This window comes from Capnocytophaga sp. G1920 (assembly GCF_051417515.1).
This window is the reverse complement of sequence record NZ_JBPRKH010000012.1, coordinates 1-57,671: the sequence shown is the minus strand read 5'-3', so window position 1 is coordinate 57,671 and position 57,671 is coordinate 1. Positions and strand designations below refer to the sequence as shown.

Below are 57,671 nucleotides of genomic sequence, written 5' to 3'. Positions count from 1 at the left end.
TAAACATAATGGGGGGAAGCAAAAAGATAATGGAAGATATGATAATGGCTTATGCTCATAAGTTTCCCGTAACTACAGCGCGTTTTGCCAATGTAGCTTTCTCTAACGGCTCGTTGCCTGCTGGTTTTTTAGAACGTATTGCTAAAAACCAACCTCTATCAGCCCCTTCTGACGTAACTCGCTACTTTGTATCTCCCGAAGAAAGCGGACAAATTTGTTTAATGGCTTGTATATTAGGCACTACAGGGCAAATATACTTCCCTAAACTGAAGAAAGAACAAGTACTTACTTTCTCAGAGATAGCCTCCCAGCTATTAAAAGACTTAGGCTATACCCCTCTGGAATGCAAGAGTGAAGCTGAAGCTATTGCTAAGGCTGAAAGCCGAAAAGAAACCGACAAGTGGTATCCCGTTTATTTCTCAAAAAGTGATACCACAGGCGAAAAACCCTACGAGGAATTTTATACCGAAGGAGAACAAGTAGCGTTAGATAAATACGCCTCATTAGGAGTTATCAGTCTACAATCGTTTAAAAAAATAACTGAAATAGAAAGTTTTATAGATAAGCTAACCCAACTATTTGATAATCCTGCTACTGAGAAAAAAGACATCACCCTGCTGATGAAAACATTCTTAGTAAATTTCGACCACCAAGAAATAGGAAAGTATTTGGATAGCAAAATGTAATATTGATGATAAAAATTTCAACTTTGACAAAGTCTAGAACTTTGTCAAAGTATTATAGGCAAATTGAATATGAATATCGCTGAAACCATATCCTTTATACGCGACCTTTATGGTGAGAAAGAGGCTTTTATCCCTCTACACGCCCCTACTTTTGCAGGGAACGAAAAAAAATATTTAGAAGAGTGCATCGATACTACTTTCGTATCAAGCGTAGGAAAATTTGTAGACCTCTTCGAGCAAAAGGTAGCTGAATATACAGGGGCTAAATACACTGTAGTATGTGTGAATGGCACCAATGCCCTCCATATAGCACTAAAACTCAGTGGGGTAAAAGCAGGTGATGAGGTAATCACTCAACCGCTAACCTTTATAGCTACTACTAATGCCATTGTATATGCAGGGGCTATACCCGTATTTGTAGATGTCGATAAAGATACAATGGGACTCTCTCCTACCTCTTTAGAACACTTTTTAAAAGAAAACGCCGAACTACGAGGGAACGAATGCTACCATAAGCAAACAAACCGACGTATCAAAGCGTGTATGCCAATGCATACCTTTGGACACGCCTGCCGTATAGAAGAAATTATAGCTATCTGTGATCGTTATCATATAGACGTAGTAGAAGATGCTGCCGAAGCCATCGGTAGTTATTACAAAGGCAAACATTTGGGCACATTCGCCAAAATAGGAGGAATCTCTTTCAATGGTAATAAAACCATTACTACAGGAGGTGGCGGTATGATACTCACCAATGATGAAACTATAGGCAAACACGCCAAACACCTCACCACCCAAGCCAAAGTACCTCACGCTTGGGAGTTCGTACACGATGAAATAGGTTATAATTACCGTATGCCCAATATCAATGCTGCCTTAGGGGTAGCCCAATTAGAACAGTTAGATGGCTTTTTAGCTAACAAACGCGCTACAGCCGAAGCCTATAAAGCCTATTTCGAAAAACAAGGCATTACCTTTTTTGCCGAACGTGAATATGAAAAATGCAACTATTGGCTCAATGCCATTATCTTAAACAATAAAGAAGAGCGCGATGCTTTCCTTACCGAAACAAATGCAAAAGGTGTAATGAGCCGCCCAATATGGCAACTAATGAACCGCTTACCAATGTTTAAAGACTATCCTAAAACTGACCTCAGCAACGCCGAATGGTTAGAAGCAAGAGTAGTGAATATACCTAGTGGAGTAAGAAAAATAAATAATGATTAAAATATTAGATTTATCAAATAAAGAAGAATGGAATGAATATCTTCGTATGATACCTAATTATAATAAAGACATTTATTTCACCCCTGAATATTATAAAGCTTATCAAGAAAATGGTGATGGTAAGGCGATATGTTTTGTATTTGAAGAAAATAGTAATATTGCAATATATCCTTTCTTAATTAACGAAGTACCAGCCGGCTATGGGTTTAAAGGATGCAAAGATATCCAAAGTGTCTATGGATATAGTGGTATTGTCCATAATGACATTAATGATTTTGAGATTTTTAAAGAACATTTTTTCAATTCTTTCTATGAGTATTGTCAGAATGAAAAAATTATAACTGAATTTTGTAGGTTCCACCCTTTAATAAAAACTGAAGAGTTTAGCAAAGGCTTTATTGATATTTTGGAAGATAGAAATACAGTAGTACTTGACCTTTCTCAAAATATACAAGATATATGGGACAAATCATATTCATCAATTAATAGAAATATGATTAGAAAAGCTATAAAAAATAATATTCATATTTCGGTTTCTGAAAAAGAAGAGGATTTTCAATCATTCTTTGATATATATAATGAAACTATGAAAAATGTAAATGCTGACAATTATTATTTTTTTAGTGATAAATATTTCTCTGTTTTTCTTAATGAACTCAAAAATAAAAGCAAATTACTTTTAGCTAAAATTGATAATGAGATAATCAGCGGAATGCTATTGATATATAGTGATAATTATGCGCATTATCATCTTTCTGGTCGGAAAAAAGAGTATTCAAATTTAGCCTCTAATAATTTATTATTAGATACAGCGATAAAAATAGCCAAGTATATGAAGTGTAAGTACTTCCATTTTGGGGGAGGTGTCTCTTCTGATATGAAGGATCCTCTTTTCAAATTTAAGTCAGGATTCTCTAAAGAAAATAGAAAATTTTATATCGGAAAGAAAATACATAATCAAGAAATATACGATCAGATCATATCAATATGGGAGAAAAATAATCCTAATAAAATAGACAAACGATTACTTAAATATAGATACTAATGAAAAAAGTAATAATTATAGCAGAAGCAGGAGTAAATCATAACGGAGATATCAATAATGCTAAAAAACTTATAGACAAGGCTGCAGAAGCTAATGTCGATTATATCAAGTTTCAAACATTTAAAACAGAACTATGTATTTCTAAAAATGCCTTGAAGGCTGATTATCAAATAGAAAACACTCAAAATAGTTCTGAGAGTCAGTTAGAAATGGTTAAAAAACTTGAATTGAGTTTTGAGCAGTTTGTAGAATTAGAAAAATATTGTACTCAAAAAGGTGTACAATTTTTCTCTACAGGTTTTGATTTCGAATCGTTAGAATTCTTATCCCAATTAGGAATTACAATAGCTAAAATTCCTTCAGGTGAAATTACCAACCTGCCCTATTTAAGAAAAGTAGCAAATCTTTTCCCAGAAGTCATACTCTCTACAGGGATGGCTACTATAACCGAAATAAAAGATGCCATAAAAGTGCTGACTGATAATGGTGTAAGCAAAGATAAAATTACTGTATTGCATTGTAATACGGAATACCCTACCCCTATGGAGGATGTAAACTTAAAGGCTATGCTCCATATCCAGCGAGAATTAGGAGTGTCCGTAGGTTATTCCGACCATACTTTGGGGATAGAAGTCCCCATTGCAGCAGTAGCCTTAGGGGCTACGGTTATTGAAAAACACTTTACCTTGGATAAAACCTTACCAGGTCCCGACCATAAAGCATCGCTCGAACCTGAGGAACTAAAAGCTATGGTAATGGCTATTCGTAATATAGAAAAAGCCATAGGAGGTTCAGGACTGAAAGAAGTTTCGAAATCTGAAGCTAAAAATAAAGCTATTGCTCGTAAAAGTATAGTAGCAACTAAAACTATAAAAAAAGGTGATTTGTTCTCAGCTGAAAATCTTACTGTAAAACGCCCTGGAACGGGTATTTCTCCTATGCAATGGGATGAGGTAATTGGTAAAATAGCTAAAAAAGATTTTGAAGAAGACGATTTGATTGAGCTATAAATTTAATCACTATCTTTAAGATATTGAAAAGAAATAAATTGCAAATTAAATAATAGTTATAAATATGAATACACAAGAATTTGTACAAAATTTTGTAAATCTGTTTGATGAAACAGATGCAGCAGAAATCAGCCTTTCTACAGAGTTCAGAAGTTTAGATGAGTGGAGCTCTCTAATTGCCCTATCAGTTATTGCTATGGCGGATGAGGAATACAATGTAAAACTAAAAGGTGAGGATATCAAAGCAGCTCATACCGTAGAAGACCTATATAATGTAGTGAAAAGCAGAGTGTAATAACTATGTACAATCCTTTTTCATTAGAAAATAAAACTATTTTAGTAACAGGAGCTTCTTCTGGTATAGGAAAGGCTATTGCCATAGAATGTTCTAAAATGGGAGCACAAGTAGTTATTACGGGGCGTAATGAACAGCGTTTGCAAGAAACCTATGGACAGTTAGAAGGTACACAGCCTGCTTGTATAATAGCTGACCTTACCAAAAAAGAAGACATTGAAACCTTAGCAAACCAAATAGATGGTTTAAATGGGTTAGTAAATTGTGCTGGACTTACAATTCCTAAACCTTTTAAATTTCTGCAAGAAGAGGATATACAAGAGGTAATGACGGTTAATTTTTATGCTCCTCTGTTATTGACTCAGTTACTCGTTAAGAAAAAAAAGCTACAAAAGGCATCATCCATAGTGTTTATCTCATCTATTTCGGGGACAAAAGTATCGTATATAGGAAATAGTATTTATTCAGCTTCAAAAGGAGCAATCAATGGTATTTGTAAAGGATTAGCTTTAGAGTTAGCCTCACGGCAAATAAGAGTAAATACTGTAATACCAGGAATGGTTGAAACCAATATTGTTTCAGGAGGAGAGGTAACACAAGAGCAAATGGAAACCGACAAGAAAAAATATCCTTTAAAACGTTATGGAAAGCCTGAAGAAGTAGCGTATGCAGTAGTTTATCTCTTATCTGATGCTAGTTCTTGGGTAACAGGTTCAAACCTTCTGATAGATGGAGGATATACTTTATTGTAAAATTATGAAAGCATATATTAAAGCACTGACATACGCTCTCCCTAAAAAAGCGCTTACTAATGAACAGTTAGTAGAAGAATTTCCAGAATGGAGTGTCGATAAAATCGCTAATAAAGTGGGTATACACACCCGCCATATAGCAGATGAGAATGAAACTGCAGCAGACTTAGCAGTGAGAGCAGCTGAAAAACTTTTTGCTACAGAAACTAATATCAATAAAAATAAGATAGACTTTGTGCTTTTCTGCACTCAAAGTCCTGATTATTTCCTACCTACTTCTGCTTGTTTAATACAAGATAAATTAGGTTTACCCACTACTTGTGGTGCTTTAGATTTTAATTTAGGATGTTCAGGATATATATATGGGCTTTCTTTAGCCAAAGGGCTCATTATGGGAGGAATTGCCAAGAATGTACTATTCCTTACAGGAGAGACCTATACTAAACATTTGCACCCCAAAGACAAAGGAAATCGCACTATTTTTGGAGATGCAGGTTCTGCTACACTTATATCTACCGAAGGATTTGCTGAAATAGGTAATTTTAGTTTGGGAACAGATGGCAAAGGAGCTAAAAATCTAATCGTAAAAACAGGCGCTTTCAGGCATAAAAGTCCTTTAAACGACTTAAATTTTGATGAAAAAGCGAATCCTATTGCTTCTGATTATTTATTTATGAATGGTTCAGAGATTTTTAACTTTACTATTGATGTTGTACCCTCTTTGGTAAACGACACATTGAACAAGAATCAACTCTCCAAAGAGAATATTGATGGTTATGTATTTCATCAAGCAAATGCTTTTATGCTGAATTTTTTGCGTAAAAAACTAAAAATAGAAGAAGAACAATTTCATTACTATATGAGTGAAGTAGGGAATACCGTTTCAGCTACTATCCCTATAGTACTCTGTGAAAAACTAAAAGAGAACAAACTAAAAGGCAATCTCCTCCTTGCAGGCTTTGGTGTAGGCTATTCGTGGGGAGGATGTATATTGAAAATTAATTAAAAATGTACGATATTCGTTATGCAAAAAAAGAGGACTTACCTCTTATTATAGAATTTTTGGATACCTATTGGAAAAAAAATCACGCTTTAGTGGTCTCAAGAAAACTAATGGATTTTCAGCATTTAAATCCTATTACAGGAGATTATAATTTTATTATTGCCCAAAATAAACAGACGGGAAAAGTTGATGCCCTTAAAGGATTTATTCCTACTTATCAGTATGATAAGAATCTATATAAAAAAGAAAATGACACTTGGGCTGCTATTTGGAAAGTGAGGAAAGATATAAAGAATGATGAGATAGATAATTTAGCTATATACTTGTGGGAAATGTACTTCAATTTGCCTAATAGTAGGTCTTTTGCAAGTATAGGACTAAGTAATGATGCTATAAAAGTACATAAGGCTACTAAAAATTTAGTAGATATAGTGAAACAATATTACATTCTCAATAATTCTGTTGAAAATTTTAAAATTGCTAAAGCTAGTCATAACGAAAAGTTAAACAAAAAGGAGAATGCTTCTATAGAAAAATTAACTATAAAGGATAATTTTGATATTGAGCCTCTTACCGGAGAAAGTATACAAGCAGGGGAGTATAGACCTAAGAAATCTATAGAATATCTAAAAAACAGATATTTATATCACCCAATCTACAGATATAAATTTTGGGGTGTTTTTGTAGAAGATAAGCTGAAAGCTATTTGGGTTATTCGGATAGTGAAAGTAGGAACAGCCAAAGCACTGAGAATAGTAGATATGTACGGTGCTGGGGCAGAAGCACTTCCGTGTTTATTTAACCAAATACAAAAATTATTATCAAAATACGAGGCTGAATATATAGATTGTTTAAACTATGGTTTCGCTGAAGAAGTATTTGAAACAATGGGATTTTCAAAATTAGACACCTCAACAAATGAGGTAATTATTCCTGATTACTTTGAACCCTTTGAACAGCAAAATATATCGTTATATTTTACCTATAAGTTGAAAGATAAAAATGATCGATATGTAATATTCAAAGGTGATGCCGATCAAGACAGACCTAATATAATTCAATAGAAAATGGAAAATCAAAATCTAACAGTAGTGATGTACCACTACGTGAGAGACTTAAAACACTCAAGATACCCTTCTATTAAAGGGCTTGATGTAGCTCTTTTTAAAGAGCAAGTAGCTTTTTTGAAGAAACACTACTTTTTTGTAACCGTTGAAGAAGTTATAGCAGCTACACAAGGCATTCATAAACTACCATCTCACCCTGTTCTTCTTACTTTTGACGATGCTTATATCGACCATTTTACTTGTGTATTTCCTATTTTAAAAAACGAAGGAGTACAAGGAGCTTTTTATGCACCTGTAAAAGCTGTTACTCAGCACAAAGTATTGGACGTAAATAAAATACATTTCATTTTAGCTTCAACTCCAGAAGAGAAAATGTCGTCTCTATTAAAAGAAATAACTCTGTTATTAGACAAATATAGGGAAACGTATCATCTGGAAAGCTATGAGTTTTATTACAAAAAGTTGGCTCAATTAGATAGATTCGATACTAAAGAGGTTATTTTTGTTAAGCGACTATTGCAAGTTGAATTGGTTGAAGAACTGAGAAATATTATCACAACAGAACTTTTTGAAAAAATAGTGGGAGTTGAGGAAGGTACTTTTAGTAGAGAGCTATATATGTCGGAAGACCAAATGAAGTGTATGGTTAGCGCTGGTATGCATATAGGAAGCCACGGTTACGACCATTATTGGTTAGGTTCTTTGCCAAAGGAAAAACAAGAAGTAGAAATTAAAGAGTCTTTAAAATTTATAGAAAATATAGGTGGAGACATAAAACACTGGACTATTTGTTATCCTTATGGAAATTATAATGATGATACTATAACTCTTTTGAAAGAAAATCATTGTGCTTTAGGTTTTACAACAGAAGTAAAGTTAGCAGATATAAATAACCAAATGGGAGATAATGTATTTAAAATTCCCCGTTTGGATACTAATGATTTGCCTAAAGACGCAAAAGCATTACCTAACAATTGGCATAAGTAATTATATGAGAAAGATTTGTGTTATAACAGGTACAAGAGCCGAGTTTGGCTTGCTTCGTCCATTGATAGAACTCATCAATAAAGATGCTGAACTACAATTACAACTCATCGCTACAGGAATGCATCTCTCTCCTGAGTTTGGTTATACTCTAGATGAGATAACCGCAGCAGGTTTTGTAGTCGATAAAAAAGTAGAGTGCTTGCTCTCGTCAGATACTTCAGTAGGTGTTTCAAAAACAATAGCTTTAGCTGTTTCAGGATTTGCGGATGCTCTTGAGGCTTTACAGCCCGATTTAGTGGTAGTTTTAGGTGATAGAACAGAAATATTAGGGGCGGTGATAGCAACTGGAATGGCTAACATTCCAATAGCTCACTTACACGGAGGTGAAACTACTGAAGGTGCTTATGATGAAGCTATTAGGCATAGTATTACCAAGTTCAGCCATTTGCACTTCACCTCTACTGAAGCCTATCGCAGACGAGTAATACAATTAGGAGAACAGCCAGAGATGGTATTTAATGTAGGAGCTATAGGTTTAGATAGTATTAAAAAATTAGAGTTATTAGACAGGGAGGCTTTTGAAAAATCTATTGATTTTAACCTTAAAAAAAGAAATGTACTCATTACTTATCACCCAGTAACACTTGAAAAAGAAACTCCTATAGAGACTTTTGAAAATATACTAACAGCTCTTGACGAGCTCACTGATACAGGACTTATCTTTACCCACGCCAACTCAGATAAGAACGGACGTATCATCAATAAAATGATTACTGAATATGTAGACACTCATAAAGATAAAGCAATAGCATTTAAGTCGTTGGGTCAGTTGCGCTACCTATCAGCCTTACAATTTGTAGATTTTGTCATAGGAAACTCTTCTTCTGGAATGACAGAAGTGCCTGCTTTCAATATTCCCACTATCAATATAGGTGATAGGCAAAAGGGACGTATCAATTGTGAAAGTGTAATTAATAGCACTCACGCTTTGGAGGGTATTAAAAAAAGTATTACTTTTGCTCTCGATAAACAATTTAGAGATAAAATACAGCGGCAAGAACAACTATATGGAAATGGTACTGCTGCTGAAAAGATTTTAAAAATAATCAAAGAACACCCTATTATTCCTTTAAAAAAATCATTTTATAACATTGATTACTAATATATACTACAATGCGAACCGATGTTTTAATACATAAAAACAAAAACTTGGTAGAAGGACTACAACACCTCAACAAATTGCACAATTTGAGTAGGCTTATCCTCTTTGTGGTAGATGATAATGAGAGCGTAATAGGGTCGGTTACAGATGGTGACATCCGTCGCTCCATCATAGCTGAGCAAAATCTACTGAAAACCTTAGGAGAGATTGCAAACCCAGATTTCAAACGGCTATATCAAAAAGATACCTATCAGAGCTTTGAGAAATATCGAAAAAGCGATATAAAAATTCTACCTATCCTCAACCAAGAAGGTAAAATGGTCGATTTGATAGATTTAGAATATACCAAAGCCCAACTCCCTTTGGAAGCAGTGATTATGGCTGGAGGAAGGGGCAAACGCCTCAGTCCACTTACGGATACTGTCCCCAAACCAATGTTGCGATTAGGCGATAAACCAATCATAGAACACAACATAGATAGGCTCATTAGTTTTGGTATCAAAAAAATTTATATATCAGTAAAATACCTTGGCGAGCAAATAGTAAACTATTTGGGTGATGGTAGCCAAAAAGGAATTACTATAGAATATGTATGGGAAGATGAACCCTTGGGAACAGCAGGTGCTTTGGCACTGATAAACAACCTAAGTACTGAACATATCCTACTGATGAATAGCGACTTGTTTACCAATGTAAACTTCGACTCCCTTTACTTAAAGCTTATCAATGAAAGTGCAGATATGGCAGTAGCTTCTACTGAGTACAAAGTAGATATTCCTTATGCAGTTTTTGAAACTAAAGAAGGAAAGGTAACTAGCTTTAAAGAAAAACCGAGCTTTATATACCACTCTAATGCAGGTATTTATATACTCAAACGCTCTTTAATTTCTACTATAGAAAAAGGGAAATATTGTGACATTACCGATATAATGGAACGATTAGTAGCCGAAGGAGGAAAATTAGTATATGATCCTATCATAGGCTATTGGATAGATATCGGGAAGGCTGTAGACTATGAGCGAGCAAAAGATTTTATCAAGCATTTAGAAAAATAAAATTATACTATGGAAATATTAATCACCATCTGTGCAAGAGGAGGATCTAAAGGAATCCCTGGTAAAAATATAAAAATCATCAACGAGAAACCTCTCATATATTACACTCTGAAAACAGCCAATGCTTTTAAAGAAAAACACAAAGGCAAGGTAGATATTGTTCTTTCCACAGATAGCCGACAAATAAAGGAAGTGGTAAAGAGACAAGGGCTGTATATAGAGACTGATTATACCCGTCCTCAGGAATTAGCTACAGATACTGCTGGGAAATTAGGCGTAATTATAAATGTAAAGAACTTTATGGAGCAAAAACACCTTAAAAAATATGATTATGTTTTGGATATGGATGTTACAGCTCCTTTAAGAAATGTAGACGATTTAAAAAAGGCTTTAGCCTTATTAGAGGAAAATACACAAGCTTATAATATTTTTTCGGTAAGCCCTTGTCATAGAAATCCTTACTTTAATATGGTAGAAGAAAAAGAAGATGGGTTTTATAAACTTTGCAAAAAAGGAAGTTTTTTAACGCGACAAAGCGCCCCAAAGGTTTTTGATATGAATGCCTCTTTTTATTATTACAAAAGAGCTTTCTTTGACAATAATTGTGAGCGAGTGATTACAGATAGAAGTTTGGTGTATGTAGTACCTCACTTGTGTTTTGATTTAGACGAACCTATTGACTTTGAGTTTATGTCATTTTTATTAACTCAGAAAAAATTGGATTTTGATTTTAACTATTAGATAGATGAAAGTACTTATCATAGGTTTAGGTTCCATAGCTCTGAAGCACATCAAAGCATTGCAAGAGCTTTATCCTTCTGTAGTAATTTATGCACTCCGAAGAAAAGGAGAACCCTTTAAAGAAATAAGGGGGGTTATTGAAGTTTTTGATATTGATGAGATAGCAATGGAAACGCTTTCATTTATCTTGATATCAAATCCTACATCAGTACATTATGATACTATCCAAAAAGTTATCAGGTACAAAAAACCATTATTTATAGAGAAACCTCTTTTTGAAGCCCTTTCAAAAGAAGCTAATGATTTAGTAACTGAAGTTGAAAGACAAGGAATACTAACTTATGTAGCTTGTAATCTGCGTTTCTTGGAAAGTATTGTTAAAATAAAAGAATTACTCGTAGGCAAAAGAGTGAATGAAGTAAATGTGTATTGTGGTTCTTATTTACCTGATTGGCGACCTAATGTAGATTTTAGGAAGGTGTACAGTGCCAACAAAGAGATGGGAGGGGGCGTACATATTGACCTTATTCACGAGTTGGATTATGTGTATTGGCTATTTGGAGCTCCTACTCGTACTCAATCTTTCTTTAGCAATAAATCATCTCTAAATATTACCGCTTACGATTATGCTAACTATTTATGGGAATATGATGATTTTTCAGTGTCTGTAGTATTGAATTATTATAGAAGGGATAGCAAACGTACTCTTGAGGTACTGACTGAAGAGGGAACTTTTTTAGTAGATTTATTGAAGAATATTATTTCATATAATGATAAACTTGTCTTTCAATCAAGTCAATTGTCATTACAAACCTATACTGCTCAAATGCAGTTTTTTGTAGAAGAAATATTAAACAAACAAACAAAATTCAACACCATTGTTGAAGGATATAAAGTTTTAGAACTATGCTTACAAAAATAAAAGACAAAGTAGTAGTGATTACAGGGGGTGCGGGCTTATTAGGCAAAGAGTTTTGCCAAGCTATTGCTACTAATGGAGCAATTGCCATTATGGCAGAACGAGAACTCTCAGTAGCTGAAAAAGCTGTAGAAGCATTGGGTATGGAACGTATTATCCCTGCCCAAATTGACATCACTGATATCAACTCTATACAAAAACTTATAACCTCTATCTCAGAAAAGTTTAGCAAAATAGATGCCCTCATAAATAGTGCTTATCCTCGCAACAAGAACTATGGTAATGATTTTTTTGAGGTAACCTATAACGATTTTTGTGAAAATGTAGGAATGAATTTAGGAGGATACTTTCTTACCTCTCAACAGTTTGCTAAGTACTTTGAAAAGCAAGGTTATGGAAATATCATCAACTTAGCCTCCATTTATGGGGTAGTAGCTCCCCGTTTTGAAATTTATAATAATACTCAAATGACAAATCCTGTAGAATACGCTGCTATTAAATCAGGCTTAATACATATTACTAAATATATGGCTAAATACTTTAAAGGAAAAAATATTAGAGTAAATACAATCTCTTTAGGAGGTATAGAAGACAAACAACCTGAGCCTTTCTTAAAAGCTTATAAAGAGTTTTGCTTAAACAAAGGAATGCTCAACGCTAAAGATATTTCAGGCTCTGTACTATACTTACTTTCTGATTTATCAGAGTTCGTAAACGGACAGAATATAGTAGTAGACGATGGCTTCACATTGTAGAGAGTATGAGAGTATTATTTTTCTTTACAGCACATTCTCGCTTGGATATGATTATAAAAATTCAAGCCGATATATTGATGACTCATATTTTAAATAAAGATAAGATTTATATAGTAAATGATTTTGGTAGTGATATAGCTAAAAGTCAAGTAAGTTATAATTCAACAAAATCAAATCTTTATTACTATAAAAGTATGTTTGAAAATCTTATTACTACCCTTCGTAACAAAGGAGGAGATATTTCAATTTTAGGATATAAAAATATTCAGAGTTTCAAACCACAAGAATTTAAAACACTACAAGAATTGAAAAAATATACTTATCAAGGGTATAATTTAGGGATGTGTACAGCCTCTTCTATGATTACTTTTATAAGAGATCATAAGCTAAATACAGAAAAATATGCTTATAGAATAAATAGAGAACTAAAAAATGCAATAGATGTTTTAACAACTATTGAGGATTATCATAAAACTTTTTCTATAGAAAAAGTATATGTTTTTAATGGAAGAATGGCCGTTTTTGCACCAATAGTACTTTATTGTAAACAAAATAATCTCAACTTTAATACTTTTGAATTTTCATTAAGCTTTAACAAATATCATTTTTTAAACAATGAAATCCCTCATAATATAAGTTATCGAAAAGAAGAAATAATAGATTTATGGGAAAGAGAAGGTATTTCTCTTATTCAAAAAAAGAAAAAAGCAATAACTTTTTTTGAAAATCAGAGAGGCGGGGTTTCTACTGTTGAACAAAGCTACATAGGATTACAAAACAAAGTACTTGATAATGAATTATTGCAAGGAAAAGAAATAATAACTTTTTTTAACTCTTCTATTGATGAGTTTGCTGCTGTACCAGGATGGGAGAACTATATCTACCTTTTTGAGGATGAAACAAAAGCTATTGAAGAAATATGTTTACATTATATTAATGATTCTAATAAAATATTTGTTCTAAGAATACATCCTAACCTAAAATTTATTGATAACACTCAAAATAGGGATTTATTGAGGCTAAAGACTTTAAAAAACCTTATCATTATCGAAGCTCATTCCCCTATTCGCAGTTATTCCTTATTAGATACCTCAGATAAAATAATAACATTTGGATCAACTATAGGAGTAGAGGCTTGTTATTACGAGAAGCCTGTGATATGCTTAGGCTTATCTTTTTATGAACATCTTGATGTAGCTTATATCCCTAAAAATAAAGAGGAACTATACTCATATATGGATAACAAGCATTTAAAAGCTAAACCTAAAGAAAATGCTTTGCCTTATGGGTATTGGTTCAACTCATTTGGAAAACCTTATACTAATTTTTTGAATGAAGCTATTAAAGAAGAAGATTACCAACTTAGTGTTAAACAAAAGCAAAAAGGACTATTACTTAAACTACTAGATATAGACAATTATAAACGTACCTTAAAAATATTTAACCCTAAAAAGAATATTTTAAAAAAATTTAGAGACCCTTCTTTTAGGAAAAGTTTGTTTAGAGAATTGATGCCTTGGAAGTTAAAATGAATTACTTATGAGAGTTAAGCAACTCATTGTAAATACAATATGGTATGGTGTAGTACCTAAGCTGGTTGCTATACTTACTATTCTGATACTACCCTTCATTACTCCATATCTCACTTTAGAAGATTATGGAATTATAGGGCTTATAAATTCGTATAAAGGTATTGCTTTTGGGGTTGCTACATTAGGATTGCATTTGCACTTAACAAACTCTTATTTTGAGTTAGGTGCTAAATTTAAACTTTTGTGGCGTAGATTGTTTTTCTATATATTATTAGGTTCCTTTTTAACTGCTTTTTGTCTATCAGTTGTTTATTTCTTTTCTTTACCTATAACTCCTATTGAGAAAAAAATATTGATCATTGTTCTCTCAGTCATCCCTATTTTGTTTGTTTCTAATGAAACTATTGTAAGTCATTATTATCCTTTAGTTTTTAAACCTCGTACACAAGTTGTAAGAAATCTGATAGGAGCATTGGCTTCACTTGTAGCATCTTTTGTGATTATTCGCTATTTCCATTTAGGTTATATAGGATGGATAGTAGGATATGCTATTGCTCCTATTGTTGTTTTCATATTGTTCATAAAACCCTTATATATTGATTTAAAAATATTCCCTCAAGTAGACTTTAAGTTTCATAGGATAAAAAATTTACTAAAAATATCTTTACCTATAATTCCTCACAATCTAGGACACTTGTTGTTAAGCTCTTCTGATAGAATTATAATGGATATTTTAGGAGTTTCTGTAGTCAGTATAGGATTGTATTCTAATGGCTATCAGATAGGAGAAAACGCTAATGTAGTAGTTTTAGGTGTTTCTGTGGCATTATCACCTGTTTTACAAAGGATTTATCGGGAAGGAAATATAAAACAAATGCAGTACTACTATAGGCTTGTGAATCTCATAGTCTCTGTTTTCATCTTGTTGGCAATGTTATGGATGAAAGAATTTTATTCCATTTTTATAAAAAACGATTCCTTTCAGCCTGCTTATGTGATCGCTATTTTAGTGTGTGCTACTTATTTAGTGAGTAGTACTGTGTACCTATATCTTTCAACAAGTATTTTTATCAATAAAAATACTAATAAAATATTATATTTGGTATTTTATCCAGCTCTTTTAAATATTGTTTTAAATCTTGTATTTATACCTATTTATGGTTTCAAGGTAGCTGTATACACTACTATTTTTACTTATTGGTTAGTTTTCTTCTTACCTTTCTTCTTTCCTTCTTTTAAACAGATGATGAGAGAAATGATAGGTACTCGGAAAATAATGTTAGAAGGATTGTTACTGAATATTTTTGTTTTGATAGTAGCTTTTTTCGCTTATAAAGTAGCTTATGGGTGGAAATTTTTAATTGTAGGAATTGTAGCTCTATTTTCATTATTATACTATAAAAAGAATAAAATATGACAGAGAATGTGGATAATATACTACTTAGCATTATTATACCTGCTTACAATGCAGAGTTATTTTTAGAAAGGACGGTAAATTCTATTATAGAAGAAATAGAAGGATCAAAGCAAGTAGAAATTCTAATTGTTAATGATGGTTCAACAGATGACACTGCATCTATTATTGAAAAAATAAATTTAAAAAACAAAGAAATAATAATTAACAGTTATTTCAAAGAAAATGGAGGACTATCAGATGCTCGCAATTTTGGAATTTGTAAAGCTTTAGGAAAATATATATGGTTTTTTGATTCAGATGATATTATAGAGAAAAATAGTATTTCAAAAATTGTAACTATATTAAAAAATCAAGATATTGATTTGCTTAGTTTTGAAATAAAAGAAAATTATCAAGATTCAGGAAAAATACAAGTAATAAATAAAAAAGAAAAACCTACCTCTATTGTTGTAAATGGAACAAAATATTTATCTGATTATACTATAGATTATTCAGCTTGTACATTTATAGTTCGTAAAGATATTTTTCTAATAAATAATATCTTTTTTCTAAAAGGAGTGTTAAGCGAAGATTATGAATTTCCTTTGAGACTTTATAAATATTGTAATAAAATAACACATACAAATGAAATTTTCTATAATTATCTCATTAGAGAAGGCTCTCTAAGTCGTAGGAAAACAGAAGAATACTACTTATTTCATCATGAGAGTATGATAAAAATATTGCAAAATCTTTATCTCTTTATAGAACAAATAAATGATAAAAAATATGCTAAAGCTTTAGAAAAACATATCACAAAAATAAAATTAGTTGCTATAGGAACTCTTTTAAAATCAATCTTACCCTTAGAGAGAAAAAAAGAGTATTACATTAAATTTAAAAATTTAGATTTTTTTAGATTACAAAATGTGAGTTTAGTAAAAAAAACAATGAAACAAAGAGTGATTGTTTTTTTGGTTATGATAAAAATGTACTATGTTGCAATGGTTTTACTATCAAAAAAATAATATGAGATTATCTGTCCAAAAAAAAACTATATGGTTTTTCCTTATAACTCTTTCAATAGCCTTTATTGTAGGTAACAGAGGAGATACTCGTGATACCTTTGTGTACTATTCCGTATTTAAATATATAGATATTCTTGATTTACTAAATCCTGCTAAATTCTACATTTTTACAGGAATGGAAATAGGCTTTGGTTGGTATTGTTATCTTATAAGTTTTATCACCAATTCACATATTGTTCTTTTTACAGTATTTTCATTCATAACTTTTTATGTTATTTATTTAGTATCTCGTAAAATAGAAGTAAGCCCTATATTTGTACTATTGTTATATCTTTCATCAGGATATTTTTTATTGCAGCAATTTATGCAAATACGGCAAGGATTTGCCACACCATTGGCATTATATGCTTTAACTATTTTTGTAGGCAAAGAAGATAAATTTTATATAAGGTTTTTACTCATTACATTATTAGCATTTTCCTTTCACCAAGTATCTTTACCTATTGTATGTATAGGAATATTGTTGAGTCTTTTGCTAAGAATAAAAATATCATTAATAAAGTTTAAATGGCTTTCAATAGTGATTTTAATAGTGTTTATCCTTATTGCTAAATTCGCATTAGCCGATTTTTTAGTAAGTGTTTCAAGCAGAGTAGAAACATATTCTAATTCAGCAGAATATTCAGAAGATATAGGTATTTTTAGATTGCCCAATATAAAAGCTTTTCTTACATTTCTATTTATCTTATTTTTTATGAATAAGGATTTATATGAAAATAAATTGTTTGCCATTTTTTTTCTACTCTTTACTATTGGAGTAGCTTTCCGTATAGGTTTTTCAGAATTTTCTATCTTAAGTGGTCGTTTTGCCACAGCTTTTTCTTTTTCTGAAATCTTTATATTGCCTTTTGTGTTTTCTCGATTTAAACACTTAAAAACTACTCTATTAGCTCTATTTGTGATTACACAAGCCATAGCTACCTATATGTTCCAAGCCTCTTTTGTATTAGATGATTATTTTAAACCTCTTATTTAAAATATGAAAATAGCATTTATATTACCCTCACTCAAAAATCAAGGTCCTATAATTGTCGCAAAAGATATCATTCAAGGACTTGTTGACAAAGCAAAGCTAATAGACGTATACTATTTTGATAAAGAAAATACGGAATTGCTTTTCCCTTGTAATACCTATAGAATTTCTTTCTTTCAGAAAATAGATTTCAATAAGTATGATGTAGTGCACACTCATATGCTCCGTCCTGACCTTTACATTTGGTATCACCGAAAAAAAACTGATAAATGTAAGTTCATTTCGACCTTACACCAAATTATTTACGATAACTTAAAAGGCAATTACAACAAACTTATAGCCTATATATTCGAAAAAATATGGGTGAAAATATTAAATAAACAAGACTTTATTGTCTATCTTACCCATTTAATGGCTGATACTTATAAAAATAGAATTCACAAACCTTATCAAGTGATCTATAATGGAAGAGCCTATCAAAAAGAAAAAATAGAAGCTAAAGTAGAGGAAGAATCTCAAATATTAAACATTAAAAAGCAATTTAAGGTCATCGGAACTCATTGCTTGCTCACCAAAAGAAAAGGAATACACCAAACTATATTAGCCCTAAAACATCTCCCCGATTATTTCTTTATCATAGTAGGAGATGGTATAGAGTTAGAAAATTTAAAATCCTTAGCTAAGCGAGAAAATGTGTACGATCGCTGTTGGTTCTTAGGCTACAAAAAGAATGCTATTAGTTACTTAAAGTATTTTGATGTATATGCTGCGACCTCTTATTCCGAGGGGTTTAGCCTCTCACTTATTGAAGCAGGACAAAGCAAATTACCTACCGTATGTTCTAATATCGCTATTTTTAAAGAACAATACAACCAAGAAGAAGTAGTTTTCTATGAGTTAGACAACATACCCTCTCTATCCGAGGCTATTGCGAAAGCCTTTAATAATAAACAACAGTACGCTGAAAATATATACAAACGTGCCATATATGATTATAGCATTGAAAATATGAGTAATCAGTATTTAAAACTATATTGCAAAAACTAATGAAACTCTCAGCCTCCATAGTGTTATACCAAACCGACCTCACACCTCTCAAAAAGGTTATCGATAGCTACTTTGCTTGCAAAAGTGGGGCGCTACAGTTGTTCCTTGTCGACAACTCGCCCACTGATATGCTCAAAAGCGTAGTAACGATGTACCCCGATAAGGAAATACACTATATTTTCAACAACGAGAATATAGGGTATGGCAAAGCTCATAATATTGCTATCAAAAAATCTATGGAGCAAGGGCTACCCTATCACATAGTATTAAATCCTGATATTGTAATACAAGAAGGCACCTTAGAAAAGCTCACTCATTATATGAATGAGCACCCCGAGGTAGGCAATATAATGCCAAAAATCATCTATCCCGATGGTCAGCTGCAATACCTTTGCAAACTCCTCCCCTCTCCTATCGACCTTATTTTTAGGCGTTTTATCCCTTTCAAAAAGTGGAGAGATAAAAGCAATCAAAAGTATGAACTACATTCCTTCAGATATGACAAAAAAATAAATATCCCTAATCTATCAGGTTGCTTTATGTTCTTGCGTACCAAAGCCCTTGAGAAAGTAGGATTATTTGACGAAAATATTTTTATGTATTTAGAAGATATAGACCTCAACCGTCGCATCCATCGTGCCTACAAAACCATCTTCTTCCCCGAAGCCGTTGTTGTACACGAATATCAAAAAGCATCCTATAAAAATATCAAACTATTGAAAGCCCATATCAAATCCGCTATTTATTACTTTAATAAATACGGCTGGCTTTTTGATAAGGAAAGAAAGATTGTCAATGCTGAAATATTAAAAGAAATCAAGCAATTATCTTAAAAAAACATCTTTCAAATGTGTGATAAAGCTTTCTTTTTCGAAATAGGCTTAGCTTATACGAACCTCAACGATATCAATAAAAAAAGCTGCCCCATCTCAGGACAGCTTTTTATTGTTTTAATAGATATACTATACTATTTGATAGCTTCGTAAGCACGAATAGCTTTGTCGAAGCGGTCGTTTACACTTTCTAAAGTGTAGAGACCATCGGCATTGGCTTTTACTCCTTTGAGTTTTAGAGGAAATACTACTGGTGGATTTTGCATATCCAATAGTTCCATTCCACGCAATTGTTCGGTGGTTTGGTATACAATGTTTACCGATACAAACTCTTTACCGCTGTTGTCTACCCATTTTTCAAACACGAGTTTGCTACCTATTGGAGTTTTCTTTTCAATAGATTTAGGCAAACTGTATTCTTCTACTTCCAAAGCGGCATTCACGCTGGCAATGTTAGAATCGTGACCACAAAGGAATGTGAACTTGCGGTTTTTGGCGTTGAGCTCGTCTTTCATATACACTAATAGTGGGTGCGCTACGTTCACGGCTACAATAGGAGCGGTGAAAAGCACATCGCCATAGACATCTTTTACCTTAGCGATTTTTTCCCAGTCGGAGGTGGTGAGGTTGTTGCCAAATGCTGCTTGCACAGGGTCTTTATCTTCATAATATTGCAAAATAAAAGCATCGGAAGCGGAGTTGGCTAACTTCAACGAACCTTTCATATTAGGTTCATCGCCTTTTTCGAGTTTCAACTGGGTGTTGTAATCGTTGAAAGCACACACTTCACCGGATTTACAAGCGGGTGAGTTCTTCAAATCGAGTACTTTCTCCAAGAGTTGGTAAGAGTCTTTCAACCCCTCGTTGATGCCTACAATGCCTTTTTTGCCGCCCATAGCAGCAATTTCTTTTAAGGCTTGTGCTTTGAAAGCAGGGCTACTTTTGGTAAGCGCAGGGAAGAACACAGGGTCCATTTTGCTGGGGGTAAAGCGGTGGTTGATATGCAAATTGGCTACGGGCATAAATCCTGAGGAGAAATATTGCGCGGTAGCAATGGTGCGTTGCATACTATTAGCATAGAAATTCACTTCATCAACAGAGGGAACTGCATTTTCAGTAAAAAGTCCTTCGGCTACTGTCCATTTGCGGAAAAACTGACCCATAATGGTTTCGAGTGCTCCCCCACGAAGGGTAAGTTCACTGGGGGCAGCGCTCCATTTTATCCACTCGTGAGGCGTCATTTTTTGCAAGGTACTCCCGTTCACTGATAAAGAGGAGCGAATGTTATGACGGCTGAGGATCACCACTTCTTTGAGCTTGTATTGGCTTTTAAAACTTTCGGAGCGGTTGAGTTGTGCCATCGCTAAAAGCGGACACAAGAGGAGTAGTAATGCTTGTAGAGTTATGATTCTTATTTTCATACTGTGTTTTAATTAGAAAATTATATTCTTTAACTTTGCCAAAGTTTGAAACTTTGGCAAAGTTTTAATTGCATCTCGTGCTACGAGCTTTGGCAAAGTATGTGATGTAAAAGTAATTGCCTGTGCGACTCGCACTTAGAATTTGATTTGCAAACGTGTTTCGATAAGACTTAGATTGGTGTCGGGAATGCTTTCACGGTAAGTAACACCGGTGTAGGAAGCACGTACACGCCAAATCATATACTTATTGATATAATAGTTGAATGTAAGTGAATAATCGTTGAGGCGACCTCCTAAGATACCCGCTTTAGGGTCGGATAAGTCGGTATAGTTATAACCGGCAACGAGTTCCATAGCTCCTGGCTTAGGGGTAGCGATACCTCCATCGATATCAGTATATTCGTAAGGGCTTCCTTTTACGATAGCACGGAACATACCATAAGCACCACTTGCCTTGAAATTCTCAAATCCACTCTTGCGATTTACATTCACATAGTAATACTGTGCTTCTAACGCCAAGCGGTTTCTAGCCACTAATAGTTCGGGAGAGAACTTGTAGAGGAAAGTAGCGTTATCAATTATCGCTTGTTGTGCGGTTACCTTAGCGATACGAGTAGGGAAAGGTGTTTTGAGCACATAAGAGTTGTGGTTAAGTGCTGGTGTTTCGTTATAACGAGGTGTTTCGAAAGCACCTGAGAGTCCTACGTGAAAAATCTTGCCTTCTTCACGTTGTGGGCGATAGAGCAAACGGCTCATCATACCCATACCTTGGTCGCCTGTAGCATCAGAGCTTTTCTTCATCGTTTCACCTTCGGCAAAGAGGCTTAAAGTACCCATAAAGTCATCTTTTTGGTGTAAGAGCATCAAACCGATGAGACGAGAGTTGAAGAAAGCCTCGTTACTTTGGGGTTCTTCCATCGATATTTTGAAAGAAGAGCTGGTGGCACTTTGCATACCGAATTGGTGTACGAAATAACCTCCACGCAAAAGTGTGTGTTTGCTGAAACCGTATTCGATAAAGATATCCTTAGGAGAAACTTTGCCATAAGCAAAGCCGATATCTACTTTTCCTTTCCAATTACCATAGCGTACGCCTAAGCCCATACGCACATCGGGGATAGCTACCCCACTTACAAACTTATCTTTTTGCTCATTGGCATTGAAATAACCAGCATCCAATAAAATACGTCCTCCGGGTTTTACTTCTAACTTTTCTTCGGGTTTAGGAGCTTCCTGCACAGGTGTAGCGGGCATAGGTTCGGTGGTATCGGTAACGGTGGTTGGTTCTTCTTGGGCATAGGTATAGCCCACAGCCATTAGGCTGAACATCATAAAATATATCTTTTTCATAGTTTTAAATTTTATTTAGTCATACGTTCACTTTTCTTTACTTTGCCTTTTTTTACAAGTCCTTCAAATTCTTTTTTAGCTTTTTCGAGTTGTTTCATAAAGGCATCATTGGCGTGGAGGCGCGCTACTACGGCACTTGCTACGAGACGAGCAGCATCTACATCACTTTGGAAATGGTAACCACAAATCACGCGACTTTGTCCCATTTCATATCCGCGTTTGAGGATTTCGTTTTGTCTATCCACATTGATTTCGGCAAGCACCAAAGCAGTAGCCCACCCGATAGCGGTGTGACCAGAGGGATAAGAACCATTAGTAGAGAGTTCTTTTTGTTGTTCGGGATTGCAAGTGGTCTTTTCGTAGAAAGCAAACGGACGCACGCGCATATAGTGTTCTTTGGCGGCACGAGTAGCGAGGTCGCCTGCATCTTCGCGCATATTTACTACGAGTTTGAAGATTTCGGGAGTAGTTTCCTTAGAAATCTTGATGCCAAAAGCTTCGGAAAAAGCATTAGGCACACCAGGACCCTCTACACGAGCATCGGATACAGCTTGCTCACCACGAGGGGTACGGCGTTGCATTAAGCCCCACTGGTATTGGGCTTCGTCGTTAAGGAAAAGAATACTACCTGGTTGAGGAGGAGGAGGTAAGAGTTCAAGACTGTTTGCCACCTCACCGATTTGCAAGAAATAGAGGTCGGGTTTGGTTCTTACGTCTTTGATTTTCTCTTGTGCGAATGTAGTTGCCATCACCGATAGCAAGGCTACGAATAATAATGTTTTTCTCATCTTATTATACAGTTAAAATTTATTGTATTCTCTTTTGGAAGGTATTTAGGTTTTAAAAGAGACTACAAATGTAGAAAGAAAAGAATAAATGTGCAAATTATTTCAAAAAAATATTTACTAAAAAAGAAAGAAATAAAAACAAATATGGTGATTTTGTGGTTTTTAGGTGCGAGGTGCACGGGCGGGGGAGAAATTAGAGAATGAGAAAATGAGAGAATGAGGAAATGAGAAAATGGAGTGTGAAGTTGTATTAGAGGAATGAGTCTGTGCCTCAGAAATCAAACAAAATTTAAACAAAATCAAGGCTACGCCTTGTAAACCAGCAGAGGGATTGTTAGTTTATTCAACTTTGCCCAAGGTGCGAGCCGCACAGGCAGTCGTAGCACGATGGGTGATTAACTTTGGCAAAGTGTGCACCTCAAAAACGATAGGTTGGGGTTATTAGGAGAATTCGAAAGAAAACGGAGAGATTCAAAAGAAGAGAGGGAGAGATTTTGGTGAAAAAAGGGTGTAAGGAGGGTGGGGTTAGCTTATAGAGAGCTTATAGGAAGCTTATACGAATCTTGGACGATTGGTATAGGAAGGGTATATAAATAATTGACTCATAATATAATACAGCGATGCAAAAAATGGTAAAATCGGGGTTTCGAGACGAAAGAAAGAGAAAAGGCACTAGGACTTAGGCCATAGGCAATAGGGGGGAGTATGACGGAAAAGGGAAGGAATGACGAGGAACGAATGACGAATGACGGAGGTAATAGGGGGAATATGATGACGGAAAAGGGAAGGAATGACGAGGAACGAATGACGAATGACGGAGGTAATAGGGGGAATGTAGCGACGGAAAGGTGAAGGTAAAACGAAGGTAAAGAGGCGGTAAGACGAGGCTAAAGCGAAGTTATTGCTTGTAAAAAAGTCTTTGTAGCGCCTTGTTTTTCGTTTATATATTGGCGATTGATATTGCCTATAGCGGTGCGCTTTTCGGGTGAAGTAACAAGGTTATTCATCACCTGGGCGAATTCTTCTTTACTGCTTACGGAGAGAACGCCTCCTAAGGTGACTAACTCCTTTGCTTCATTGAACTTTTCATAATTCTTACCGATGATTACAGGTACCCCAAATACGGCGGGCTCTAAGACATTGTGTAAGCCCGTAGTGCCCATTCCGCCTCCTACATAGGCTATATCGGCATAGCTGTACACTTTGGTGAGAATGCCTATGGTATCGATGATGAGTACGTCGTAATCAGAAAGGTTGAGAGAGTCTTTCTCGGAGAATAGGGCAACTTTACGGTTTAACTTCTGCTGGTTGTGTTTGAGTTCTGCGATATCGGTAGGGTGAATATTGTGAGGGGCAATGATGAACTTCACTGGGGCAGTGCAAGTGTTGATATACTGCAAGTAAATGTCTTCGTCGGTAGCCCACGAACTACCGAAGACCACACATAGATTGTTTCCTTTGAACTGCTCTACAAAATCTAAATGGTTGTCTCGTTCCAATATTTCAGCCACACGGTCGAAACGGGTGTCGCCACTGACAGTTACATTATTGAAGCCTAAGTTTTTAAGTAGTTGCTGAGAAAGCTCGTTCTGCACGAAGAAATGAGTAAAGCAATGGAGAGCTCGGCGCATCATTCCGCCGTAAGGCTTGAAAAAGATTTGATTTTTGCGAAAAATACCGGAGAGCAAATAAGTAGGTATTTGTGCTTTTTTGAGCTCGGTAAGGTAATTGACCCAAAACTCGTATTTCACAAAAATAGCCATTGCAGGATTTACCATTTGCACGAACTTGCGGGCATTAGCGGGTGTATCAAGCGGAAGATAGACCACTATATCGGCATCGGGGGTGTTTTTGCGCACCTCGTAGCCTGAGGGAGAAAAGAAGGTAATGAGTATCTTATAGCCTTGTTTTTTCAGGGCTTTAACAACGGGCAAGCCTTGTTCGAACTCGCCGAGAGAAGCCGTATGTATCCAAACATAGCGGGTATGAGGGTCGAGTTTTGCGGTAAGGGTAGTCCATACGGTTTTACGTCCGCTTACAAAGAGGTGTATTTTTTTGTTGAATAGGGCAACGAGGGGGAGGATTGTCTTGATGATATAAAGAGAGAATGTGTACATTTTAATGATGAATTACGAATGACAAATGACGATACAAGGCGCAAAGGTAGTAAAAAAGGGACAATAAAAAAAGCGCAAGCCGACGACTTGTGCTTTTTCACTTGTTTTATTTATCTGTTTACAATGAGTTTTCTTTAGTGAATTTTACGATTTCGGAAATACGTCCGAAAGCAACGCCCACTACTGTATCGGCAGCACCGTAGTACACTGCTACTTTGTCTTCTTCGATAGAATGCAAGGCAGCACAAGGGAATACCACATTAGGTACATCGCCGGTAGTTTCGTAGAGAGTGGCAGGCGCCAAGAGGTAAGGCTGTGTACGAGCGATTACCTCGCTTGGATTGTTGAGGTCTAACAATGCAGCCCCCATAGAGTAGCGGAAACCGTTGCAAGTGTTGATCACCCCGTGATAGAACAATAACCAACCATCTTTTGTTTTGATAGGCACAGCTCCTGCTCCTATTTTGGTACATTGCCAAGCGCTATCTATAAAAGGTGTTACTTTCATCACGCAGCGGTGTTCACCCCAGTATTTCATATCGGGGCTATAGCTGATGAAAATATCACCGAAAGGTGTATGTCCGTTATCACTTGGGCGGCTAAGCATTGCGTATTTACCGTTGATTTTCTCAGGGAAGAGCACTCCGTTGCGGTTGAAAGGCAAAAAGGCATTCTCGCATTGGAAAAACTCTTTGAAATCAAAAGTATAAGCAATCCCGATAGTAGGGCCACAATAGCCATTACACCAAGTTACCCAATAGCGGTCTTCGATAAACGTTACGCGAGGGTCGTACTTATATTCAGAATGTAAGAAATCAGTATTACCACCTTTCATCACGATAGGTTCGTGGTTGATTTCCCAATGAATAGCATCTTTACTGAAGCCAGCAAAAATGTTCATTTGTACTGCTTTGTTGTCGCAGCGGAAAACCCCTGCATAGCCGTCGCCAAAAGGCACAACAGCCGAGTTAAAAATACTGTTAGAGGTAGGGATATCATACCTACCGATAATAGGGTTTTCAGAATAACGCCACATTACATCGGTACAACCCGCAGGGCGTTCTTGCCAAGGAATTTTTTGACTCATTATTTTTGTTTTAGTTATTAGTTATTCAGTTTATTAAATTATAGTTTTCACAACAAAGTTATCAGGAATTTCTTCTAAAAACATCGATTCGTTATTCTTTTCGGTTATTAGGTATAGTTGGTCTTTAGCTCTTGTAATAGCTACATAGAAAAGACGTCTTTCTTCTTCCATTAGCAAATCGTGTTGAGTGGGTTTTACAACTTGGAAAATTCTGTCCTCTAACCAAATATCAGGGAATCCTCCTTTACCCTGAGTGAGCCCTATGATAAAAACAGCTTTGGCTTCTAATCCTTTTGCTGAGTGCATCGTTTTAGCCTGTACAAAAACGCGTTGGGTTTTAAATCGGCTCAAGTAATTGCTAAACATTTTGCTACGCCTATATAGAAATAGTATATCTTCCTTTCTGTAACCCTTATTGAAAAGTTTTTTAACTTCACTCACTACAAAATCAATATTTTCATCTTCATTGCTACCTGCAAAAATATTTACTTTTGTTTCCGATTTTTTATTTGCAAAAATCTCTTTTTCTACTTTGAATTTATTGTGTTTTATCACTTCATTGCTGGCTCCAACAATATGTTCAGTGCTTCTGTAATTCTGATTGAGTTTAATTACTTCGGCATTAGGGAAATACTTTTCAAAGTTGATGATATAATCTACATTAGACCCTCTGAACGTATAGATACTTTGCCAATCATCACCTACGCAAAAAAGTTGATTATCGGTAGTTAAGAGTTTTTTCAGTAATTCTACTTGTAGGTTGTTTACATCTTGAAATTCATCTACCAAAATATATTTATACATCTGTTGATGTTGTTCAGCTATTTCGGGTCGGTGGTTGAACAAATCAATGGTTTTAATAATCATATCTTCAAAATCGAGGTATGATTTGTTCACACAATAAGCCTGATATTTTTCCATTAGCGGAATCACCAAATTATAAAAATCTCTGATACGCTGATGTGGGTCGGTGAGAGCTTTAACTAACACTTCTTCGGGTGATAGATTTTCAGCTTTAATCATCTTAATTACCCGTAAGGACTGAGTGATAAAATCGTTTAATTCTTTGTGATAAGCATTGAATTCCTCTTCAAAACTCAAAGCGACATCACTGTGATAATTGGCAGGTAATCTATTTTTAACAATCTTATCTAAAGCCGAATTGAATAGTGTAGTATCTTTAGCTTCAACCTCTTCGTATGTTTTAAAAAGAGTTTTGTTAGCCTTTTTGTACTGTTCATCTTTTTCTTTAACAGCAGCACTCATATTGCTGATGTGCTCTAAGTAAATATCGGCTTGCGGGATATAGAAATCAGGGTGAAAATAGAAATCTTTACAGTTGAGATACGGTTCGTATGCAAAATCTATATTGTGTCTATAGAGCCAATCGGCTATATAACGTTCAGATTTAGACCGCACTTTTGTTCCGTTGAGTGAAGTATAATACTTTTGTTCTTCGTGAAACCCCTCTTCTTTTTTATGGGAATGAAAATAGCCGTTATCTACAAAATAATCAAGGATATAGCGTTTTAAGTCTAATAAGTATTCTCTATTGTTAGAATTTTCTTTGAGGATTTTGCTTGCGATTTCAAAGTCGGTTTCAGGAGTATTTTCATAAACAAAATCATCTTCACCTTTACTTTTTTTACTATCGTTTAAAACTTTAAATTGGTTATCGAACTCACTTACACCATATTTGCGAAGTACCTTATAACAGAAACTGTGAAAAGTGCTTATAGAAAGGTTGGACAGTCTTTTATTTGCTTTCACAAAATTATCTCGATAGGTATTTTTTTCGGCATCACTAATCTTAGTATTATTCATAAAAGATTGATACAAGCCTCCTTCTTCACTTGAAAAAATGAGTCTGTCAATCATTTCATTAGTAGCATTTTTGGTAAAAGTAATCACTAAGATGTTAGCAGGTTTTACTCTTTTAATATTCATTAGATAGGATAATTTTTCTAAAAGAGTTTTGGTTTTTCCAGAGCCAGCTCCAGCGAGTACTAATAAGCGTTTACTTTCACTTACTACAGCTTCTAATTGTTTATCATTGAGTTGATTCAATTTTGCTTCCATAAAAATGTTCTTAGACTTTGCAAAACTTATTTATTTTCTATCACTTCATCAAAAATAGCACTATAAACAGCATCAATATCTGTAAGTAATCCCCATTCTAACCCCTTTTTAGCTGTGAGTAATTCATCATCGCTGAGTGTTCTGCCTAATCGCTCTAAAGCAACAGATTGTATATCTTCTACAGCAATCGTAAAAAGAGGTTTAGTCTTTTCTTCTATAACAGAACTCTCTACCTCAAACTTTTCAAATAGAGAGTTGAAAATAGGTAAGTCTTCCTCATCAATAGCTATTTGCAATACCGTCTTTGCCATAAGGTTGTTGTTTAAAAAATATCGTTAGTATGTAGTTTAAGAGTAGGAAATTTCTCTGAAGGGATATAATCATCTACTACATTGATAGGATTTTGGTACTTATCATCTTTCAGTATATATACCAAAATATTTTGGTGATCGGGGTCAATAATCCAATATTCTGGTACTTTAGCTTCCTCATAAAGGGCATATTTGAACTTCATTTAAGAAACTGATAGAGCTCTCCTGCTAATTTCATTGATATTTCTTGATGTACTGCTGAAGATGTAGACATTTTGAAGAGCTTTCCTTTAAAAAGTTCTACACGCTCTTTAAATTTCCACAATAGATAATCGGCATACGAGTACACGCCATATAGAGGGTCTAACTGGTTGATATTAGTGATTTCCATAAAAAGATTACTTTTCTGTTATATTCTTCAACTTTGCCAAAAACCGTAGCACGGGTAGGTGTTAAGAACTTTGGCAAAGTGTGTGACGCAAATAACTGCTTGTAGTACCACGACCTACAACTACACTGTTTTCTTTATCAATTCTGTGATAAATGTTATTTGTTCATCATCAAGCTCGGTGTGCATAGGTAGAGAGATGACTTCTTGTACTAATTTATTGGTAACGCCAAAATCAGCTTCGTTATAAGAGCTGCGGGTATAGGCTTTTTGAGCGTGTAATGGTATAGGGTAGTAAATACCAAAAGGCACTCCGTTTTCACCAAAAACCTTAGCAAGTTCATCGCGTTTGCCATTGGTAATACGGAGGGTATATTGGTGGAATACGTGGTCGTTACCTTTTGCGATTACAGGGGTAATGATATGAGGATTGCCTTTCAGCGCTTCGGTATATTTGCGAGCAGCTTCACGTCGACGGGCATTATAATCGTTTAGGTGAGGGAGTTTGGCGCGCAATACTGCTGCTTGTAAAGAGTCGAGGCGAGAGTTTACCCCTACTACATCGTGGTGATAACGCACGTACATACCGTGATTTACGATACCGCGAAGAGTGTAAGCGAGGTCATCGTCGTTAGTGAAGATAGCCCCTCCATCGCCGTAGCAACCGAGGTTCTTAGAAGGGAAGAAAGATGTTGCCCCTACGTGACCGATAGTTCCTACTTTTTGTTTATGTCCATCGGCAAAAGTATAATCAGCACCAATGGCTTGCGCATTGTCTTCAATCACAAAGAGGTTGTGTTTTTTAGCCAAAGCCATAATAGCTTCCATATTAGCTGGCTGACCGAACAAATGCACTGGCACTATGGCTTTCGTGCGAGGAGTAATAGCTTTTTCAATTGCCTCGATGTTGATGTCGAAAGTATCGTCGTACACATCTACCAATACAGGGGTGAGTTTCAGTAGGGCAATCACTTCCACAGTTGCAGCGAAAGTAAAATCGGCAGTGATAACTTCATCGCCTTCTTTGAGTCCGAGACCCATCATTGCTATTTGTAGGGCATCAGTACCGTTGGCGCAAGGGATTACGTGTTTCACGCCCATATAGTTTTCCAATTCTTTTTGGAAGGCTTGTACTTGGGGGCCATTAATAAAAGCTGTGGTGTTGAGTACTTCCTCAAAAGAGGCTTGTACGTCGTTTTTAATTCTTTCGTACTGACCTTGTAGGTCAACCATTTGTATTTTTTTCATATGTCGAATATTATTAATCGTTCGTTTTTAATCCTTAGTTGTTTATGTTGCTTTGCCACGACTTTTGTCAAAGTCCTAATAGCCCGTCGCACTACAACTACGTAATGCCTACCGCGCCACAGTTCTATAGCTATTAAACACAGCCTTCCACAGTGCAAAGATACAAAAATATTTTGAATTATATAAAAATATCCCCCTTCTTAACACATAAGGGTTGACTCACCTTCGTAAGCCAACCCTTATGCTATTAAAAAAACTTCTTATTCCTAAAAATATTTCAACTTCTGTGTGAAAATCGTTACACGCTGACCGTTAACCGACATTGTTTTCTTTGTCCAGTTGTTCTTCTTGTCATACACAAACTCGTAAGTCTCTGTTTTAGTAACGTTACCATCTTTGTCAAAGTATTTAACCTCCACCTCATTGTTGTTTTTGTCAAAAGCTGAAACAACTCTCTGTTTCAAAGCGTTATCTTTGTCAAACACTTGCTTTTCTACCATATTCCCTTTGGCATCGTAAGTATATACCGTTTTGCTGGTAAGCTCGTCCTTTGTGAATTTAGACTCTTCCGATAATTTCCCCTCAGGAGTATACTTATAAGTAGTTTTATCTTGGCACATTCCTGCTATACAATCCGTGCGTTCTACAAGCTGATTCTGTTCATTATAAACATTTATTCGGCTCATAAAAATATTCCCGTCGGGCGTCTCTACATCGTGCTTGGTAAGATTCCCTCTTTCGTCATACTCATACACGTTCTTAGAAAGCAACGTGTTCGAATCATCTCTCGAAGCCGACTCTAACATATTCCCGTTTTTGTCATACACATCCACGAATTTAATCGTCATTCCATTTTGCTTCGATTGCATTTTTACAACAGTCCCCTTTTTGTCAAACTGCGAAAAAAGCTCAGAGTTCATCGGTATTTCCTCTCCGTTTTCACCAACTTGGATACCCGATTGCACAACCGTTTTTACTTTTCCTTTCAGCTGAGCACGCTCCCAACCATTCTTTTTGTGATTCTGCCCAAAAGCGACAGTAGTGGCTAATAAGGCAATGGCTATGATTCTTTTCATAATAATGTTCTATTTAAAATAATACTTTTTTAGGGCGCAAAAGTACAAAAGATTTCTAAATGTACCAATACGCCATATCCACCTATTCACCAAAACTATGCCAAAACAAAGTAAAATGAGAATAATAAAGCGCCTCTTGTTATATTTATAACTAAATAGTCGTCGTTTGTGTCTCTTTTAAAAAGAATTTTTCTATCCTTATTTAACCTCAATTCGATGTAATAAAATACTATTTTCAATCACCCGTCGTACTACTTTCAATCACCCATCGTACTACTTTCAATCACCTGTCGTACTACTTTCAATCACCTGTCGTACTACTTTCAATTGCCTGTCGTACTACTTTCAATTGCCTGTCGTGCTACGACCTCACCCCTTTTCCGTCGCTACATTCCCCCTCTCCTTGGGAGAGGGACGGGGTGAGGATTCTTTTTCTTTCGCCTCGAAACCCCGTTTTTAACATTTTTAGTCTTGTTGTATTGCACTATTAATCAATTATTTATATACCCTTTCTATACCAATCGTCCAAGATTCGTATAAGCTTCCTATAAGCTCTCTATAAGCTAACCCCACCCTCCTTACACCCTTTTTTCATCAAAAGACCTCTTAGTCTCCTTCTGAAAAATTCCGTTTCCTTCCGAACTCCTCAACCCTTCCCCATTTGCTAATTTTCAAATTCGCTAATTTTCCCCGCCTGTCGTGCTACGACCTCGCACCTCTTACCTCCTTTGCATTTCTACCAAACTTCTTCTTAAAGGCAGTCGAAAAATGCGATATATAATCATATCCACAAGTGAGGGCGACTTCACTTATACTCTTATCGGTGTGAAGGAGCAGTTGTTGTGCCAACTCCATTTTATAGTCGTATAGATAACCAAAAACAGTAGTGCCAAATACCTCTTTAAAACCATAACACAACTTCTTTTCGTTCACACCTACGGCACGTGCCAATTCAGTTATCGAAGGCGTAACGTCCAACTGAGCCGTAAGGCGGTCGCGCACTTCGTACATCTTCCGCACGTCGGTTTGGGTTTTGCAGTATTGGTATACTTGTAGCTGTTGCTGTTCGTATTGATGTAATTGTAACAAAAAGAGTTCCTGCACTTTTAGGTCGGCATAAGGTCGTGCTGCCCTGCCTAAAAGAGAAGCGTGTTGCAGTTGGTCAAGAACGGTTTGCATAGCAAAGTCAGTAGGAAGTGATTGTTCAGGCGAAAGAATAAAGTTACCACCCCGCTCATAGCGCTGGTACCACGCCATAAAAGTTTCGGGATATTGAATAGCTATTTGCGCAAATTGCTCAGCACTGATAGCAACCGTAATCACTTCTATAATATCATCTTTATGCAACAAGTCTTTGCCCAAGCATTCTTCTTTACCAAAAAAGATATTGTGAGTCCCCGCCTTACTGATACAATTTAGCCCGTCTATCTGCACTGCCATACCTTTGTAGGTTCGGGTTACGAAATAAAGACGCACTGAAGGAATATCCATACGTCCCACAAAAGTCACTTCCTCCTTCATTTGTACTTGCCATCGGTAGTAAGTATGATTGCTTAAGGTTTGTTGTTCCAATTGGAATACCCCCATTTGTTCATTCACTCTTTCGTAATAATTTTGCACCTCTTCTTCGTTGGTTGCCAAAGGTAATGTTATTTCGTTTATCATATTCATCAGTCGTTTATCACGTTCATCAGCTGTTTGCCGTCAGCTCCACCCGCCAGCTACAAACAACCAATCACTTTATTTGCTATTCAGATGTAAAACTTTGCTAAGGAAATTAAACAATCGTGCTTCCTTTTTGCAGTATTTTTGCACTCTGAAATCTGTTGTTTAGAACAAAAGTAAATAACATATTTCAAACCACCAAATATTTTAGCTTTTAGTTTTTTAGTCGTTAGCAGTTAGCAAGCGATTAAATACTGATTATTAGGTAATTCAACTTTGCCAAAGTTTGAAACGCAAAAACCGATATCTATGTTAAACAAAACTTTTCTTTTACTACTACTCTTCAGTCTTTCTATATCAGCTCAAAACACTGCCGAACTCATTGGTACGGTTACCGATAAAGTAACTCACCAACCTTTGATAGGTGCCGATGTTTACATTAAAGAACTAAACAAAGGTGTGAGCACCGATGCACGCGGTCAATATCGATTGGCACACTTGCCCGAAGGGAATTATACCGTGTGGTTTAGTTTTCTCGGTTATCAAACCTTTGGAAAGAAAATCAGTGTGAAAGGACAGATGCGTTCAGATGTATCGCTGAAAGAACAAGCCGAAGAAATAAGCGGAGTAACTGTTTCGGGCAAGAGTATCGCTCACCAAAAGAAAGAGCAGAGTATGCCCGTAACAGTAATTGATATGAGTAACCTGCGAGGTACGGTAAGCAGTGTGCAGGACATTCTTCTAAAAACCGTAGGTATCACTTTGCGTTCTTCAGGAGGGGTAGGCAGTAGTTCACGTATCTCAGTAAGAGGGTTAGAAGGCAAACGCATAGGCTTTTTTATAGACGAATTGCCCTTAGGTGAGCAAACGGATTATATCGATATCAATGATATCCCCATAGATATGATTGACCGAATTGAGATTTACAAAGGAGTCGTACCTGCACGCTTCGGGGGCTCATCGCTTGGAGGAGCTATCAATATCGTTATTCGCGAATACCCCGATAAATATGCCGACCTCAGTTATGGGTATGAAAGTTACAACACCCATAAGGCACAAGGGGTATTCAAACGCAACCTCAAACAGCGTGGATTGGTATTCGGTATCGGTGGGGGCTATACTTCATCGGATAATAACTACACTTTCGATTCTCCTTTTCAAGGAGGATTGCGCATCACCCGCAACCACGATAAGTACCGCAAGCTCATCATTGGCGGGAGCTTCAAAGCAAAGAAATGGTGGTTCGACGAAGTAGAGTTAGAACCCGTGTTCGTCAAAACCTATAAGGAAATTCAAGGTATCGAATACGATATACGAGAAGCCCATAGTCAGTCGCTAATGACGGGGCTTTCTAATAAACTCGAGAAAGATAATTTCCTCACAGAAGGCTTGAACCTTGATATGTTCAACGGATTGGTACTTACCAAAATGAACTTCATCGACAAAGCCACCCGTCGCTATGAGTGGGACGGTAGCTCCTACCCTACCCCTTCGCGTTATGGCGGTGAGGCAGGTTATAACTACCCATCGGACTCTGACGATAAAAAGCTCACTTTTATTAATAAAACCAATTTGGAGTACATTCTTACTGAACGCCATTCGCTGAATATCAACAGTGTGTTTTCTATGGCAAACGGTACGCCCAAAGACGACTTAAAAACCCTGAGTCTGGGTAAGCAAGTGAATTTCGATTCGCAAATGCGCAGTTGGATAAGCGGACTTACATACGACTTCCGTACGCTTAACGACGTGTTTTTAAACTCGCTCACAGTACGCCATTATATGTACACTATGCACACCCAAATGGTGCCTCTCTTCGTCCCCGGTAAGTACGATGTAGACGTAAGCAAGAGCGATTTTGGGGTGAATAATGCGATGCGCTACCGCTTTCTGCCTTCGCTAATGGGGAAACTCTCTGCTGGTTATGAGGTGCGCATTCCTTCGGAAACGGAGCTCTTAGGCGATGGTATAGCTGTAATCCCCAGCCCTGATTTATTGCCAGAGCGTAACCTCAGCGCTAACCTCGGTTTGCTGTTCGACCTTACAGGCAAGCACCCTACCAATGCTCAGATAGAAATGAACTTCTTCTATATGTATTTGCAAGATATGATACGTTATACTGCCGGACTCATAGGGGCACAATACCAGAATTTTGGTGAGATGCGTACTCTTGGGGTAGAGTTTGAAGCCAAAGCCGATGTATTGCCTTCGCTTTATCTATACGGCAACACCACTTATCAAGACCTGCGCGATACACGTGCTTACGAGCCAGAAAGCACCGTGCCTAACCCTACTAAAAACAAACGTATGCCTAATATACCATACTTAATGGCAAATGCAGGCTTGGAGTTCCACCGCGAGAATCTCTTTGGCGGTACGGGGCAAAACACACGCCTTTTTGCCGATGTTGCTTTCGTAGAAGAATACTATTACGATTTTGAAATGACGCAATTGCAGAAACGCCGTATTCCGCGCAGTACGACCATTGATATAGGTTTTGAGCACAGTTTCTTGAATAATAAAGTATTTCTCTCAGGGAAAGTGCGGAATATAACGAATGAAAAGACCTTATCAGAATTCAATCGCCCATTAATGGGAATCAATGGGGGAATTAAATTAAGAGTGATATTTTAACTGCTACTCGTCCGAATTAAAAATATACTTTAACTATACTTTCAGTGGCTCTACAGTGGCTCTACAGTGGGTCTACAGTGGCTCTACAGTGGGTCTACAGTGGCTCTACAGTGGCTCTACAGTGGGTCTACAGTGGGTCTACAGTGGGTCTACAGTGAGTCTACAATAAATTAAAAGCGAATCTAAAGCGAATTTAAAGCGTAGGACGAAAATTTTACAAACCAATTTTGATTGGCTGGCTATAAAAAGTGAAGCAAAAGATGAAAAACAATTATATATGAAAAAAAGATTTATTTTAGGCTTAATAGCCTCACTTATTACTTTCTCCGGTGATATGCTATTGGGGTACATTCAGGTAGAAAACCCTGAAAAATCACTGATGAACTTCTCACTTACCTTACCCCTATCGCGCATTATGTGGGGAGGATTTTTAGGTGTGATAGGTATCCCTCTGCAGTGCATAGGGTATTGGCAAATTTACAAGTTGATGAAAGAAGGTAGTGAAACGCTCTCAAAGCTTTACAAAGTAGGTATCTGGGGGTGGCTGGTAATGGCAGCTTGTGGGGTGCACCTTAATTGTGCTGTGGTGATGCTTATCTACAAACAGCTTTACCCCACCGATGCAACCTTAGCTCACAATATAGCTACTACCTTTTCTAATAATGTATTAGTGCCTTGCTATTACATTTTTATCGTCTTTTTCCTACTGATGAACATCTCACAGTTCATAGCTTTTGTAAGGAAAAAGACCGTTTATCCTCGCGTAGCAGCCCTTTTCAATATGTTTATAGGTATTGGCATCATTCATCTTATAGCTTATTTGTTGCCAGATTCGGCTATTAAAAACGGATTGAATGTATCGGCTATCAGCTTGGGTAATGCCTTGATGTTTATAGGGTTGCTTTTTTTTAAAGGTCAGACAAGTCTAACAACTAATAATAATAACTAAAAACTAATTTTATGTATTCAAAAGTATTTTTAACTGTGTGCTCTTTAGCACTTCTCACGGTGGGTTGCAAGAAAGACGACAACCCTACCCCCGCTCCTATACCACCTAGTAATGTGGTTTATACAGGTGATTTCTTATTAGAAACTTCTGTCAAAAACCCCGATGGAATGAGTGGTAGTTCTTACCTTCAAATCTTTCATAAAATGGCAGGAGGTATCGCTATTGATAACTCCAAAGCTGAGCAAGTAGAGTTTGGCTCTTCGATACAAGTAGAAGGGAAAAGTGTCTACCTCTTTGACACTATGAAAGGTATCGGCGGTATCACCCAATATACTTACGACCCTACTACCAAAAAGCTCACCAAAGGAGCAAATCTCGCAGGGCTTTCTAATTCGATGGTAGGTCATCTCGAAAAAGTAAGTGCTACGAAAGCTTATGTACCTATGTACACACAAGGCGTGGTGTGGATTATCAACCCACAGACAATGCAAAAAACAGGTGAAATCGACCTCGCCCAATACGCTCACGGCGACAGTAGTCCTGAGCCTGCTATGGGTATTATTCGCGATGGCAAGTATTACCTATGTCTCAACCAAATCAACCCTGGAGCAGGTTGGCAACCTTACGCCGACTACCAACAGTGTGATGTGGCTATCATCGACCCTCAAACTGATGTGGTAGAGAAAGTAGTTTCCGAAACCACTACTAAACTCACTTTCCCCACTCGCCCTATGGCACAATGTAAAGGAATGCTCTTTACCAATGAAGCAGGTGACCTTTATATAGCTACCGCAGGTTATTTTGGATATTCCAAAGACAATACTAAATGCGGTTTCCTCTGTATTCCCAAAGGCAAGACTGAATTCGACAGTAGCAAATCGTGGGATATCTCTACTACTCCTATTGCAGGCACTAATTACAAGCCTGCTAGCGTGTATAACTGTTTGTATATAGGCAATGGTAAAGCTGTAGCTTATGTGGGTATCGTGGAACTCGGTGGCGCAAACCCCTATACTGCTAAAAACGCTATGGCAGTACTCATAAATTTCAACAACAAATCTATCAGCCAGATAAGGGGCGTTCCGCTTACTGATGGACATAGTATTCTCATCACCAAACTGAAAGATAGAGTACTCTTTGGTGCTTTCGGTACTGATAAAAGAGGCTTATTCGATTTCAACCCTGCTAATGAAACTGTAGAACAAGTGCTTAGCACTACTGGAAATCCCGCTTTCTTTCACGAGTTCTAATTCTCAAAATCAGACCTGTCGAACGAGTCGAACAGGTCTGATTCTAACCTCTAACATCTATGAACAAAATACCCGAAACAATGCTCATTACTTTATGGGCAAAAGCTACTGAAAATAAAGAACCTCAACCGCTGTTACGCGATGAGAAGGCTGCTGAGATTATAAACAAAATAGACTATGATTTTAGCCGGTTCAAGAAAGGTAAATTCTCCCAAGCAGGCGTGTGTGTACGCGCTCACCTGATAGACGAAGAAACACGTGCTTTTATAGAGCAACACCCCGATGCAGTAATAATACAATTGGGTACGGGTCTTGATGCTCGTTATGAGCGTTTGGGCTGTCCGGAACTTACCCATTGGTATGACCTCGATTTGCCTGAGGTAATTGCTATCCGGCGTCAGTTTTTTGAGGAGAGTGAAAGACGTAGTTTTTTAGAAATGTCTCTCTTTGATACCGAATGGATAGAAAAAGTAAAAGCTCACCGCAAGCCTGTGCTCATTATTATTGAGGGGGTACTGATGTATTTCCCTCCGTTTGAGGTAAAAGATTTTATGATACATCTCTGTGAAGCATTTACTGAGGCTACTCTTCTCTTCGATATGCTCGCTTATGCCTTAGTAGGGCACGCTAAGAACCACGATACACTAAAAGCAATGGATAAAGACAGGCGTCCTGAATTTCAATGGAGCGAAAAGTATAGCGAGGCGATAGAGCAGTGGCACCCTAAGTTGCACGTGGCGAAAGAGTATTTTATGAGTAAGCACGACCAAGGGCGCTACCCTTTTATCTTCCGTATGCTATATAAGATTCCGTATTTTTATAGGCGATTTAACCAGAGAGTGGTGAGATTAGAGATAAGGTAAATAACATAACAAATATTTGATATATAACGTTTTATATAATATATAGAAAATAAAAGTAGTAAAAAAATTAGGAGATTAAATAATTATTATTACTTTTGTGCTTTCAAAACAGAAATTTTAGTTATATACCTTATTTTAATAAATATAAATGAGAACAATACAATTTAGAGAAGCCGTTTGCGAAGCGATGAGTGAAGAAATGCGTCGCGACGAGTCTATTTATTTGATGGGTGAAGAGGTAGCCGAATATAATGGCGCTTACAAAGCCTCTAAAGGAATGCTCGATGAATTTGGGCCTAAACGTATTATTGATACCCCTATCTCTGAAGGTGGTTTTGCAGGTATCTCAGTAGGGGCTGCTATGAATGGTAACCGTCCTATTGTAGAGTTTATGACCTTCAACTTTTCATTAGTAGCGATTGACCAAATCATTAACAACGCGGCTAAAATGCGCCAGATGTCAGGAGGTCAGTTTAATATTCCTATCGTATTTCGTGGTCCTACCGCTTCTGCTGGTCAGTTGGCGGCTACCCACTCTCAAGCCTTTGAGAACTGGTATGCTAACTGCCCTGGATTGAAAGTAGTAGTTCCTTCTACGCCTTACGATGCGAAAGGACTTTTGAAGTCGGCTATCCGTGATAACGACCCTGTTATCTTTATGGAATCTGAGCAAATGTACGGCGATAAAGGTGAAGTGCCAGAAGAAGAATACACTATTCCATTAGGCGTTGCCGATATCAAGCGTGCGGGTACTGATGTAACTATCGTTTCTTTCGGTAAAATTATTAAAGAAGCACATAAAGCTGCTGATATTTTAGCCAAAGAAGGTATTGAGTGTGAAATCATCGACTTGCGTACTGTACGTCCGCTTGACTTTGACACTGTATTCGCATCGGTTAAGAAAACTAATCGCTTAGTGATTTTGGAAGAAGCTTGGCCTTTTGCCAGTGTGTCTTCTGAAATTACTTATCAAGTACAAGAGCACATCTTCGATTATCTCGACGCGCCTGTACAACGCATTACTACCACTGATACGCCAGCACCATTCTCTTCAGAACTTTTGAAAGAGTTTTTGCCAAATGCTGACGACGTAGTAAAAGCAGTAAAAAAAGTACTTTATAAATAAGAATTTGCTATCATTTTTATTTTTTTAAAAGTTATATTTTATTTTTTAGTCTTCACGATTTTTCCTCATCGTGAAGACTTTTTTTCGTTTAAGAGCGTTAATCTTTTGTTAAACTTTTGATAGGAAAGCAAAAGAATAAAAGTTGTGCTTGTAACACAAATTAACGTCTTAATTGTTTATGAACTATTAAAATAATGCCAAATAAGCTCATTATAAGGGCGTTGTTTTAACATATTATTGATTTCTGAAAGAAAAGAAAAAGATACAAAGGTGGTTTATATAACTTGTAAGAATTAAGAATTTTTCAGTATCTTTGTGCGAAATTAGGAGGGGAATTATATATGCCATTAGAGAGCACCATAAAAGTAGATAAAAAAACCACCTTGTACATTTGGGAGGTAAGGGAGGAGCTTGCTGTGTTGGAAGAAGAAACTCCTCTTACTCCTGAACAAAAGGAGAGTTACAATGCTATTAGCAATGAGAGGGCTAAAAAAAACTTTTTAGCTACGCGTTTATTGCTAACTCAGTTAGGACACGCCCCCAATTCTTTGCATTACAATGCTTACGGAAAGCCTTTTTTAAAGGGGAAAGATTTTATTTCGATTAGTCATTCGTTTGATAAGGTTGTGGTGATGATAAGTAATAAACCTGTGGGGGTGGATATTGAGAAGAAACGAGAGAAAATATTGCGTATTGCACATAAATTCACTCAATGGAATTACCGTTCAGCGGATTACTCGATTCAGAACATCATTCAGAAACTTACAATGACGTGGTGTGCCAAAGAAGTAGGTTTTAAAATTCACAACAAACCTACTCTTACCCTAAACGATGTGAGGGTAAAAGACTTTTTTCCTAATGACAAGGAGACGGATATTAAGATAGGAAACACTATGTATAAGGTCTTTTTTGTTTTGATAGAAGATTTTGTTTTAGGATATTGCAAAGCCAATAAATAAACGTTTTGGTTATATACAAGAACAAATGGTAGATTTTGTAGTTATACAAAGTTTGCCATTTGTTTTTTTATGTTAATGAATGTGGGTTGGGCGTAAATCTCAGAATTAGAAAATGAGAAAATGGAGTGTGAGGTTGAGTTAGAGGAATGAGGCTGTGCCTCAGAAATCAAACAAAATTTAAACAAAATCAAGGCTGCGGACTGCGCCTTGTAAACCAGCGGAGGGATTGTTAGTTTATTCAACTTTACCAAAGGTGCGAGCCCCACAGGCAGTCGTAGCACGACGAGCAATTAACTTTGGCAAAGTGTGCACCTCAAAAACGATAGGTTGGGGTTATTAGGAGGATTCGGAAGATATCGGAGAAGAACGGAAGAGAGGTGTGAGGGATTTTGGTGAAAAAAGGGTATAAGAAGGGTGGGGTTAGCTTATAGAGAGCTTATAGGAAGCTTATACGAATCTTGGACGATTGGTATAGGAAGGGTATATAAGTAGTTGACTCATAGTATAATACAACGATGCAAAAAATGGTAAAAACGGGGTTTCGAGGCGAAAGAAAGAGGAATAGGTGATAGGCCTTAGGCCTTAGGCAGTAGGGGGGAGTATGATGGAAAAGGGAAGAAATGACGAATGACGAGAGACGAAAGACGAAGGAAATGTGATGAAAAAATCCTCTTAGTATTATATAAACCTCCCCCTTCTCACATACTCCGCTTTTGCGGTGCACATACCCAGCTATCGCTGGCTACCTCAATGAGGGGGAATGTGGCAAATCATTTATTCGGTAAGCCCCCGAACCCCCGAAGGGGGACAAGCTGGAAAAGATGACAAACCTCCCCCTTATCACATACTTTGCTTTTGCGAACTTCCGTTCAAAGGGAGAATGTAGGGACGGAAAAAGAAAAGAAATGACGAGGGACGAATGACGAATGACAGAGGTAATGTGGGAAAAATATCCTTCTATACACACTCTCGGCTAATGTTATTTTAAGTGGCTTTTAGGGGATTTTTGGTGATTGCCTCTTTGAGTATGGGGAGGGCACTTTTTTCAATCAGCTTAGAAGCGGTGAGGAGGGTGATTACTTTATGAGGTTTAAGCATCTCTAAGAAAGATGCAAAAGCGGGGTTTGCCAAGAGTTCTTGGGTATAATCTGCTTTGAAATCTTCGAATTTGCCGTCTTGATGATAGCGCTTGCGCAAAGCTGTGGAAGGAGCTACCTCTTTCGCCCAAAAATCTAAATGAAGTGCTTCTTTTTTGATGCCACGAGGCCAAAGCCTATCGGCTAAAATACGAAAGCCGTCATCGGGGCTTTCTGCTTCGTATACGCGTTTTAATTGTATTTTCATAGTAACAAGACCATTGCAAAAAATATACCAATTAGGATTTAATGATTAGTGATTAATGTTTAATGGTTAATGATTAAGAAGCGGAGAAGGGGTGGTTATGAGTGGTAGGAGTGTTGTAAGCGGTATGCTTTAAGGATTAAAACCTGCTCTTAAATCCTAAGGCTTTGGCTTTACTAAGCGCAGCTTTGGCTTCTGCCTCACGCCCAAGTTCGTTGTAGAGCAAATACAAATCGTAATAGATTTGGGCGTTTTTGGGTTCGTACTTCAAGGCTTCGTTTAAGAAGCTTTCTGCCTTGTCGTTTTGGGCTTTGCCACTGTAAAGAACGGCGAGGTTTAGGCGAATGTAGTTCAGCTGTTTGTCTTTCAGCAGAGCGCGCTCGTAAAAACGAATGGCGTTATCGGTATCGTTTATCTTCACAAAATAGTCGCCTGCCGTAGCACTTCCTAATGGAAAATCGGACTGTGAGAGCACAAAGTCCTTATACTCTTGATGCGCTTGTTTAAATCCATTATAGACCCTGCAAGCCTCTAATCCTTTTTGGGTGAGCAAGGCATTTGCGGCGAGCATACGCACCGCCTTCACCTTATCGGTAAGTAAGAGCAACAAATCATTTTCATAGAGATTCAGAGGGTATTCGCTAATAGCCACCACGGCACGATAACGCGTTTGTGGGTCGGGATTGTGGAGTTCTTTTTTTATAAGCGCAAAGCTCTTTTCAGAAGGGTGATTGCCTAGATAGTGAATGGCTCCCGCACGCACAATGGCGGGGGTTTTTTTGTCTTCTAACAGACTACTGAGTGCGGCGATATTTCCTTTACTTCCTTTAATAAGATTTTCGGCGAAATGCGGTTTGCGCTGTTTGCCGTACCACTTGACAACAGCTTCGGCTGCCCAGCCAGCGGTTTTATCGGTATGACAAGCATTGCAAGCGTTGGGTGTACCGTACTGAGCAGACAAATCGGGACGAGGGACGTAGAAATTGTGGTCGTGGCGCACATCGTTGCCCATATAAGTGCGGGTAGGCATATGGCACACACGGCAATCGGTTTCGGCTGGGTTGCCCTTATGGAAAGTGTGTGCCTGAGAAGCGTACTTAGGCGCGTGACACTGCAAACACACTTTGCTACCTTCGGCTTTCAGCTTGCCTGTGTGAGGTGAATGGCAAGAGGTACAGCGTACGTTTTGGTGATACATTTTGCTTTGCAAGAAAGACGAATATTTATAGTTTTCACCTGAAACTTGTCCGTCGGGAAAATAAAGGTCGGTTACGGGCACTTCGGGCAGATATTCGTCCATTACCTCTGTTACCATAGCGTGGTGCTGGGTTACCTCTCCCCTACGCGTATGGCAAGGCATACAGGCATTGAGTTCTTGGGTTTGCGAGGCAAGGACAAAGGTGCGTGTTTTCCCCTTACTCTCGGCGTGCGTTTTAGCCCCTCCGTGGCAGGACTCACAACTTACGGTGAGTTCGCTATAAGTAGTGTGATAGGAGTCGGTATAAGGGTTGAGGTTTTTTTGCAGGTTGGTGCTATGGCAAGAGGCACACATTAGGTTCCAATTCTGTCCTGCTTGCGTCCAATGCAGGTAATCATCGGGGGGAATTACCTCGCCTGCGTATTGGTGAAACCACTTGTTTCGACGGCTATCCCACGACTGACGGAAGACTTGCTTTTTGCCGTTAAGAAAATCGGTAATATATTGTTGTAGGGGGTAATAACCAAAGGTATACAATACCTCGTAATCTTTGTAAGACCCGTCTTCGCTTTGTGTATGGATAAAGAATTTGCCATCGCGCTTGAAGAAACGAGAAGTGATGCCATCGGCGGTGTAGGTAGCGTTATTGAAATTGCCGAGTACGGTGCTATCGTTAGCGATTTGCATTGCCTTGTAATGGTCGGAGAGCGTCCATTCATTATACTCTTTTAGGTGACACTGCTTGCAGGAAGCTGAACCTATGTAGCCCTGAGGAGTTTCTTTATTAATATCATCTACGGAGGTATACGCCTCCTGATTAGTAGTTTTGAAGAATAGAAAGACAATGCCCGCAAGGCATAATAGAACAGCAAGAGCTATCAATAGTTTTTTCGACATAAAGAAACATTTAGGCGGTTTTCTTACAGCGGGGCAAAGGTACAAAAACAATATTTAATATACAACGGATAAGACGGTTAAAAATCCTAATAAAAGAGTCCTAAAACATTAAAAATTAACAAATGTATTTACTTGTGTTGAAAACTCTTGCATTATTGAAACCTTTTTACTACTTTTGCGCAAAATTAAATATAGATGACAAAACTGAGAATGTTGTACGCTTGGGCTCTCTTCTTGCTGGTAACTTTTAGTGTTACAGCACAGAACATAGAGGTTTCAGGTACTGTAAAAGATGAAAAAGGTGAGCCTTTATTAGGTGTATTGGTATTAATCAAGGGTACTCAGCACGGTGCCGCTACCGATATGGACGGGAATTATACTATCCAAACCAAAGTGGGAGAAACGTTGAGTTTTTCGATCTTAGGAATGAAGACAGTAGAGAGAAAAATAACCGCCTCCACCAAACGATTAGACATAGTGCTTAAAGATGATGTGCAAGAACTTGAAGAAATGGTGGTTACCGGCTATGGAGCTCCTAAGCTCGCCAGCCGCACCGTCGCACAAGTGGCACAAGTACAAGGCAAGGATGTGAGTGGCGCTCCTGTAGCCAGCGTATCCGATGCCTTACAAGGACGATTAGCAGGGGTGGTGGTAACCAGCGATTCTGGTCGCCCAGGTAGTAATAGCGATATCCTTATCCACGGGTATAACAACTTCCAAGGCGCACTACGAGGCGAAAGAACCCAAGAACCCCTATACATAATGGATGGAATAGCCGTAAGCAGTAGTGTGATGAGCAGGTTTAACCCTAATGATATAGAGAGTATTACGGTACTTAAAGACGCGGCTTCTACCTCTATCTACGGAGCACGTGCCGCCAATGGGGTGATACTCATCACTACCAAAAAAGGACGTAATAACGAGCGTACAAGTGTAACCATCAGTCACCAACTCGGTTTTACAGCGCTTACCAATGCCAGTCGTAAGTTTTTTGACGATATGATGACCCCACGCGAGTATATGGACTTTTGGATAGAAAAAAATCCTGAAGCAGTAAACTTGGCTGTAGGTAAGTTCAGTTCAAGCAAGGATGTAGCGAGACAGTCAGCAGATAAAATCTTAGCCGATAATCCTTACAATACGCGTTGGGATAAAGTTTTCTTCAGAGATTTTGTACCGTTGATACGTACTGATGTTTCTATTTCAGGAGGTACTAATAATAGTACTTATTATTTGTCGTTTGGGCACTTCAGCCAAGAGGGTTCTACAGCACCTCGCAGCGATTACCGTCGTTATACTGTCAATGGTAGTATCAATACCCAAATCACTAAATGGTTAAAAACGGGCTTCTCATTTGCAGCAGGACATACTGAGCGCGAAGGGGGTTCCACCCTCAACACCCCTAAGGTGATAGCTTTGCCACTTTACAGTCCTACCTACGAAGATGGTAGACGCAAAAACTATATCCCTGGCATCACCAGTCGTTCAGCTGGTTTCTACCACCCCGACTACTATGCCGAAACACACCCTAGCAACTCTTTCTCCGATGACTTCTTGCCTTCGGGATTCGTCTCTATAGAGCCTATTAAAAACCTCATATTCAAAACACAAGGAGGAATACAATACGGGTATGGCGAATCAGAACTAAAAGAGTTACCTTCGTTTATAGATTATAAGTTTTTTGATGACCCTAATCCTTACACTTCAGTGTCTAACAGTCGTACACTCAGAAAAACAATTACTAACACGTTAGAATATCGCTTCCTGTTAGGAGAAAACAAAAAACATAGCTTCAATGTGTTATTAGGACAAGAGTCGGTTGAAAATAGCAGTAAACAATTAGATGCTACTACTTTCGGACAACCTTCAGAAGGACTAACAATGCTCCGACACGGCAGTAAAGATAAAAGAATAGAAGACCAAAAGACTGTAAGTACTTTCAATTCTTATTTCGGAAGAGTAGAATACTCTTATAACACTCGTTACTTCTTAGACCTATCAATGCGTCGCGATGGTTCATCAGCCTTTGGTAAGAACAACCACTACGGTAACTTCTGGGCAATAGGAGCGATGTGGAAACTCAAACAAGAGAACTTTTTGAAAGATGTAAAATGGCTTTCAGACCTCAATTTGCGCTTCAGCACAGGGCTTTCAGGAAATGCTTTAGGAGGCTACAAACATATCACTACCATAAAACCAGACAATTTCTATCAAGGTAAAACAGCTTATACAGTAGGTAGCTTGGGTAATCCTGATCTACGTTGGGAAGAGCAACGCAAAACTACTATAGGACTTAATATTGTGATTGATAGAGGTACTTCTTTCAATATAGAATACTACGACCGCGAGACTTACGATATGATTTCAAGTCGTGAGCTCAATAGTACTTCAGGGCAAAATCAATTCTTTGACAATGCAGGGGGTATGCGCAACCGTGGGATAGACTTCACTTTCTCATCAGTAGTGTATAGAAGTAAAAATGAAGACCTGAGCATTCGTCCTTACTTCAACGTAAACTATAACAAGCAAGAAATAACCGCTCTTTTTGGCAATAAAACCTCTAATGTCATACCTTCTTCTGAAATAGGATATAAGTTAGGGCGAGCGCTCGAGTGGGCTGCTGTTATCCCTAAGGGAGTAAATCCTAATACTGGCGAAATGGAGTACTATATACCAGGTGATGACCGTATGGAGCAAGTAACCGATGATAATAGGGTATCAAATAGTTATGATTCTAGTAAATTAGGACAGACTACAGGCAAGAAAATGCAAGCTCCTATCAACGGAGGGTTCGGTTGGAATATCACCTATAAAACTTTCTCACTTGATATGGCATTTTCTTTTTCATTAGAAAAATACAAATGGAATTACGATATGAAGTATACCGAAAATCCTGACCAGTTTGGTGATCACAACCTAAGCAGAAAGATTTTGGATTATTGGAAAAAACCAGGTGATAACACCCGTCACCCTAAGATAAACACTACAACATTTGTAAATTCATCTGATGCGCGTATGATACAAGACGCTTCGTTTATGCGTTTAAAGAATATTACCCTTAGCTACAGCCTCCCTAAAGAGGTTATTAACCAGATAAAATTCTTTGAAGGAGTACGCTTATACGTTACGGCTCGTAATATTTTTACGCTTACCAAATACGAAGGTGCAGACCCTGAGTACAATAATGCTATTTCATCAGGTGGCTATCCTCCTTCTCGTCAATTTACCTTAGGGGTAGATGTTAATTTTTAAAAATGCAAAACAATGAAAAAGATTTATAAAATAGTAACCTTAGTAGTAGCTCCTTTGTTTTTCACAGGCTGCTTTAGCCTTGACCAACAGCCTTATGAAGATTTGAGCCAAGCTAACTCGTTTAAAACGGTGCAAGATGCACAGTTTTGGGTGAATGGTATGTATGGTAAATTGCGTACAAACATATACGGAAGTGCGATGTATGCTACCGACTTGCAAGCTGATTTCCTGAATATGGCCTTAAGAGACGGTACTAACGAAACGATTACAAACTTCCAAAACTGGACGTTGTTTACTGTTAATAATGCAGCTACAGCTGCTATTTGGCAACGCTATTGGGGGGCAATACAAAATATAAATATAGGTTTGGAGGGTATTCCTACCATTGCTATTCCACAAGAGAACTACCGCACCGATTCGGCACAAATAAAGCACAATATAGGCGAATTGTATTTGGCACGCGCTTATTATTACACCTATCTGCTTACACATTATTGCCCTACCGACGAGGCTTCAGCTTATGGACTACCTTTGTTAAACGTACCTACTATCAACAATTTTCCTAACAGAAGTACAGTAGGACAGACTTACGACTTTATTTTGGCCGATATAGCACAAGCTGAAACTCGCCTTAGTGATGTAACAGGTGCTTTAGGGTCAGAGAAGTTTACCAAAGATGCAGTTGCAGCACTCAAGGCACGTGTATTGCTTTATAGAGGCAAGTGGGCAGAGGCTTATGCCGCAGCTACTTCAATTATTGGTAGTCGTTATAGCTTAGTGAGTAGTAGTAGTGATTTAGAAAAGGTATGGAAAGATGATGATACAGCAGAAAGTATCGTACAGCTCTATGCTAAATATGATATAGGGAATACTGCCGAATTGCCTTCAGCTAACGATGTCTATTTAGGATACCAAAGAGAATGGAACTACAGATTGCGTAGATTTGAGATAAAGTATTTGCCAAAAGCAATACCTACTCAAGATTTCGTAAATTTGTATAACGACAACGACTACCGTAAGTCTATTTATATCAAAAAACTTTTTGCTAACTATGGTAGTGCTACTTTCACTGATTTGTATTTGGTAAATAAATACCCTGACAATCCTCTTCTAAAACAAACATCAGGTACCTCCTCTACTTATATGCATCGTCCTAAGGTGTTCCGTATTGCTGAGATATACTTAATAGCAGCCGAAGCTGCTTATAAGAACGGCGATCAAACCAATGCTAAAACCTACTTAGACAGATTGCGCACCGCTCGTGGTATCGGTAGTGTAACCTATACCGACCTTTGGACAGAGATTCAAAACGAACGCAACCGCGAACTTGCTTTCGAGGGCTTCCGTATGGCAGACATCAAGCGTTGGAATTTGGGCGTAGTACGTGGTACTCCTCAGAACCTCAGTGCTATTGTTTCAGACCCTGCTGACCAGTATTACCAGCTTAATATCCCTGCAGGGAATTATAAAATGGTTTGGCCACTTTCTCCAAGTGACATTCTCTATGAACAAGGTAGAGCCAACTGGCAACAAAACCCAGGTTGGTAAAACAACGATTAATTGCTAATACAATAAAGAGATTTCAAACATATTTGAAATAAAAAAGCGGTCAGTAGACCGCTTTTTTTATTATCATTAATCATTAACTATTATCTCCAAAAGTAGTAGGCTACTACTGATATAAAGATAATACAAAGAATATTCAATACAAAACCTGCTTTTATCATATCGCGCTGACTTACCTTGCCCGTACCGTAAGCTATGGCATTAGGAGGCGTAGCTACAGGTAACATAAAGGCACAAGAGGCTCCTATACCTATGATAAGTGAAAGACCCAAAGGATTAACTCCTAAGTTTTCGGCTACCGATATGAAGATAGGCACTAAGAGAGCTGCACTGGCGGTATTGCTGGTAAATTCAGTTAGGAAAATGATGAAGGTAGCCACCATAAGTCCTATTACAAAATAGTTGCTATCAGCGATGAGAAACTGCACAGAGTCTACCAAAGCCTTGCTTGCCCCCGATTGTGTAAGGATAACACTTAGTGAGAGTCCGCCTCCGAAGAGCATTAGCACACCCCAATCGGTGTTTTCTTGTATTTGTTTCCATTCAGCCACACCAAAGAAACATACGAACACGGCAGCAATCATTGCAACCACTGCATCAAAGTCTTTGATTTTCTCGATGCCTATAAAAGAAGTGAACGTTTCGTTAATCAGGTCGCTAAATATCCAGCAAAGGGCTGTGATAAGGAAGATGAGAATGGTAAGATACTGCTTGCCGTTGAGCTTATCTACTACTCCTTCAGTAGAGGTGATTTTAATGTTTAGTTTTGGACGGAACACTACATACAACGTACCAATCATCAAAGGCATTAAACCTAAGACTGTAGGCATACCATAGCGCAACCATTCTGAGAATGTGATATTCAGTTGAGAGGCGACAATGGCATTCGGTGGACTACCTACCAAAGTACCTATACCCCCTATACTCGCACTATAAGCAACCCCAAGTATTACAAAGGCATACGTACCTTTATTACTTTCGTAGTCGATGTTTTTAAGCAAACCCATTGCCAAAGGGATAATCATTGCAGCAGTAGCTGTATTACTGATACCCATAGAGAGCAAAGCTGTAGCCAAAAAGAGAAAGAATACCGCCAACAGGAAATTGCCTCTGGCTATAGCAATCACCTTATGAGCGATGTACTTGTCAAGCTTTTGTACGCTCAGGGCAGTAGCAATAGCGAAACCTCCAAAGAATAGGAAGATTGTAGGGTTTGCAAAAGCTTGTAGGGCACTTTTGGTACTCTCTAAGCCCAAGAGTATTGCCAATACAGGAACTAAGAGTGCTGTAACGGTAATGTGTATAGCTTCGGTAAGCCACAAGATAGCTACAAAGGCAAGGAGCGCCAAGCCTTTATTAGTAGGCTCTTCATAAGGAAGCAACCCATAGAGCAAAAAGCCTACCGCGAATGCGATGGCTATAATCACGGAACGTTTGATGTAATTGGTCAGCATAATATATTAGGGTTTTTGTTATTAGCAAAGCACGTAAGCAATTTACGGTTTTATCTTCACCGCATATTTCTTTTCCGAAACAATTACAATCCCTTTTTGGAGCAAAAGATTATTCGGCAAACTTATCTGTTCGCCTTCTGTTGTTTTCAAAAGAATATAGAAAGATTTTATATCGATTATTTTAGCCTCGATAGGATAATCTTTATCTAAAATCTTAATCGTATCACCTATTCTAAACGGAGAAGAGAAAAACACGATAATCCCCGCTGTAATATTGCTCAAAATCGACCATTGGGCAAAAAATGCTACCCCTATTACGGTAAGTATCGAAGTAACAAAAAGGAATAGCTGTTCGGTTTTTATTCCCCAAATAGAGACAATGGTAAGGATAGCTAGCGCATAAATAAAATAGTCTATATACTTCTTTACTAAATGAGTACGACTCTCTACGAACTCCGCTTTTTTTCCGAACTTATTGATGATGGAGTTCACCAAGTAACGCAAAGCAATAAAGACCACCAATGTAATGGCAGTAGCAATAATTTGATATAGGTAGTCTTGTATATAGTTCATATAACTTTACTTCGCGATATTCACAGCACGAGTTTCACGTATTACCGTTACTTTCACTTGACCTGGGTAGGTCATATCGGTTTGGATTTTTTGCGATAAGTTGAATGAAAGTTCTGCGGCTTTATCGTCGGTTACTCTTTCGCTTTCTACGATTACACGTAACTCACGACCTGCTTGGATTGCATAGGCTTTCTTCACGCCTTGGAAAGTGAAAGCAGCATCTTCGAGGTCTTTGAGACGTTGTATATACGAATCGAGTACTTGACGACGTGCTCCTGGACGAGCTCCACTAATAGCATCGCATACTTGTACGATAGGCGAAAGCAAGGAGGTCATCTCAATCTCGTCGTGGTGTGCCCCAATAGCGTTGCACACTTCGGGTTTTTCGCCGTATTTCTCTGCCCATTCCATACCGAGGAGAGCGTGAGGAGTCTCACTTTCTATCTGCGGTACTTTACCGATGTCGTGCAAGAGTCCGGCGCGTTTGGCGAGTTTAGGGTTCAAGCCTAATTCGGCTGCCATTACGCCACAGAGTTTGGCTACCTCGCGTGAGTGTTGCAAGAGGTTCTGACCATAAGAAGAGCGGTATTTCATACGTCCTACACATTTCACTAACTCGGGGTGCAATCCGTGGATACCGAGGTCAATCACGGTGCGTTTACCTATTTCTACAATTTCTTCTTCTATTTGTTTAGTTGTCTTTTCCACCACTTCCTCAATGCGTGCAGGGTGGATACGCCCGTCGGTTACGAGCTTGTGCAAAGAAAGACGTGCGATTTCGCGACGTACCGAGTCGAAGCAAGAGAGAATAATCGCTTCGGGGGTATCATCTACAATGATTTCGACCCCAGTAGCTGCTTCGAGGGCACGGATATTGCGACCTTCACGACCGATGATACGACCTTTTACTTCATCAGATTCGAGGTTAAACACTGACACACAGTTATCTACTGCTTCCTCAGTGCCTATACGCTGAATGGTGTTGATGATGATTTTGCGCGCTTCTTGGTGAGCGGTGAGCTTGGCTTCCTCAATGGTGTTTTGGATATAAGCCATCGCGTCGGCTTGGGCTTCACTGCGCAATGAATCGGTGAGTAGTTTCTTAGCTTCTTCGGCAGACAAGCCTGAAATAACCTCTAATTGTTGTACCTGACTTTTGTGTAGGCGGTCTATTTCTTCTTGTTTTTTGTCGAGGGTTTGCAAGCGAAAGTCAGCTTCTTCTGTTTTCTTTTCCAACTCATCTTTTAGGCGCTTATTTTGTGCCAATTCATTAGACACTTGCGACTCTTTATCGCGTATACGCTTCTCAGCCTCTGCCATTTTTTTATCTTTGGCAGTGATTGTTTTTTCGTGTTCAGCTTTTAGTTCAAGGAACTTCTCTTTTGCTTGGAATATCTTGTCTTTTTTGATATTTTCAGCTTCAGCTTTAGCATTTTTCAGAAGAACGTCGGCTTCATTCTTAGCGTTGAGAATGATTTTAGAGGCGTTCTTCTTTTCCAGCGATTTGGCGATAGCGAACCCTATGAAAAGGGCAATGATAAAAACTGCAATACTTATAATAACTGTACTATCCATCTTTGTTGTTTAAAAAATAAAATATTGATATAAAAAATGCCTATATTGATTAATATGTTTCACGTAAAACTCTGAAAAACAGGTTTAGGGATACTCAGTGGGGCAAGTATCCGGCAACTGAAGACCGGCACGCTTTAGCCGCTGTAACTCTCCCTTTTGTGAAATGTTAATGTTGAGTTTACCGAAAGGACAATCAATATAGGCAGTAAGTTTTCTATGTAAAGGAACGTGTTTTAACCTATTTGGTTTAAGGCGTTGTACACCTGTGCTAAGGTTTCTTTGAGGGATTCGTCTTCGTGTGTTTCGTTGAGTTTGGCTTGTTCTATTTCTCTTGCCAAAGCGATAGCGCACATTGCTAAGCCATCTTGTTTATCGCGCAGTTCATAAACGGTTTCAAAATCTTGAATCATATCGTTTATCTTTTTAGCGGCTTTTCTAAATCCCTCTTCCTGTTGTGGAGCAATGGTTAAAGGGTATAACCTATCGGCTACCGAAAGTTTAATTCTCAATCCGTCCTGTTCCATTGCTATTGTTTAGTGAGCTGAGTGATACACGCATCGATTTCGCGAATGAGCGTATTGAGCTTCAATTTAGTTTCTCTTTTATTATCTTTACTGCCTAATATACGGTTGGCTATGGCGAGTGTTTCGTTCTTCTCTTTCAGTGTAGTGATAGTGCTTTCAAGCGACTGTTTCTCACTGCGAAGTTCTTCAATGGTTTGTTTTAGCTTGCCATTTTCTTCCCTAAGACTATTGAATTTGCTCTGTAAGACAATGGCTTTCTCTTCTAATAACGCTACCAACTTTTTTAAATCACTCATCAAACAGCGAACTTTGTATATTTGGGGCAAAAATACGCTTTCTTTTTAAAAAAAGCAATTTTTTTAGAAAATAAATGAAACTGAGAAATGTAAGATTTTCATAATCAACATAAAAAAGGACTTTTAAGTTTTAAAGAAAGTCATACCTCAGCGTTGTTATAAATGAAAATCACTTGATTGTATTATAAGTTGATGATTTTCTTTGCTTAGTTTTAACAAAAGAGACTAATAATCAGTGTTATGTTATAACGAACTGATATTAAATTAAAGCTCTTCTTTATTTTGTTGTTTTGCTAATAGGTAATTTACCGCAGTAGCAGCAGCGTGTAACCCAAAAGCGGCTGGCATAAAGCTAATGGTACCATAGAAAGACTTTTTATAGTCGAGACCTTCGGTGCGTTGCATAGAGTCCTTGGAAACTATTTCGGAAGAGAATACGGCTTTTATACCTGAGTGAATACGCTCGTTTTTGAGTCGTTTGCGAATAAACTTTGCCAACGGACAGTTATACGTTTTCATCAGGTCGGTTACTTTTATTTGGGAAACATCGGTAGCACCTCCGGCGCCCATACAACTCACGAGTTTTACGTGTTTGCGTTTAGCTGCAAGAATAAGGTTCAGCTTAGGGGTAATACTATCGATACAGTCGATGACATAATCGAAGTCGGGCGTTACGATTTCCCAAGCGCGCTCAGGGGTGAGGAATTCGTGAATGACGGTGAGTTTCAGCTCGGGATTGATATCCAAAAGACGTGCTCTCATCACTTCGGTTTTGGCTTGTCCTATCGTAGAATGAAGGGCGGGCAACTGGCGGTTGATATTAGAGAGGGAAACGGTATCAGCATCGACAATAGTGAGAGCTCCTACGCCTGCACGAGTTACAAATTCGGCAGCATAAGAGCCTACGCCCCCTAAGCCTGTAATGAGGATATGGGCATTTTGCAAAGTGGTAATACCTTGTTGTTTAATTAAAAGCTCTGTACGTTCTAACCAATGATTATTCATATTTAAAAAAAGCCCCATCACAAAGGAAGGGGCTTATAATTCGCTTTTATAGTGCCGATAACAGTGCTTGTCTGCAAGGACACTTTCTACTTAAATAATTCAGAATGACTTCCAAGCCTCATCAAATAGATTACTTTTTCTTCATTATCTTGTATCCATATAATAAGAAAGTCTCCTTCTATATGGCATTCTAAACAGTCTTTATATTGCCCTTTTAAATAATGAGGTTTCATTTCATTAGGAATACCTTCTACTCCTTTTCTCTGTAAAATATCAATTACACTAAGAACTTTTTCTATCTTCTTAGAGCTTTTGCTATATCTTTTTTTGTCCTTTTTGAAAGCTACAGTTGCTACAACATCAAAAATTATTTCTTCTTCTTCAAAGCTGTTCATCATCTATATCTTTAAAAAGCTGTCTAACGTCTTTATACCTTTTCATAAGGTGACCTTTTTCTTTCACTTCCTGAAAAGCTTTCTGTGTTTCCTCGTTAGGAATAGCTGTTTCAATAGGATATGTTTTTTTCCCTTCTCTTTTACTCAAAAGAACGGTTTTTACTTTGAACTTTTCGAACAAACTTAAGAAAGTAGGGAAATCAGCTTCATTGATAGTTGCTTGTAATGTGATTGTATTCATAATACTACTATTTTTTGGCAAAAGTATAAAATCTTTTTTATTTAACAAAGTATTATTTACTTCTTCAAAAAAAGCCTGTCTGAGAGGCTCTGTTTTGTGAAGGCGATTTGCCAATCGCCCCTACAATATAACTAAAAGCAATTGATTATAATTAACTTTGCCAAAGGGGCGAGTCGTACCTTTGGCAAAGTGTAGCGATGCAAATGCGATTTAAATCTTCTTTACTCTTCTTTCGTGGCGACCGCCTTCAAAAGGGGTGTTGAGAAAGGTATTGGCTATTTCTACGGCTTGCTCAATGGCGGTAAAGCGGGCGGGAATACTCAGCACATTGGCATTGTTATGGGCACGGGCAAGAGCAGAGAGCTCTTTTGTCCAGCAAACTGCACAGCGGATGTGAGGGTGCTTATTGGCGGTCATTGCAATGCCGTTACCACTACCGCAAATCACAATACCAAGGTCGGCTTTGTTTTCTTCTAAGGCTTTGGCTACGGCGTGACCAAAATCGGGGTAGTCTACACTTTCAGAGGTATCAGTACCGCAGTTGAGTACTTCTATTCCTTTACTTTCCAAAAAAGCTACAATGGCTTTTTTATAATCGACTCCTGCGTGGTCGTTTCCTATGGCTATTTTCATTTTTTATAGTTAATTTTATCGTTATTTGTTTTTTATATATTGTTTGTAAGCTTCACGTAGAGCATCGGCTTGGGCTTTTTTGGGACTTTGGGTGTACATATCGTCAAAATATGCAAAAGATACTACTTTGGTTACTTTGGGAATGGAGAAGGCGGTAGAGAGTTGTTGTTTGACTCTATCGAAAGTGGCGGGATGAAAAGGTACCTGACCATTAGGAGAGGCAAAAGTTTCGAGGTCTGACCAAAATACTCCTTTATAGTTTTTGTTTTCCTGAAATAGTCCGCGCTCAGCCGCTTGGTAGTACTCAGCAAGGCGATTGAGGGTTACGTGTTGTGCCCCTACCCCATCTTGTAACATAATGATTTCTAAATTACTCTTAGCGAGTTCAGCCATAAAGTGTTGTAACTGTTCGGGAGACGAAAGTGCACTATTCCAAAAGGCAGCAATTGAAACGGGTTTGTTATTCAGCTGGTGCAAACGATTAGAGATGCGGTCTATAAATTTCTCTCTGAAAAGAGCTATCTTATCATCGGTATTATAAGCATAAGGCTCGGGTTCGTGTGGGATATACCACCCTTTGAAGGCTGGGTGAGTACCAAACTGGCGTTGGATATCATCGGCAATAGCAATACAATAATTGGCTTGAGTTTGTAGCCACGACGCATCGGTTTGATGTTGCCAATAACTTTCATCAAAGAGCAAGCCTATGTGCACTTCTATGCCTTTACGCTGAGCTGAGGCGAGGATTCGTTGTAGGGTAGGTTTAATTTTGGTGGTAGTAAAGTTATTGTTTGAATCGAACCAAGTGAGGTTATTAGAAGGATTTATATATCCTATGTGTTGCACGATGAGGGTATTCATACCCAAGTCTTTAATTTCGCCTAAAAAATTGTCCCATTGAGCCTCGCTCCAATCACCTTTTTCAAAAAGCTGTATAAAGGTACCTGTAAGTATCTTTTTATCGGAAGGGGAAGGGGTAGGCGGATTAGGTTGTGGATTAGGCTGCGGGTTAGGGTTGGGTTGTGGAGTGGGGACAATAGGGTTGTTGGGGTTGGGGGTTGGTTCATCGGAGTTGCTTTTGCTACAAGAGGCTGATAGCAAAGCGCCCAAAATGGTAAGGAATAAAACTAATTTTTTCATCTTATTTAATATTTTTTGCAAAGGTAGGAAGTAATTAGAAAATGAGCAAATTGGAAAATGAGGAAATTGGAAAATTAGAGAATTAGGAAATGAGAAAATGAGCAAATGAGGTGCGAGCTACAAGAAAAGTGCCAGCGGAGGGGATTAACTTTGCCAAAGGTGCGAGCCGCACAGGCAGTCGTAGCACGACGGGCAATTAACTTTGGCAAAGTGTGTACCTCTAAAAGGAACACTTCTGAGCTATCGGAAGGAAACGGAGAAGAACGGAAGAGAGCTGAGAGAAGTTTTGGTGAAAAAAGGGTGTAAGGAGGGTGGGGGTAGCTTATAGAGAGCTTATAGGAAGCTTATACGAATCTTGGACGATTGGTATAGAAAGGGTATATAAGTGGTTGATTCATACTGTGATACAACAACGCAAAAAATGTTAAAAACGGGGTTTCGAGGCGAAAGAAAAGGAATCCTCACCCCGTCCCTCTCCCAAGGAGAGGGGGAATGTAGCGATAGTAAAGAGGAATGTATGTCATATCCTGAAATAGGTTTACACTAAAAACCATAAAAAGATATGACAAAAGGGAGGAAAGAAACAGTTCGGTACAGTGATTGCTTTAAGTTGAGTATCGTAGAAGAGATTGAGAGAAACGGATTGAGTATTGAAAACTGCCGACGCAAGTACGGCATTGGAGGAAGTACAACGATT

Annotated in this window: 52 protein-coding genes and 1 pseudogene (1 of these 53 running past the window's edge); 30 read left to right on the top strand and 23 right to left on the bottom strand. The window is 37.8% G+C overall.

Translation table 11 applies throughout. The annotated features are described in order from the left end of the window. The 20 genes from ACSQ7D_RS08165 to ACSQ7D_RS08070 form a co-directional block, all read left to right on the top strand. Window positions 1–686, top strand: partial view of a UDP-N-acetylglucosamine 4,6-dehydratase gene (locus ACSQ7D_RS08165; RefSeq protein WP_437135900.1) — the 3' portion only. Its footprint begins 523 nt before the window's first position; only the last 686 of its 1,209 coding nucleotides appear in the window; its start codon lies off the left edge, out of view; its stop codon occupies window positions 684–686. Window positions 687–755: 69 nt separating this feature from the next. After that, window positions 756–1,913: a LegC family aminotransferase gene (locus ACSQ7D_RS08160; RefSeq protein WP_437135899.1), complete on the top strand. Its 1,158-nt coding sequence runs from the start codon at window positions 756–758 to the stop codon at window positions 1,911–1,913. After that, the gene (locus ACSQ7D_RS08155; protein ID WP_437135898.1) at window positions 1,906–2,958 is read left to right on the top strand and encodes a lipid II:glycine glycyltransferase FemX; all 1,053 of its coding nucleotides are present in this window, start codon (window positions 1,906–1,908) and stop codon (window positions 2,956–2,958) included. The genes ACSQ7D_RS08160 and ACSQ7D_RS08155 overlap by 8 nt, the downstream gene beginning before the upstream one ends. Beyond that, window positions 2,958–3,968 carry an N-acetylneuraminate synthase gene (gene neuB, locus ACSQ7D_RS08150; protein ID WP_437135897.1) on the top strand — a complete coding sequence of 337 codons (1,011 nt, stop codon included), beginning with the start codon at window positions 2,958–2,960 and terminating at the stop codon, window positions 3,966–3,968. The genes ACSQ7D_RS08155 and neuB overlap by 1 nt, the downstream gene beginning before the upstream one ends. Before the next feature lie 64 nt (window positions 3,969–4,032). Then, the gene (locus tag ACSQ7D_RS08145) at window positions 4,033–4,263 is read left to right on the top strand and encodes a phosphopantetheine-binding protein (RefSeq protein ID WP_437135896.1); all 231 of its coding nucleotides are present in this window, start codon (window positions 4,033–4,035) and stop codon (window positions 4,261–4,263) included. A 5-nt stretch (window positions 4,264–4,268) separates the two neighbouring features. After that, entirely contained in the window at window positions 4,269–5,015 is a 747-nt protein-coding gene (locus ACSQ7D_RS08140) for an SDR family NAD(P)-dependent oxidoreductase (protein WP_437135895.1), read from the top strand. 4 nt (window positions 5,016–5,019) lie between these two features. Continuing rightward, on the top strand, window positions 5,020–6,021 hold the full coding sequence (locus tag ACSQ7D_RS08135) for a 3-oxoacyl-ACP synthase III family protein (protein ID WP_437135894.1): 1,002 nt from the start codon (window positions 5,020–5,022) through the stop codon (window positions 6,019–6,021). 2 nt (window positions 6,022–6,023) lie between these two features. Further along, on the top strand, window positions 6,024–7,082 hold the full coding sequence (locus tag ACSQ7D_RS08130; RefSeq protein ID WP_437135893.1) for a hypothetical protein: 1,059 nt from the start codon (window positions 6,024–6,026) through the stop codon (window positions 7,080–7,082). Window positions 7,083–7,085: 3 nt separating this feature from the next. Further along, the gene (locus ACSQ7D_RS08125; protein WP_437135892.1) at window positions 7,086–8,072 is read left to right on the top strand and encodes a polysaccharide deacetylase family protein; all 987 of its coding nucleotides are present in this window, start codon (window positions 7,086–7,088) and stop codon (window positions 8,070–8,072) included. A 4-nt stretch (window positions 8,073–8,076) separates the two neighbouring features. Then, window positions 8,077–9,234 carry a UDP-N-acetylglucosamine 2-epimerase gene (gene neuC / locus ACSQ7D_RS08120; protein ID WP_437135891.1) on the top strand — a complete coding sequence of 386 codons (1,158 nt, stop codon included), beginning with the start codon at window positions 8,077–8,079 and terminating at the stop codon, window positions 9,232–9,234. Window positions 9,235–9,245: 11 nt separating this feature from the next. After that, window positions 9,246–10,289, top strand: coding sequence for a nucleotidyltransferase family protein (locus ACSQ7D_RS08115; protein ID WP_437135890.1), 1,044 nt, complete (start codon window positions 9,246–9,248; stop codon window positions 10,287–10,289). A 9-nt stretch (window positions 10,290–10,298) separates the two neighbouring features. After that, window positions 10,299–11,030 carry an acylneuraminate cytidylyltransferase family protein gene (locus ACSQ7D_RS08110; RefSeq protein WP_437135889.1) on the top strand — a complete coding sequence of 244 codons (732 nt, stop codon included), beginning with the start codon at window positions 10,299–10,301 and terminating at the stop codon, window positions 11,028–11,030. Between the two features lie 4 nt (window positions 11,031–11,034). Continuing rightward, on the top strand, window positions 11,035–11,952 hold the full coding sequence (locus ACSQ7D_RS08105) for a Gfo/Idh/MocA family protein (protein WP_437135888.1): 918 nt from the start codon (window positions 11,035–11,037) through the stop codon (window positions 11,950–11,952). Beyond that, window positions 11,937–12,704: an oxidoreductase gene (locus tag ACSQ7D_RS08100; RefSeq protein ID WP_437135887.1), complete on the top strand. Its 768-nt coding sequence runs from the start codon at window positions 11,937–11,939 to the stop codon at window positions 12,702–12,704. The genes ACSQ7D_RS08105 and ACSQ7D_RS08100 overlap by 16 nt, the downstream gene beginning before the upstream one ends. A 5-nt stretch (window positions 12,705–12,709) precedes the next feature. Further along, complete coding sequence (locus tag ACSQ7D_RS08095; RefSeq protein ID WP_308766137.1) at window positions 12,710–14,236, top strand: capsular polysaccharide export protein, LipB/KpsS family; 1,527 nt, start codon at window positions 12,710–12,712, stop codon at window positions 14,234–14,236. Window positions 14,237–14,243: 7 nt separating this feature from the next. Continuing rightward, window positions 14,244–15,653: a hypothetical protein gene (locus ACSQ7D_RS08090; RefSeq protein ID WP_437135886.1), complete on the top strand. Its 1,410-nt coding sequence runs from the start codon at window positions 14,244–14,246 to the stop codon at window positions 15,651–15,653. After that, window positions 15,650–16,660, top strand: coding sequence for a glycosyltransferase family 2 protein (locus ACSQ7D_RS08085; protein ID WP_308766135.1), 1,011 nt, complete (start codon window positions 15,650–15,652; stop codon window positions 16,658–16,660). Before ACSQ7D_RS08090 ends, ACSQ7D_RS08085 begins: the two co-directional genes overlap by 4 nt. A 1-nt stretch (window position 16,661) precedes the next feature. Next, the gene (locus ACSQ7D_RS08080; protein WP_308766134.1) at window positions 16,662–17,696 is read left to right on the top strand and encodes an EpsG family protein; all 1,035 of its coding nucleotides are present in this window, start codon (window positions 16,662–16,664) and stop codon (window positions 17,694–17,696) included. A gap of 3 nt (window positions 17,697–17,699) precedes the next feature. Next, window positions 17,700–18,740: a glycosyltransferase family 4 protein gene (locus tag ACSQ7D_RS08075; RefSeq protein ID WP_437135885.1), complete on the top strand. Its 1,041-nt coding sequence runs from the start codon at window positions 17,700–17,702 to the stop codon at window positions 18,738–18,740. Continuing rightward, entirely contained in the window at window positions 18,740–19,573 is an 834-nt protein-coding gene (locus ACSQ7D_RS08070) for a glycosyltransferase family 2 protein (RefSeq protein WP_437135884.1), read from the top strand. The genes ACSQ7D_RS08075 and ACSQ7D_RS08070 overlap by 1 nt, the downstream gene beginning before the upstream one ends. Window positions 19,574–19,707: 134 nt before the next feature. On the opposite strand, the gene ACSQ7D_RS08065 is transcribed toward ACSQ7D_RS08070, so the two are convergent. The 3 genes from ACSQ7D_RS08065 to ACSQ7D_RS08055 all read right to left on the bottom strand — a co-directional run bounded on the left by ACSQ7D_RS08065 (window position 19,708) and on the right by ACSQ7D_RS08055 (window position 23,132). Beyond that, on the bottom strand, window positions 19,708–20,994 hold the full coding sequence (locus ACSQ7D_RS08065) for a histidine-type phosphatase (protein ID WP_437135883.1): 1,287 nt from the start codon (window positions 20,992–20,994) through the stop codon (window positions 19,708–19,710). 135 nt (window positions 20,995–21,129) lie between these two features. Continuing rightward, window positions 21,130–22,344 (bottom strand): OprO/OprP family phosphate-selective porin, encoded by a 1,215-nt coding sequence (locus tag ACSQ7D_RS08060; protein ID WP_437135882.1) that lies wholly within the window; start codon window positions 22,342–22,344, stop codon window positions 21,130–21,132. Window positions 22,345–22,355: 11 nt separating this feature from the next. Continuing rightward, entirely contained in the window at window positions 22,356–23,132 is a 777-nt protein-coding gene (locus tag ACSQ7D_RS08055) for an acid phosphatase (protein ID WP_002674231.1), read from the bottom strand. Window positions 23,133–23,837: 705 nt separating this feature from the next. On the opposite strand from ACSQ7D_RS08055, the gene ACSQ7D_RS08050 reads away from it, so the two are divergent. Beyond that, complete coding sequence (locus ACSQ7D_RS08050) at window positions 23,838–23,984, top strand: hypothetical protein (protein WP_437135881.1); 147 nt, start codon at window positions 23,838–23,840, stop codon at window positions 23,982–23,984. Window positions 23,985–24,019: 35 nt separating this feature from the next. Here the strand turns inward: ACSQ7D_RS08050 and ACSQ7D_RS08045 are convergent, their stop codons facing one another. From ACSQ7D_RS08045 to ACSQ7D_RS08010, 8 genes and pseudogenes are all read right to left on the bottom strand, one after another. Further along, window positions 24,020–25,249 carry a 3-deoxy-D-manno-octulosonic acid transferase gene (locus ACSQ7D_RS08045; RefSeq protein ID WP_437135880.1) on the bottom strand — a complete coding sequence of 410 codons (1,230 nt, stop codon included), beginning with the start codon at window positions 25,247–25,249 and terminating at the stop codon, window positions 24,020–24,022. A gap of 118 nt (window positions 25,250–25,367) precedes the next feature. Beyond that, a complete protein-coding gene (locus ACSQ7D_RS08040) occupies window positions 25,368–26,336 on the bottom strand; it encodes a glycoside hydrolase family 130 protein (RefSeq protein WP_437135879.1) in 969 nt (322 codons plus the stop codon). Between the two features lie 33 nt (window positions 26,337–26,369). Beyond that, entirely contained in the window at window positions 26,370–28,415 is a 2,046-nt protein-coding gene (locus tag ACSQ7D_RS08035) for a UvrD-helicase domain-containing protein (protein WP_437135878.1), read from the bottom strand. Between the two features lie 26 nt (window positions 28,416–28,441). Then, window positions 28,442–28,726 carry a hypothetical protein gene (locus ACSQ7D_RS08030; RefSeq protein ID WP_437135877.1) on the bottom strand — a complete coding sequence of 95 codons (285 nt, stop codon included), beginning with the start codon at window positions 28,724–28,726 and terminating at the stop codon, window positions 28,442–28,444. An 11-nt stretch (window positions 28,727–28,737) separates the two neighbouring features. Continuing rightward, window positions 28,738–29,117 (bottom strand): annotated as a pseudogene (locus ACSQ7D_RS08025) (Uma2 family endonuclease). Between the two features lie 120 nt (window positions 29,118–29,237). Continuing rightward, the gene (locus ACSQ7D_RS08020; protein WP_308766918.1) at window positions 29,238–30,362 is read right to left on the bottom strand and encodes a DegT/DnrJ/EryC1/StrS family aminotransferase; all 1,125 of its coding nucleotides are present in this window, start codon (window positions 30,360–30,362) and stop codon (window positions 29,238–29,240) included. Window positions 30,363–30,628: 266 nt separating this feature from the next. Further along, window positions 30,629–31,438: an RHS repeat domain-containing protein gene (locus ACSQ7D_RS08015; RefSeq protein WP_437135876.1), complete on the bottom strand. Its 810-nt coding sequence runs from the start codon at window positions 31,436–31,438 to the stop codon at window positions 30,629–30,631. 702 nt (window positions 31,439–32,140) lie between these two features. Next, window positions 32,141–33,109: a helix-turn-helix domain-containing protein gene (locus ACSQ7D_RS08010; RefSeq protein WP_437135875.1), complete on the bottom strand. Its 969-nt coding sequence runs from the start codon at window positions 33,107–33,109 to the stop codon at window positions 32,141–32,143. Window positions 33,110–33,412: 303 nt separating this feature from the next. Here ACSQ7D_RS08010 and ACSQ7D_RS08005 point away from each other — a divergent pair, with 303 nt between their 5' ends. The 6 genes from ACSQ7D_RS08005 to ACSQ7D_RS07980 all read left to right on the top strand — a co-directional run bounded on the left by ACSQ7D_RS08005 (window position 33,413) and on the right by ACSQ7D_RS07980 (window position 40,884). Next, the gene (locus ACSQ7D_RS08005) at window positions 33,413–35,737 is read left to right on the top strand and encodes a TonB-dependent receptor (RefSeq protein ID WP_437135874.1); all 2,325 of its coding nucleotides are present in this window, start codon (window positions 33,413–33,415) and stop codon (window positions 35,735–35,737) included. A gap of 277 nt (window positions 35,738–36,014) precedes the next feature. Further along, window positions 36,015–36,686, top strand: coding sequence for a DUF6796 family protein (locus ACSQ7D_RS08000; RefSeq protein ID WP_264853239.1), 672 nt, complete (start codon window positions 36,015–36,017; stop codon window positions 36,684–36,686). 11 nt (window positions 36,687–36,697) lie between these two features. After that, window positions 36,698–37,936, top strand: coding sequence for a hypothetical protein (locus tag ACSQ7D_RS07995; protein ID WP_437135873.1), 1,239 nt, complete (start codon window positions 36,698–36,700; stop codon window positions 37,934–37,936). A gap of 59 nt (window positions 37,937–37,995) precedes the next feature. Further along, complete coding sequence (locus tag ACSQ7D_RS07990; RefSeq protein WP_437135872.1) at window positions 37,996–38,799, top strand: class I SAM-dependent methyltransferase; 804 nt, start codon at window positions 37,996–37,998, stop codon at window positions 38,797–38,799. A 148-nt stretch (window positions 38,800–38,947) separates the two neighbouring features. Continuing rightward, window positions 38,948–39,925 carry a pyruvate dehydrogenase complex E1 component subunit beta gene (locus tag ACSQ7D_RS07985; RefSeq protein ID WP_009419419.1) on the top strand — a complete coding sequence of 326 codons (978 nt, stop codon included), beginning with the start codon at window positions 38,948–38,950 and terminating at the stop codon, window positions 39,923–39,925. A 341-nt stretch (window positions 39,926–40,266) separates the two neighbouring features. After that, on the top strand, window positions 40,267–40,884 hold the full coding sequence (locus ACSQ7D_RS07980) for a 4'-phosphopantetheinyl transferase family protein (protein ID WP_015781939.1): 618 nt from the start codon (window positions 40,267–40,269) through the stop codon (window positions 40,882–40,884). Window positions 40,885–41,868: 984 nt separating this feature from the next. Here ACSQ7D_RS07980 and ACSQ7D_RS07975 read toward each other — a convergent pair. Both ACSQ7D_RS07975 and ACSQ7D_RS07970 read right to left on the bottom strand, forming a co-directional pair. Next, the gene (locus ACSQ7D_RS07975; protein WP_437135871.1) at window positions 41,869–42,228 is read right to left on the bottom strand and encodes a DUF488 domain-containing protein; all 360 of its coding nucleotides are present in this window, start codon (window positions 42,226–42,228) and stop codon (window positions 41,869–41,871) included. A 136-nt stretch (window positions 42,229–42,364) separates the two neighbouring features. Further along, window positions 42,365–44,320, bottom strand: a complete 1,956-nt coding sequence (locus ACSQ7D_RS07970) for a multiheme c-type cytochrome (protein ID WP_437135870.1) — start codon at window positions 44,318–44,320, stop codon at window positions 42,365–42,367. Between the two features lie 195 nt (window positions 44,321–44,515). Between ACSQ7D_RS07970 and ACSQ7D_RS07965 the strand changes: the two genes are divergently transcribed. Both ACSQ7D_RS07965 and ACSQ7D_RS07960 read left to right on the top strand, forming a co-directional pair. Then, on the top strand, window positions 44,516–47,572 hold the full coding sequence (locus ACSQ7D_RS07965) for a SusC/RagA family TonB-linked outer membrane protein (RefSeq protein ID WP_437135869.1): 3,057 nt from the start codon (window positions 44,516–44,518) through the stop codon (window positions 47,570–47,572). A 12-nt stretch (window positions 47,573–47,584) separates the two neighbouring features. Continuing rightward, the gene (locus ACSQ7D_RS07960) at window positions 47,585–49,120 is read left to right on the top strand and encodes a RagB/SusD family nutrient uptake outer membrane protein (RefSeq protein WP_437135868.1); all 1,536 of its coding nucleotides are present in this window, start codon (window positions 47,585–47,587) and stop codon (window positions 49,118–49,120) included. Between the two features lie 101 nt (window positions 49,121–49,221). Here the strand turns inward: ACSQ7D_RS07960 and ACSQ7D_RS07955 are convergent, their stop codons facing one another. The 10 genes from ACSQ7D_RS07955 to ACSQ7D_RS07910 all read right to left on the bottom strand — a co-directional run bounded on the left by ACSQ7D_RS07955 (window position 49,222) and on the right by ACSQ7D_RS07910 (window position 56,974). Beyond that, the gene (locus ACSQ7D_RS07955; RefSeq protein WP_437135867.1) at window positions 49,222–50,592 is read right to left on the bottom strand and encodes an SLC13 family permease; all 1,371 of its coding nucleotides are present in this window, start codon (window positions 50,590–50,592) and stop codon (window positions 49,222–49,224) included. A 42-nt stretch (window positions 50,593–50,634) separates the two neighbouring features. Further along, complete coding sequence (locus ACSQ7D_RS07950) at window positions 50,635–51,165, bottom strand: mechanosensitive ion channel domain-containing protein (RefSeq protein ID WP_437135866.1); 531 nt, start codon at window positions 51,163–51,165, stop codon at window positions 50,635–50,637. A 6-nt stretch (window positions 51,166–51,171) separates the two neighbouring features. After that, window positions 51,172–52,740 carry a ribonuclease Y gene (gene rny, locus ACSQ7D_RS07945; RefSeq protein WP_009422343.1) on the bottom strand — a complete coding sequence of 523 codons (1,569 nt, stop codon included), beginning with the start codon at window positions 52,738–52,740 and terminating at the stop codon, window positions 51,172–51,174. Window positions 52,741–52,973: 233 nt separating this feature from the next. Next, on the bottom strand, window positions 52,974–53,264 hold the full coding sequence (locus tag ACSQ7D_RS07940; protein WP_009410520.1) for a cell division protein ZapA: 291 nt from the start codon (window positions 53,262–53,264) through the stop codon (window positions 52,974–52,976). A 2-nt stretch (window positions 53,265–53,266) separates the two neighbouring features. Then, a complete protein-coding gene (locus tag ACSQ7D_RS07935; RefSeq protein WP_002674144.1) occupies window positions 53,267–53,560 on the bottom strand; it encodes a hypothetical protein in 294 nt (97 codons plus the stop codon). A gap of 264 nt (window positions 53,561–53,824) precedes the next feature. Then, the gene (locus ACSQ7D_RS07930; RefSeq protein ID WP_178977162.1) at window positions 53,825–54,565 is read right to left on the bottom strand and encodes a tRNA threonylcarbamoyladenosine dehydratase; all 741 of its coding nucleotides are present in this window, start codon (window positions 54,563–54,565) and stop codon (window positions 53,825–53,827) included. An 86-nt stretch (window positions 54,566–54,651) separates the two neighbouring features. Beyond that, the gene (locus ACSQ7D_RS07925) at window positions 54,652–54,960 is read right to left on the bottom strand and encodes a type II toxin-antitoxin system YafQ family toxin (protein WP_034542772.1); all 309 of its coding nucleotides are present in this window, start codon (window positions 54,958–54,960) and stop codon (window positions 54,652–54,654) included. Beyond that, the gene (locus ACSQ7D_RS07920) at window positions 54,947–55,201 is read right to left on the bottom strand and encodes a hypothetical protein (protein WP_034576002.1); all 255 of its coding nucleotides are present in this window, start codon (window positions 55,199–55,201) and stop codon (window positions 54,947–54,949) included. Before ACSQ7D_RS07920 ends, ACSQ7D_RS07925 begins: the two co-directional genes overlap by 14 nt. A gap of 210 nt (window positions 55,202–55,411) precedes the next feature. After that, the gene (gene rpiB / locus ACSQ7D_RS07915; protein WP_178977163.1) at window positions 55,412–55,834 is read right to left on the bottom strand and encodes a ribose 5-phosphate isomerase B; all 423 of its coding nucleotides are present in this window, start codon (window positions 55,832–55,834) and stop codon (window positions 55,412–55,414) included. A 21-nt stretch (window positions 55,835–55,855) separates the two neighbouring features. Further along, window positions 55,856–56,974, bottom strand: a complete 1,119-nt coding sequence (locus ACSQ7D_RS07910) for a DUF4434 domain-containing protein (RefSeq protein WP_437135865.1) — start codon at window positions 56,972–56,974, stop codon at window positions 55,856–55,858. A gap of 235 nt (window positions 56,975–57,209) precedes the next feature. Between ACSQ7D_RS07910 and ACSQ7D_RS07905 the strand changes: the two genes are divergently transcribed. Beyond that, entirely contained in the window at window positions 57,210–57,302 is a 93-nt protein-coding gene (locus tag ACSQ7D_RS07905) for a glycosyltransferase (RefSeq protein ID WP_437135930.1), read from the top strand. Window positions 57,303–57,671 lie beyond the last annotated feature (369 nt).

Excerpts from the sequence above, each read along its gene's own strand:
- ACSQ7D_RS08160 (WP_437135899.1), top strand. The coding sequence starts at position 756 with ATGAATATCGCTGAAACCATATCCTTTATACGCGACCTTTATGGTGAG.
- ACSQ7D_RS08155 (WP_437135898.1), top strand. The coding sequence starts at position 1,906 with ATGATTAAAATATTAGATTTATCAAATAAAGAAGAATGGAATGAATAT.
- neuB (WP_437135897.1), top strand. The coding sequence starts at position 2,958 with ATGAAAAAAGTAATAATTATAGCAGAAGCAGGAGTAAATCATAACGGA.
- ACSQ7D_RS08145 (WP_437135896.1), top strand. The coding sequence starts at position 4,033 with ATGAATACACAAGAATTTGTACAAAATTTTGTAAATCTGTTTGATGAA.
- ACSQ7D_RS08140 (WP_437135895.1), top strand. The coding sequence starts at position 4,269 with ATGTACAATCCTTTTTCATTAGAAAATAAAACTATTTTAGTAACAGGA.
- ACSQ7D_RS08135 (WP_437135894.1), top strand. The coding sequence starts at position 5,020 with ATGAAAGCATATATTAAAGCACTGACATACGCTCTCCCTAAAAAAGCG.
- ACSQ7D_RS08130 (WP_437135893.1), top strand. The coding sequence starts at position 6,024 with ATGTACGATATTCGTTATGCAAAAAAAGAGGACTTACCTCTTATTATA.
- ACSQ7D_RS08125 (WP_437135892.1), top strand. The coding sequence starts at position 7,086 with ATGGAAAATCAAAATCTAACAGTAGTGATGTACCACTACGTGAGAGAC.
- neuC (WP_437135891.1), top strand. The coding sequence starts at position 8,077 with ATGAGAAAGATTTGTGTTATAACAGGTACAAGAGCCGAGTTTGGCTTG.
- ACSQ7D_RS08115 (WP_437135890.1), top strand. The coding sequence starts at position 9,246 with ATGCGAACCGATGTTTTAATACATAAAAACAAAAACTTGGTAGAAGGA.
- ACSQ7D_RS08110 (WP_437135889.1), top strand. The coding sequence starts at position 10,299 with ATGGAAATATTAATCACCATCTGTGCAAGAGGAGGATCTAAAGGAATC.
- ACSQ7D_RS08105 (WP_437135888.1), top strand. The coding sequence starts at position 11,035 with ATGAAAGTACTTATCATAGGTTTAGGTTCCATAGCTCTGAAGCACATC.
- ACSQ7D_RS08100 (WP_437135887.1), top strand. The coding sequence starts at position 11,937 with ATGCTTACAAAAATAAAAGACAAAGTAGTAGTGATTACAGGGGGTGCG.
- ACSQ7D_RS08095 (WP_308766137.1), top strand. The coding sequence starts at position 12,710 with ATGAGAGTATTATTTTTCTTTACAGCACATTCTCGCTTGGATATGATT.
- ACSQ7D_RS08090 (WP_437135886.1), top strand. The coding sequence starts at position 14,244 with ATGAGAGTTAAGCAACTCATTGTAAATACAATATGGTATGGTGTAGTA.
- ACSQ7D_RS08085 (WP_308766135.1), top strand. The coding sequence starts at position 15,650 with ATGACAGAGAATGTGGATAATATACTACTTAGCATTATTATACCTGCT.
- ACSQ7D_RS08080 (WP_308766134.1), top strand. The coding sequence starts at position 16,662 with ATGAGATTATCTGTCCAAAAAAAAACTATATGGTTTTTCCTTATAACT.
- ACSQ7D_RS08075 (WP_437135885.1), top strand. The coding sequence starts at position 17,700 with ATGAAAATAGCATTTATATTACCCTCACTCAAAAATCAAGGTCCTATA.
- ACSQ7D_RS08070 (WP_437135884.1), top strand. The coding sequence starts at position 18,740 with ATGAAACTCTCAGCCTCCATAGTGTTATACCAAACCGACCTCACACCT.
- ACSQ7D_RS08065 (WP_437135883.1), bottom strand. The coding sequence starts at position 20,994 with ATGAAAATAAGAATCATAACTCTACAAGCATTACTACTCCTCTTGTGT.
- ACSQ7D_RS08060 (WP_437135882.1), bottom strand. The coding sequence starts at position 22,344 with ATGAAAAAGATATATTTTATGATGTTCAGCCTAATGGCTGTGGGCTAT.
- ACSQ7D_RS08055 (WP_002674231.1), bottom strand. The coding sequence starts at position 23,132 with ATGAGAAAAACATTATTATTCGTAGCCTTGCTATCGGTGATGGCAACT.
- ACSQ7D_RS08050 (WP_437135881.1), top strand. The coding sequence starts at position 23,838 with ATGACGGAAAAGGGAAGGAATGACGAGGAACGAATGACGAATGACGGA.
- ACSQ7D_RS08045 (WP_437135880.1), bottom strand. The coding sequence starts at position 25,249 with ATGTACACATTCTCTCTTTATATCATCAAGACAATCCTCCCCCTCGTT.
- ACSQ7D_RS08040 (WP_437135879.1), bottom strand. The coding sequence starts at position 26,336 with ATGAGTCAAAAAATTCCTTGGCAAGAACGCCCTGCGGGTTGTACCGAT.
- ACSQ7D_RS08035 (WP_437135878.1), bottom strand. The coding sequence starts at position 28,415 with ATGGAAGCAAAATTGAATCAACTCAATGATAAACAATTAGAAGCTGTA.
- ACSQ7D_RS08030 (WP_437135877.1), bottom strand. The coding sequence starts at position 28,726 with ATGGCAAAGACGGTATTGCAAATAGCTATTGATGAGGAAGACTTACCT.
- ACSQ7D_RS08020 (WP_308766918.1), bottom strand. The coding sequence starts at position 30,362 with ATGAAAAAAATACAAATGGTTGACCTACAAGGTCAGTACGAAAGAATT.
- ACSQ7D_RS08015 (WP_437135876.1), bottom strand. The coding sequence starts at position 31,438 with ATGAAAAGAATCATAGCCATTGCCTTATTAGCCACTACTGTCGCTTTT.
- ACSQ7D_RS08010 (WP_437135875.1), bottom strand. The coding sequence starts at position 33,109 with ATGAATATGATAAACGAAATAACATTACCTTTGGCAACCAACGAAGAA.
- ACSQ7D_RS08005 (WP_437135874.1), top strand. The coding sequence starts at position 33,413 with ATGTTAAACAAAACTTTTCTTTTACTACTACTCTTCAGTCTTTCTATA.
- ACSQ7D_RS08000 (WP_264853239.1), top strand. The coding sequence starts at position 36,015 with ATGAAAAAAAGATTTATTTTAGGCTTAATAGCCTCACTTATTACTTTC.
- ACSQ7D_RS07995 (WP_437135873.1), top strand. The coding sequence starts at position 36,698 with ATGTATTCAAAAGTATTTTTAACTGTGTGCTCTTTAGCACTTCTCACG.
- ACSQ7D_RS07990 (WP_437135872.1), top strand. The coding sequence starts at position 37,996 with ATGAACAAAATACCCGAAACAATGCTCATTACTTTATGGGCAAAAGCT.
- ACSQ7D_RS07985 (WP_009419419.1), top strand. The coding sequence starts at position 38,948 with ATGAGAACAATACAATTTAGAGAAGCCGTTTGCGAAGCGATGAGTGAA.
- ACSQ7D_RS07980 (WP_015781939.1), top strand. The coding sequence starts at position 40,267 with ATGCCATTAGAGAGCACCATAAAAGTAGATAAAAAAACCACCTTGTAC.
- ACSQ7D_RS07975 (WP_437135871.1), bottom strand. The coding sequence starts at position 42,228 with ATGAAAATACAATTAAAACGCGTATACGAAGCAGAAAGCCCCGATGAC.
- ACSQ7D_RS07970 (WP_437135870.1), bottom strand. The coding sequence starts at position 44,320 with ATGTCGAAAAAACTATTGATAGCTCTTGCTGTTCTATTATGCCTTGCG.
- ACSQ7D_RS07965 (WP_437135869.1), top strand. The coding sequence starts at position 44,516 with ATGACAAAACTGAGAATGTTGTACGCTTGGGCTCTCTTCTTGCTGGTA.
- ACSQ7D_RS07960 (WP_437135868.1), top strand. The coding sequence starts at position 47,585 with ATGAAAAAGATTTATAAAATAGTAACCTTAGTAGTAGCTCCTTTGTTT.
- ACSQ7D_RS07955 (WP_437135867.1), bottom strand. The coding sequence starts at position 50,592 with ATGCTGACCAATTACATCAAACGTTCCGTGATTATAGCCATCGCATTC.
- ACSQ7D_RS07950 (WP_437135866.1), bottom strand. The coding sequence starts at position 51,165 with ATGAACTATATACAAGACTACCTATATCAAATTATTGCTACTGCCATT.
- rny (WP_009422343.1), bottom strand. The coding sequence starts at position 52,740 with ATGGATAGTACAGTTATTATAAGTATTGCAGTTTTTATCATTGCCCTT.
- ACSQ7D_RS07940 (WP_009410520.1), bottom strand. The coding sequence starts at position 53,264 with ATGGAACAGGACGGATTGAGAATTAAACTTTCGGTAGCCGATAGGTTA.
- ACSQ7D_RS07935 (WP_002674144.1), bottom strand. The coding sequence starts at position 53,560 with ATGAGTGATTTAAAAAAGTTGGTAGCGTTATTAGAAGAGAAAGCCATT.
- ACSQ7D_RS07930 (WP_178977162.1), bottom strand. The coding sequence starts at position 54,565 with ATGAATAATCATTGGTTAGAACGTACAGAGCTTTTAATTAAACAACAA.
- ACSQ7D_RS07925 (WP_034542772.1), bottom strand. The coding sequence starts at position 54,960 with ATGAACAGCTTTGAAGAAGAAGAAATAATTTTTGATGTTGTAGCAACT.
- ACSQ7D_RS07920 (WP_034576002.1), bottom strand. The coding sequence starts at position 55,201 with ATGAATACAATCACATTACAAGCAACTATCAATGAAGCTGATTTCCCT.
- rpiB (WP_178977163.1), bottom strand. The coding sequence starts at position 55,834 with ATGAAAATAGCCATAGGAAACGACCACGCAGGAGTCGATTATAAAAAA.
- ACSQ7D_RS07910 (WP_437135865.1), bottom strand. The coding sequence starts at position 56,974 with ATGAAAAAATTAGTTTTATTCCTTACCATTTTGGGCGCTTTGCTATCA.